The sequence below is a fragment of the Lutibacter sp. genome, from assembly GCF_021647475.1.
Classification (GTDB): Bacteria; Bacteroidota; Bacteroidia; order Flavobacteriales; family Flavobacteriaceae; genus Lutibacter.
The window spans coordinates 1-57,671 of sequence record NZ_JAKIUR010000011.1 but is presented as its reverse complement, the minus strand read 5'-3'; the positions used below and the strand labels follow the sequence as shown (position 1 = coordinate 57,671).

At 29.3% G+C, this 57,671-nt stretch carries 53 protein-coding genes and 2 pseudogenes (1 of these 55 running past the window's edge); 37 read left to right on the top strand and 18 right to left on the bottom strand.

Annotated features, from left to right (window positions below; translation table 11 throughout):
* The 4 genes from L3J60_RS04385 to L3J60_RS04370 form a co-directional block, all read left to right on the top strand.
* Window positions 1-277, top strand: the 3' portion of a protein-coding gene (locus tag L3J60_RS04385) for a TonB-dependent receptor (RefSeq protein WP_291974272.1). Its footprint begins 2,513 nt before the window's first position; the window shows 277 of its 2,790 coding nt (coding positions 2,514-2,790); its start codon lies off the left edge, out of view; the stop codon is at window positions 275-277.
* Between the two features lie 31 nt (window positions 278-308).
* Window positions 309-1,835 carry a G-D-S-L family lipolytic protein gene (locus L3J60_RS04380; protein ID WP_291974271.1) on the top strand — a complete coding sequence of 509 codons (1,527 nt, stop codon included), beginning with the start codon at window positions 309-311 and terminating at the stop codon, window positions 1,833-1,835.
* A 174-nt stretch (window positions 1,836-2,009) separates the two neighbouring features.
* On the top strand, window positions 2,010-3,518 hold the full coding sequence (gene atpD / locus L3J60_RS04375; RefSeq protein ID WP_291974270.1) for a F0F1 ATP synthase subunit beta: 1,509 nt from the start codon (window positions 2,010-2,012) through the stop codon (window positions 3,516-3,518).
* A gap of 22 nt (window positions 3,519-3,540) precedes the next feature.
* The gene (locus tag L3J60_RS04370) at window positions 3,541-3,819 is read left to right on the top strand and encodes a F0F1 ATP synthase subunit epsilon (protein WP_291974269.1); all 279 of its coding nucleotides are present in this window, start codon (window positions 3,541-3,543) and stop codon (window positions 3,817-3,819) included.
* Window positions 3,820-4,053: 234 nt separating this feature from the next.
* Here the strand turns inward: L3J60_RS04370 and rseP are convergent, their stop codons facing one another.
* Window positions 4,054-5,367: an RIP metalloprotease RseP gene (gene rseP / locus L3J60_RS04365; RefSeq protein ID WP_291974268.1), complete on the bottom strand. Its 1,314-nt coding sequence runs from the start codon at window positions 5,365-5,367 to the stop codon at window positions 4,054-4,056.
* A 417-nt stretch (window positions 5,368-5,784) separates the two neighbouring features.
* Window positions 5,785-5,940, bottom strand: a complete 156-nt coding sequence (locus L3J60_RS04360; protein WP_291974267.1) for a hypothetical protein — start codon at window positions 5,938-5,940, stop codon at window positions 5,785-5,787.
* A gap of 275 nt (window positions 5,941-6,215) precedes the next feature.
* Here L3J60_RS04360 and L3J60_RS04355 point away from each other — a divergent pair, with 275 nt between their 5' ends.
* The 5 genes from L3J60_RS04355 (at window position 6,216) to L3J60_RS04335 (ending at window position 10,421) form a co-directional block, all read left to right on the top strand.
* Complete coding sequence (locus tag L3J60_RS04355) at window positions 6,216-6,887, top strand: SCO family protein (RefSeq protein WP_291974266.1); 672 nt, start codon at window positions 6,216-6,218, stop codon at window positions 6,885-6,887.
* A 75-nt stretch (window positions 6,888-6,962) separates the two neighbouring features.
* Window positions 6,963-7,190, top strand: coding sequence for a FeoA family protein (locus L3J60_RS04350; RefSeq protein ID WP_291974265.1), 228 nt, complete (start codon window positions 6,963-6,965; stop codon window positions 7,188-7,190).
* Window positions 7,191-9,302 carry a ferrous iron transport protein B gene (gene feoB / locus L3J60_RS04345; protein ID WP_291974264.1) on the top strand — a complete coding sequence of 704 codons (2,112 nt, stop codon included), beginning with the start codon at window positions 7,191-7,193 and terminating at the stop codon, window positions 9,300-9,302.
* The gene (locus L3J60_RS04340; RefSeq protein WP_291974263.1) at window positions 9,302-9,415 is read left to right on the top strand and encodes a FeoB-associated Cys-rich membrane protein; all 114 of its coding nucleotides are present in this window, start codon (window positions 9,302-9,304) and stop codon (window positions 9,413-9,415) included. Before feoB (L3J60_RS04345) ends, L3J60_RS04340 begins: the two co-directional genes overlap by 1 nt.
* A 76-nt stretch (window positions 9,416-9,491) precedes the next feature.
* The gene (locus L3J60_RS04335) at window positions 9,492-10,421 is read left to right on the top strand and encodes a 2-dehydropantoate 2-reductase (RefSeq protein ID WP_291974262.1); all 930 of its coding nucleotides are present in this window, start codon (window positions 9,492-9,494) and stop codon (window positions 10,419-10,421) included.
* On the opposite strand, the gene L3J60_RS04330 is transcribed toward L3J60_RS04335, so the two are convergent.
* Window positions 10,413-11,324, bottom strand: coding sequence for a DMT family transporter (locus tag L3J60_RS04330; RefSeq protein WP_291974261.1), 912 nt, complete (start codon window positions 11,322-11,324; stop codon window positions 10,413-10,415). The two genes, L3J60_RS04335 and L3J60_RS04330, sit on opposite strands and share 9 nt — an antisense overlap.
* 98 nt (window positions 11,325-11,422) lie before the next feature.
* Complete coding sequence (locus tag L3J60_RS04325) at window positions 11,423-12,193, bottom strand: patatin-like phospholipase family protein (RefSeq protein WP_291974260.1); 771 nt, start codon at window positions 12,191-12,193, stop codon at window positions 11,423-11,425.
* 126 nt (window positions 12,194-12,319) lie between these two features.
* Between L3J60_RS04325 and L3J60_RS04320 the strand changes: the two genes are divergently transcribed.
* The 4 genes from L3J60_RS04320 (at window position 12,320) to L3J60_RS04305 (ending at window position 18,483) form a co-directional block, all read left to right on the top strand.
* The gene (locus L3J60_RS04320) at window positions 12,320-15,799 is read left to right on the top strand and encodes a DUF559 domain-containing protein (RefSeq protein WP_291974259.1); all 3,480 of its coding nucleotides are present in this window, start codon (window positions 12,320-12,322) and stop codon (window positions 15,797-15,799) included.
* Between the two features lie 125 nt (window positions 15,800-15,924).
* Window positions 15,925-16,182 carry a SemiSWEET transporter gene (locus tag L3J60_RS04315; RefSeq protein WP_366836828.1) on the top strand — a complete coding sequence of 86 codons (258 nt, stop codon included), beginning with the start codon at window positions 15,925-15,927 and terminating at the stop codon, window positions 16,180-16,182.
* A gap of 66 nt (window positions 16,183-16,248) precedes the next feature.
* The gene (locus tag L3J60_RS04310) at window positions 16,249-17,703 is read left to right on the top strand and encodes an ATP-binding protein (protein ID WP_291974258.1); all 1,455 of its coding nucleotides are present in this window, start codon (window positions 16,249-16,251) and stop codon (window positions 17,701-17,703) included.
* A 3-nt stretch (window positions 17,704-17,706) separates the two neighbouring features.
* On the top strand, window positions 17,707-18,483 hold the full coding sequence (locus L3J60_RS04305; protein WP_291974257.1) for an enoyl-CoA hydratase-related protein: 777 nt from the start codon (window positions 17,707-17,709) through the stop codon (window positions 18,481-18,483).
* 331 nt (window positions 18,484-18,814) lie between these two features.
* On the opposite strand, the gene L3J60_RS04300 is transcribed toward L3J60_RS04305, so the two are convergent.
* The 3 genes from L3J60_RS04300 to L3J60_RS04290 all read right to left on the bottom strand — a co-directional run bounded on the left by L3J60_RS04300 (window position 18,815) and on the right by L3J60_RS04290 (window position 20,496).
* Complete coding sequence (locus L3J60_RS04300) at window positions 18,815-19,468, bottom strand: HD domain-containing protein (protein ID WP_291974256.1); 654 nt, start codon at window positions 19,466-19,468, stop codon at window positions 18,815-18,817.
* A 163-nt stretch (window positions 19,469-19,631) separates the two neighbouring features.
* Window positions 19,632-20,021, bottom strand: coding sequence for a hypothetical protein (locus L3J60_RS04295; protein WP_291974255.1), 390 nt, complete (start codon window positions 20,019-20,021; stop codon window positions 19,632-19,634).
* A 64-nt stretch (window positions 20,022-20,085) separates the two neighbouring features.
* A complete protein-coding gene (locus L3J60_RS04290) occupies window positions 20,086-20,496 on the bottom strand; it encodes a BrxA/BrxB family bacilliredoxin (protein ID WP_291974254.1) in 411 nt (136 codons plus the stop codon).
* A 143-nt stretch (window positions 20,497-20,639) separates the two neighbouring features.
* Between L3J60_RS04290 and L3J60_RS04285 the strand changes: the two genes are divergently transcribed.
* The 16 genes from L3J60_RS04285 (at window position 20,640) to eno (ending at window position 38,495) form a co-directional block, all read left to right on the top strand.
* Window positions 20,640-21,380 (top strand): TerB family tellurite resistance protein, encoded by a 741-nt coding sequence (locus tag L3J60_RS04285; RefSeq protein WP_291974253.1) that lies wholly within the window; start codon window positions 20,640-20,642, stop codon window positions 21,378-21,380.
* 95 nt (window positions 21,381-21,475) lie between these two features.
* Window positions 21,476-24,883 carry an isoleucine--tRNA ligase gene (gene ileS, locus L3J60_RS04280; RefSeq protein ID WP_291974252.1) on the top strand — a complete coding sequence of 1,136 codons (3,408 nt, stop codon included), beginning with the start codon at window positions 21,476-21,478 and terminating at the stop codon, window positions 24,881-24,883.
* Window positions 24,884-24,886: 3 nt separating this feature from the next.
* A complete protein-coding gene (locus L3J60_RS04275; RefSeq protein ID WP_291974251.1) occupies window positions 24,887-25,264 on the top strand; it encodes a TraR/DksA C4-type zinc finger protein in 378 nt (125 codons plus the stop codon).
* Window positions 25,265-25,307: 43 nt separating this feature from the next.
* Window positions 25,308-25,895, top strand: a complete 588-nt coding sequence (locus tag L3J60_RS04270) for a lipoprotein signal peptidase (RefSeq protein ID WP_291974250.1) — start codon at window positions 25,308-25,310, stop codon at window positions 25,893-25,895.
* Window positions 25,896-25,987: 92 nt separating this feature from the next.
* Window positions 25,988-26,341, top strand: coding sequence for a thioredoxin family protein (locus tag L3J60_RS04265; RefSeq protein ID WP_291974249.1), 354 nt, complete (start codon window positions 25,988-25,990; stop codon window positions 26,339-26,341).
* 21 nt (window positions 26,342-26,362) lie between these two features.
* The gene (gene arsB / locus L3J60_RS04260; RefSeq protein ID WP_291974248.1) at window positions 26,363-27,391 is read left to right on the top strand and encodes an ACR3 family arsenite efflux transporter; all 1,029 of its coding nucleotides are present in this window, start codon (window positions 26,363-26,365) and stop codon (window positions 27,389-27,391) included.
* A gap of 205 nt (window positions 27,392-27,596) precedes the next feature.
* Window positions 27,597-28,031, top strand: a complete 435-nt coding sequence (locus tag L3J60_RS04255) for an arsenate reductase ArsC (protein WP_291974247.1) — start codon at window positions 27,597-27,599, stop codon at window positions 28,029-28,031.
* An 11-nt stretch (window positions 28,032-28,042) separates the two neighbouring features.
* Complete coding sequence (locus L3J60_RS04250; RefSeq protein WP_291974246.1) at window positions 28,043-28,378, top strand: metalloregulator ArsR/SmtB family transcription factor; 336 nt, start codon at window positions 28,043-28,045, stop codon at window positions 28,376-28,378.
* A gap of 32 nt (window positions 28,379-28,410) precedes the next feature.
* Window positions 28,411-29,388 carry a permease gene (locus L3J60_RS04245; protein WP_291974245.1) on the top strand — a complete coding sequence of 326 codons (978 nt, stop codon included), beginning with the start codon at window positions 28,411-28,413 and terminating at the stop codon, window positions 29,386-29,388.
* 127 nt (window positions 29,389-29,515) lie between these two features.
* Entirely contained in the window at window positions 29,516-30,373 is an 858-nt protein-coding gene (locus L3J60_RS04240; protein WP_291974244.1) for a VIT1/CCC1 transporter family protein, read from the top strand.
* Between the two features lie 217 nt (window positions 30,374-30,590).
* Window positions 30,591-31,178: a TetR/AcrR family transcriptional regulator gene (locus L3J60_RS04235; RefSeq protein WP_291974243.1), complete on the top strand. Its 588-nt coding sequence runs from the start codon at window positions 30,591-30,593 to the stop codon at window positions 31,176-31,178.
* A gap of 13 nt (window positions 31,179-31,191) precedes the next feature.
* On the top strand, window positions 31,192-32,490 hold the full coding sequence (locus L3J60_RS04230) for a TolC family protein (protein ID WP_291974242.1): 1,299 nt from the start codon (window positions 31,192-31,194) through the stop codon (window positions 32,488-32,490).
* On the top strand, window positions 32,487-33,545 hold the full coding sequence (locus tag L3J60_RS04225) for an efflux RND transporter periplasmic adaptor subunit (RefSeq protein WP_291974241.1): 1,059 nt from the start codon (window positions 32,487-32,489) through the stop codon (window positions 33,543-33,545). The genes L3J60_RS04230 and L3J60_RS04225 overlap by 4 nt, the downstream gene beginning before the upstream one ends.
* 3 nt (window positions 33,546-33,548) lie before the next feature.
* A complete protein-coding gene (locus tag L3J60_RS04220; protein ID WP_291974240.1) occupies window positions 33,549-36,632 on the top strand; it encodes an efflux RND transporter permease subunit in 3,084 nt (1,027 codons plus the stop codon).
* A 1-nt stretch (window position 36,633) separates the two neighbouring features.
* On the top strand, window positions 36,634-36,996 hold the full coding sequence (locus L3J60_RS04215) for a carboxymuconolactone decarboxylase family protein (protein WP_291974239.1): 363 nt from the start codon (window positions 36,634-36,636) through the stop codon (window positions 36,994-36,996).
* Window positions 36,997-37,211: 215 nt separating this feature from the next.
* On the top strand, window positions 37,212-38,495 hold the full coding sequence (eno, locus tag L3J60_RS04210; RefSeq protein WP_291974238.1) for a phosphopyruvate hydratase: 1,284 nt from the start codon (window positions 37,212-37,214) through the stop codon (window positions 38,493-38,495).
* Window positions 38,496-38,611: 116 nt separating this feature from the next.
* Here eno and L3J60_RS04205 read toward each other — a convergent pair whose 3' ends face one another.
* From L3J60_RS04205 to L3J60_RS04180, 6 genes and pseudogenes are all read right to left on the bottom strand, one after another.
* On the bottom strand, window positions 38,612-38,698 hold the full coding sequence (locus tag L3J60_RS04205) for a hypothetical protein (RefSeq protein ID WP_291974282.1): 87 nt from the start codon (window positions 38,696-38,698) through the stop codon (window positions 38,612-38,614).
* 107 nt (window positions 38,699-38,805) lie between these two features.
* Window positions 38,806-39,771 (bottom strand): annotated as a pseudogene (dcm, locus tag L3J60_RS04200) (DNA (cytosine-5-)-methyltransferase); the annotation flags it as partial.
* Entirely contained in the window at window positions 39,768-40,241 is a 474-nt protein-coding gene (locus L3J60_RS04195; RefSeq protein ID WP_291974237.1) for a hypothetical protein, read from the bottom strand. The pseudogene dcm and the gene L3J60_RS04195, both read right to left, overlap by 4 nt.
* A 116-nt stretch (window positions 40,242-40,357) precedes the next feature.
* Window positions 40,358-42,547, bottom strand: a pseudogene (gene feoB / locus L3J60_RS04190) (ferrous iron transport protein B).
* A gap of 3 nt (window positions 42,548-42,550) precedes the next feature.
* Window positions 42,551-43,573, bottom strand: coding sequence for a metal-dependent transcriptional regulator (locus L3J60_RS04185; protein ID WP_291974236.1), 1,023 nt, complete (start codon window positions 43,571-43,573; stop codon window positions 42,551-42,553).
* Window positions 43,573-44,226 carry a metal-dependent transcriptional regulator gene (locus tag L3J60_RS04180; RefSeq protein ID WP_291974235.1) on the bottom strand — a complete coding sequence of 218 codons (654 nt, stop codon included), beginning with the start codon at window positions 44,224-44,226 and terminating at the stop codon, window positions 43,573-43,575. The genes L3J60_RS04185 and L3J60_RS04180 overlap by 1 nt, the downstream gene beginning before the upstream one ends.
* 141 nt (window positions 44,227-44,367) lie before the next feature.
* On the opposite strand from L3J60_RS04180, the gene uvrC reads away from it, so the two are divergent.
* Window positions 44,368-46,158 carry an excinuclease ABC subunit UvrC gene (gene uvrC, locus L3J60_RS04175; RefSeq protein WP_291974234.1) on the top strand — a complete coding sequence of 597 codons (1,791 nt, stop codon included), beginning with the start codon at window positions 44,368-44,370 and terminating at the stop codon, window positions 46,156-46,158.
* The gene (locus tag L3J60_RS04170) at window positions 46,155-48,365 is read left to right on the top strand and encodes a patatin-like phospholipase family protein (RefSeq protein ID WP_291974233.1); all 2,211 of its coding nucleotides are present in this window, start codon (window positions 46,155-46,157) and stop codon (window positions 48,363-48,365) included. The genes uvrC and L3J60_RS04170 overlap by 4 nt, the downstream gene beginning before the upstream one ends.
* 53 nt (window positions 48,366-48,418) lie before the next feature.
* Here the strand turns inward: L3J60_RS04170 and L3J60_RS04165 are convergent, their stop codons facing one another.
* Together L3J60_RS04165 and L3J60_RS04160 are read right to left on the bottom strand one after the other, a co-directional pair.
* The gene (locus L3J60_RS04165) at window positions 48,419-49,966 is read right to left on the bottom strand and encodes a ribonuclease E/G (RefSeq protein ID WP_291974232.1); all 1,548 of its coding nucleotides are present in this window, start codon (window positions 49,964-49,966) and stop codon (window positions 48,419-48,421) included.
* Between the two features lie 287 nt (window positions 49,967-50,253).
* A complete protein-coding gene (locus tag L3J60_RS04160) occupies window positions 50,254-50,544 on the bottom strand; it encodes an HU family DNA-binding protein (RefSeq protein ID WP_291974231.1) in 291 nt (96 codons plus the stop codon).
* Between the two features lie 133 nt (window positions 50,545-50,677).
* Between L3J60_RS04160 and mutY the strand changes: the two genes are divergently transcribed.
* Genes mutY through L3J60_RS04135 form a run of 5 tightly spaced genes read left to right on the top strand, consistent with a single transcriptional unit; the run spans window position 50,678 to window position 55,160 of the window.
* The gene (mutY, locus tag L3J60_RS04155; protein WP_291974281.1) at window positions 50,678-51,718 is read left to right on the top strand and encodes an A/G-specific adenine glycosylase; all 1,041 of its coding nucleotides are present in this window, start codon (window positions 50,678-50,680) and stop codon (window positions 51,716-51,718) included.
* A 40-nt stretch (window positions 51,719-51,758) separates the two neighbouring features.
* Entirely contained in the window at window positions 51,759-52,202 is a 444-nt protein-coding gene (ssb, locus tag L3J60_RS04150; protein ID WP_291974230.1) for a single-stranded DNA-binding protein, read from the top strand.
* A gap of 21 nt (window positions 52,203-52,223) precedes the next feature.
* Window positions 52,224-53,540 carry a gliding motility-associated protein GldE gene (gene gldE / locus L3J60_RS04145; RefSeq protein WP_291974229.1) on the top strand — a complete coding sequence of 439 codons (1,317 nt, stop codon included), beginning with the start codon at window positions 52,224-52,226 and terminating at the stop codon, window positions 53,538-53,540.
* A gap of 5 nt (window positions 53,541-53,545) precedes the next feature.
* Window positions 53,546-54,115, top strand: coding sequence for a gliding motility lipoprotein GldD (gene gldD / locus L3J60_RS04140; RefSeq protein ID WP_291974228.1), 570 nt, complete (start codon window positions 53,546-53,548; stop codon window positions 54,113-54,115).
* Window positions 54,105-55,160: a COX15/CtaA family protein gene (locus tag L3J60_RS04135; RefSeq protein ID WP_291974227.1), complete on the top strand. Its 1,056-nt coding sequence runs from the start codon at window positions 54,105-54,107 to the stop codon at window positions 55,158-55,160. Before gldD ends, L3J60_RS04135 begins: the two co-directional genes overlap by 11 nt.
* A gap of 50 nt (window positions 55,161-55,210) precedes the next feature.
* Here L3J60_RS04135 and L3J60_RS04130 read toward each other — a convergent pair whose 3' ends face one another.
* Together L3J60_RS04130 and L3J60_RS04125 are read right to left on the bottom strand one after the other, a co-directional pair.
* A complete protein-coding gene (locus tag L3J60_RS04130; RefSeq protein WP_291974226.1) occupies window positions 55,211-55,489 on the bottom strand; it encodes a hypothetical protein in 279 nt (92 codons plus the stop codon).
* Between the two features lie 57 nt (window positions 55,490-55,546).
* Complete coding sequence (locus L3J60_RS04125) at window positions 55,547-55,924, bottom strand: heavy metal-associated domain-containing protein (protein WP_291974225.1); 378 nt, start codon at window positions 55,922-55,924, stop codon at window positions 55,547-55,549.
* A gap of 83 nt (window positions 55,925-56,007) precedes the next feature.
* Between L3J60_RS04125 and L3J60_RS04120 the strand changes: the two genes are divergently transcribed.
* Window positions 56,008-56,886, top strand: coding sequence for a DMT family transporter (locus tag L3J60_RS04120; RefSeq protein ID WP_291974224.1), 879 nt, complete (start codon window positions 56,008-56,010; stop codon window positions 56,884-56,886).
* A 195-nt stretch (window positions 56,887-57,081) separates the two neighbouring features.
* On the opposite strand, the gene L3J60_RS04115 is transcribed toward L3J60_RS04120, so the two are convergent.
* The coding region (locus L3J60_RS04115) for a DDE-type integrase/transposase/recombinase (protein WP_291974223.1) at window positions 57,082-57,671 on the bottom strand (590 nt) is incomplete at its 5' end.

Here is a 57,671-nt window from a genome sequence, read left to right as displayed (position 1 = left end):
AGTAAAAGTATCTTTTGGTAGTAATAACTTATTTAAAAATTTAGGATTTAAAGTAAATTATAGATGGAGTGATAAATATTTATGGGAAGCTACTTTTGCTGATGGTACAGTTGCACCTCGAAGTGTAGTAGATGCACAAATTAATTATACGGTATCAAGTATTAAATCGATATTTAAAATTGGAGGAGCTAATATAGCAGGTAAAGAATATGTAAGTGCACCAGGTGTTGGGCAAGTTGGTTCTCTATATTATGTATCTTGGACTATTAATCCATAAAAATCAGAATTAAAAAATAACATTATAAATTATGAAAAAAATATTTATTATACTTACAATAATCTTATTTACAGTTTCTTGTCAAAATGAAGATTATTTAGTGAAGCCAAGATTGGTTGAAACACCACAAGTTTCTGAAACTCCAGTAACTTATACAAGTGGGTCTGCCGATTTTTCAAACTATGTTTCTGTTGGGAATTCTTTAACTGCAGGTTACTCAGATGGAGCTTTATTTATTGAAGGACAAGAAAATTCATATCCAAATATTTTAGCTAATCAATTTTCTTTAGCTGGAGGAGGTAGTTTTACACAACCATTAATGGATGATAACTTAGGAGGGTTACTTCTTGGAGGACAACAAATTACTTCTAATAGATTAATTTTGTCTTTTGCGTCAGGAAGCCCTTCACCAGTTCCAGTTTCAGGAACTCCTTCTACGGAAGTAAGTAATATAAAACCAGGCCCTTATAATAATATGGGAGTTCCTGGTGCTAAAATATTTCATTTGTTAGCCCCTGGATATGGTAATGTTGCGGGTGTTGCTTCAGGAGCAGCAAATCCATTTTTTGCAAGAATGGCTTCAAGTTCAAACGCTACTGTTATTGGCGATGCTGTTTCAGAAAACGGAAGTTTTTTCTCACTATGGATTGGAGCTAATGATATATTAGGATTTGCCGCATCAGGCGGAGATGGAGTAGATCAAATAGGTAATTTAGATGCTGCAACTTATGGCTCTAATGATATTACTGATCCACAAGTATTTATGGGAGCTTATAATGCATTATTACAAAATTTAACTTCAACAGGTGCAAAAGGAATTGTAGTAAATTTACCAAGTATCACTACAATCCCTTATTTTACAACGGTTCCATATAATGCTATTCCTTTAGATGCTGCTACTGCAGCAGCTGTAAATCAAGGTTATGCTCCATATAATGGAGGAATTCAACAAGCTTTAGCAGCTCTAAGTGGTTTAGGTTTATTTACTGCTGAAGAAGCGGCTAAAAGAACAATTAATTTTACTACTGGACAAAATGCAGTTGTTATTATTGATGAAGATTTAACTGATTTAGGAGCTATAAATCCAGCGTTTGCTGCTTTACCAAAGTACAGGCAAGCAACTGCTGAAGATTTATTAGTATTAACATCTAGAACTTTTTTGGGGACTATGGTAGGTGGAAATCCTCAATTAATTAATGGAGTTTCAGTTCCTTTAGCTGATAAATGGGTATTAACTCCTCAAGAGCAAACGGCTGTTTCAACAGCTAGAACAGCATATAACCAAACCATTGAAAATTTTGCTACCCAGTACGATTTGGCATTTTTTGATGCAAATGCTTTAATGCAACAAATGCTTACAACTGGAATTACAGAAAATGGCATAACCTCCACAGCTGTTTACGCAACTGGAGGTGGATTTTCTTTAGATGGCGTACATCCATCACCAAGAGGATATTCCATTATAGCCAATGGAATGATTGATGCTATTAATGCAAAATACGGTTCTAATTTACCAAAAGTTAATGTAGGTAATTACAAAGGACTTTATCTTAATTAACACAGATATAATTTAAATAGAAAAAACCCTCTTAGTTATTAGTTTAATCAAGAGGGTTTTTCTTATTTTTTTTTATAAAAGTTTTTCAATACAAAATCAAAAAACTATATTTGCACGATAAAAAAAACACGAACTCAATAAGATTAAATATCTAAATAATAAATAGTTAAAGTAATGGCAAAAGTTACAGGAAAAGTTGCACAAATTATCGGTCCAGTTATTGATGTTGAATTTAAATCAGAATCAGAACTACCAAGAATCTACGATTCTTTAGAAATTACACGAGAAGATGGCTCTGTTTTAGTATTAGAAGTTCAACAACACGTTGGTGAAGATACGGTAAGAACAATTGCAATGGATTCTACAGATGGGTTAAGTAGAGGCTATGAAGTTGTTGCCACAGGCAATGAAATTAAAATGCCAATTGGTAAAGATATCTATGGACGATTATTTAATGTAATTGGAGATGCTATTGATGGGTTAGGAAACCTACCTAAAACTGGGGATAATGGATTGCCAATCCACAGAGATCCACCAAAATTTGATGAATTATCAACTTCTACTGAAGTTTTATTCACAGGGATTAAAGTAGTAGATTTAATTGAACCTTATTTAAAAGGAGGTAAAATTGGTTTATTTGGAGGTGCTGGTGTAGGTAAAACAGTATTACTTATGGAGTTGATTAATAATATCGCTAAAGGTCACGGTGGTTTATCCGTTTTTGCAGGAGTAGGAGAAAGAACTCGTGAAGGGAATGACTTATTAAGAGAAATGTTAGAATCAGGTATTATTAAATATGGTGATGATTTTATGCATTCTATGGAAGAAGGTGGATGGGATTTATCAAAAGTAGATAAAGCAGGTATGAAAGAATCAAAAGCAACCTTTGTTTTTGGACAAATGAATGAACCTCCTGGAGCTCGTGCTCGTGTTGCTTTATCTGGATTAACTATAGCTGAATATTTCCGTGATGGAGCAGGTAAAGGTCAAGGAAAAGATGTACTTTTTTTTGTAGATAATATTTTCCGATTTACACAAGCAGGTTCAGAAGTATCAGCCTTATTAGGACGTATGCCTTCTGCAGTTGGTTACCAACCAACATTAGCAACAGAAATGGGTGAAATGCAGGAACGTATTACTTCAACTAAAAATGGTTCTATAACATCTGTACAAGCGGTTTACGTACCTGCAGATGATTTAACAGATCCAGCACCAGCAACTACATTTTCTCACTTGGATGCAACTACGGTATTATCTCGTAAAATTTCTGAGTTAGGTATTTATCCTGCGGTAGATCCTTTGGATTCTACTTCAAGAATTATGTCTCCTGAAATATTAGGAGAAGAACATTATAATTGTGCAACTAGAGTAAAAGAGTTGTTGCAACATTATAAAGAATTACAAGATATTATTGCTATTTTAGGAATGGATGAACTTTCTGAAGAAGATAAGTTAGCAGTTCATAGAGCACGTAGAGTGCAACGATTTTTATCGCAACCGTTTCATGTTGCAGAACAATTTACAGGAATTCCAGGGGTTTTAGTTGATATTAAAGACACTATTAAAGGATTTAATATGATTATGGATGGTGAATTAGATAAATATCCAGAAGCAGCATTTAACCTTAGAGGCTCTATACAAGATGCTATTGATGCAGGTGAAAAAATGTTAGCAGAAGCATAATTCAATTGACAATTTAAAAATTATGATTTTAGAAATAGTTTCACCAGAAGCAACTTTATTATCCTCAGAAGTAGATATTGTGTCTGTTCCAGGAATTAATGGTGAGTTTCAAATGTTAAATAATCATGCTCCAATAGTTTCTTTGTTGGTGAAAGGTAATGTTAAGTTTAAAGGTTCAAAGATTACTATTGACCAAGAATTTGAAAATCAGTTCACAATCTCAAAAGACGAATATACACTACCTATTAAAAGTGGTACTATTGAAATGAAAGAAAATAAAGTTATTATTTTAGCTGACTAATAAATAGGTTGTATATCCGTCATTCTGAACCTGCCAGCAGCAGGCGGGCTTGTTTCAGAATCTCATGATGATTATAAATCAACATAATAAAGTGAGACCCTGAAATAAATTCAGGATGATGTGTTAACCATATGATTGAAAACAGATATACATTAAATAAGTTACTTAATATTATATAAAAAAATCCTTAGAAATTATTCTAAGGATTTTTTTATGTTTTAAATTAAAGTTCTTTTAAGAAAATAACTTCACAATATCGTTTCCGTTAGCAAGTAATAGTAATGCAATCAATAGTATAAATCCTGTAATTTGAGCATATTCTAAAAATTTATCACTTGGTTTTCTTCCAGTAATTATTTCATATAAAGTAAACATTACATGACCACCATCTAAAGCAGGAATAGGAAGCAGGTTCATAAACCCAAGCATAATAGATAAAAAGGCAGTTATATTCCAAAAGGCTTGCCAACTCCAAGTAGATGGAAATATATTACCTATAGCAATAAAACCACCAATACTAGTTGCTCCTTTTTTGGTAAACACATATTTAAATTGTTTTACGTAGTCTTTCAATTTCCAAATTGCTAATGAATTTCCTTTAGGAATACTTTCTAAAAATGAATAGTTTTTATGTTGTATATTAATTGCATTTGAAGTATTCCAAGTAACTCCAATTTTACCTTTTTTATCTGGATTAAAAGTGACACTTTTTTCTTTGCCGTTTCTTTTGAACTTAAGTGTTATTTTATTTTTAGAATTAATATCAAAATTTTTAATTTGATACGTATAGGAAATAGGTATATTATTAAAAGCAAGAATTTTGTCTCCTTTTATAAGCCCCGCTTTTTCAGCAGGGTAATTTGGAATAACAGAATCTATAACCGCTGGAATTCTAGGTTCAAAAGGAGTCATAATCCCTTTTTGCCACATTATTTCACCTATATTTTCTGGAATTTTAATAGTTTCTTCTTCACCGTTTTCATGTAAAACATCTAAGGTTTTTAAATTTCTTAGAAATAAAAACATGTTAACATCAGTAACATCGGAAGGTGTTTTACCATTAAATTTTAAAATTTTGTCACCATCTTTAAATCCGTAATCTTTAAATACTTGGTTTACGGTAAATCCTTGTTTAACATCTAAAGGTTTTATAAAGTCTGCTCCCCAAACAAAGGTTATCATAATGTAAATTAGAATTCCTAAAATAAAATTCATAAGTACACCACCTAACATAATTATCAGTCTTTGCCAAGCAGGTTTTGATCTAAATTCCCAAGGTTGTGCAGGTTGTTTTAGTTGCTCGGTGTCCATGCTTTCATCAATCATACCCGCTATTTTAACATAACCACCTAACGGAATCCAACCAATACCATAAACAGTTTCTCCAATTTTCTTTTTAAAAATAGAAAATTTATAATCAAAAAATAAGTAGAATTTTTCTACTCTTGTTTTAAATATTTTTGCAGGTATAAAATGTCCTAATTCGTGTAAAACAATTAAAAATGATAAGCTTAATATAAATTGGGTTGCTTTTATTACAATATCCATAAATGTTATTCAAATTACTAAAATCGCACAAATGTACGTTTTTAAATACAGTTGTAAAAGCAGATAAATTAAGTAATTAGATTATTTAACAAAGTTTTAGAATAGATAGAGTTTTTCCAGTAAAAGCATTATAAAATTTTGGGGAGTTACTTTCTTTAAAAAATAAAATAGCTTACTATTAATATTAAAATAATTATAAATGAGATTGTAATTATTTTTTTTTGATGCGAAGGAAAAGTGTTTGTATAGTAAAGACCATAAAAAAATATTGGAGGGATAATAATCAATTGCGTTAATAGCATTTTATCATTATACCATTTATCATTTCTATTCATAGTTTATTTATTTTATTTTTAAAATAATCATTATAAAAAGTACTAATTTTAACAATGTTAAAATTAGTACTTTTTCAATAGTTTATGATTCATAGGTTATACCATCACCACCCAATTGCCCAGACATATTAACAAAATTAATACCTCCCCAAAGTTCTATCCAAATAAACCCCCCATTAGTTTCCTTAATTTCATTCGCATTCATTTCTAGAACACCATAATTTTCTAAATTTTTCATTTTTTAAAATTTAAAGTTAAACATTTTGTTTTTGTCCTTAAACTTTTATAGAGTAAAATTGTGTACACTTTAAAAAGATTACTTCACTAAAGTTTGTAATGACGGTTTAAAACAATATACTACGTCTAGTATTCTGTTTTAATTTTGCTAAATTAATTTCCTCCACTCTAATTGCATTGGAGTAAAGAGTTTATTTTTAATTTTATAGCTAATTCCAATATTTAATTCTAACATTTTAACTAATAATACTAAATTTGTGGTCTAATTAAAAAATCATGGATTTAAAATTTTTTAAAAAATCAATTCCAACATTGGCTTTAATGGCGTTATTATCTGTTGGAATGATTTATGCCATTTATGCTGTTTTAACACCTAAAAAAAAATTACCTATTTACAATCCTGCGGATGTTAACCCAAAATTAGTGGATGAAAGTTTATGGCACATTCATCGCAATCATAAAGTTGCAGATTTTAAACTTATTAATCAAAATGGAGATACCATAACTCAAAAAGATTATGAAAATAAAATTTATGTGGCTGATTTCTTTTTTACGCGTTGTAAAACCATTTGCCCTATAATGACTAGCAACATGGAAAAAATACAACAAGTATTTTTAAAAGATGATGATGTAAAATTTTTATCTTTATCGGTAACTCCTGTAATTGATAGCGTTTCGGTTTTAAAAGATTATGCCATTCAAAAAGGAGTAATAGATTCAAAATGGAATGTTACCACTGGTAATAAAAAAGAAATTTATAATTTGGCTCGAAAAAGTTATTTTGTGGTAACTGACCAAGGCGATGGCGGATTACAAGATTTTATTCATACCGAAAATTTTGTACTGGTCGATAAAAATAAACAAATTAGAGGATTCTATGATGGTACTGATTTAAACGACATGAATAGGTTGATTTCAGATATAAAATTATTAAAAACACAACAATAGTTTTAATGATATTTATCATTGTTTAGAATGATTCTAATTTATTATATTTGCCATTATTAAGAATTATTATAAATAATGGGAAGTACTATAGCAGATTTGAAGATTGGAGAATGTGGAATTATTGAAGATTTTTCTTTAAATGCTATACCATTAAAGTTACTTGAAATGGGTTGTTTGCCCGGACAAGAAGTTGAGTTATTACAAGTTGCTCCTTTTAAAGATCCTTTATATATAAAAGTTAACGGAAGTTATTTAGCTATTAGAATTGAAACTGCTGAAAAAATTAATATTATAAGGCTGTAAATGAAAAAAAATAAAGTTGTTAAACTAGCCTTAGTTGGAAATCCAAATACAGGAAAAACTTCTTTATTTAATCAGCTAACAGGATTAAATCAAAAAGTAGGAAATTACCCAGGAATAACCGTTGATAAAAAATTAGGTAAATGTAAAATTTCAGAAGAACTTACAGCTGAAGTTATTGATTTACCAGGAACTTACAGTATAAATCCTTCAACTTTAGATGAAACCATAGTTTTAGACACCTTATTAAATAAAAATAATTCTTCTTTCCCAGATGTAGTGGTTGTAGTTGCCGAGGTAGAAAATCTAAAACGAAATTTATTATTATTTTCTCAAATTAAGGATTTAAAAATTCCGACTCTTTTAGTCATTAATATGAAAGACCAAATGCAACGCAAAGGTATTTCAATTGATATTGATAAATTAAAAGATGAATTAAAATCAGAAATTATTTTAATAAGTGCTCGAAAAAAATTAGGAATTGATAATCTTAAAAAAGAAATTTTAAATTATAAAAACTGGGATACCACCCCAATTGCTAATATTTCTGATAAAATTGATGCTGATTTTTTTAAAGAAGTAGAAAACATTTTTTCAGATTTTTCTTTGTATAAATCTTGGCTACTTATAACACAGCAACAACATTGTAATTTTTTAAATAAAGCAGAGCAAACAAAAATTAAAAAATTTACTGAGAACAAAGAGCAAATAAAAAGATATCAGCATAAAGAAACGATTTATAGGTATCAAAAAATAAATGAAATTTTAAAAAAGACATATTTGGTAGATAAATCTAAAGCTACTGATTTACGTAGCAAATTAGATAAAATTTTAACCCATAAAGTATTTGGATATGTATTTTTCGCTTTAGTGTTATTTCTTATTTTTCAATCTATTTTTTCTTGGGCAACGTTACCAATGGATTTTATTGATAAAATGTTTGTGGACTTAAAAGTTTTAGTTAAAAATAACTTACCAGCAGGAACTTTAACTAGTTTAATAACAGAAGGTATTATACCAGGTGTTGGAGGTGTTTTAATTTTTATTCCACAAATTACTATTTTGTTTGCTTTTATTTCTATTCTAGAAGAAACTGGCTATATGAGCCGAGTAGTTTTTTTAATGGATAAAATTATGCGTCGTTTTGGAATGGGAGGTAAAAGCATTATTCCATTAATTTCAGGAACAGCATGTGCTATACCAGCTATTATGGCATCTAGAAATATTAGTAATTGGAGAGAACGTTTAATTACAATATTAGTAGTTCCATTTACAACTTGTTCGGCTCGTTTACCAGTTTATGCCATATTGATTTCAATAATAATTCCACAAAAACATGTGTTAGGTATTTTTAATTTACAAGGATTAACCTTAATGGGATTGTATTTATTAGGTTTTACCGCTGCAATTTTATCTGCAATTTTGTTAAATTATGTATTAAAAATCAAGCATAAATCTTTGTTTGCAATTGAAATGCCTAACTACAAATTGCCTTCTGTTAAAAATATATTTTACACCGTTGTTGAAAAAGTAAAAGCATTTATAACAGGTGCAGGAAGTATAATTTTAGCAATTTCAATTGTATTGTGGTTTTTAGCATCTAATGGATCAACTAATTTTAAAAATGCAAAAGAAATTGTTTCAAATCAGAATAAAAATATAAACATTTCAAAAAAAGAATTACATAAAAAAATAGCATCTTACAAATTAGAGAATTCATATATTGGAATGATGGGAAAAACCATTGAACCAGTTATTAAACCCATGGGATATGATTGGAAAATAGGAATTGCTTTAATCAGTTCTTTTGCAGCTAGAGAAGTTTTTGTTGGTGCACTTGCTACTATCTATAATGTTGAAAGTGATAATAACAATACAAGTACTATAAAACAAAGAATGGCTAGTGAAATTAATCAACAAACAGGTAAAAAACGCTTTAATTTTGCTACGGGGATGTCTTTATTAATATTTTATGCCTTGGCGATGCAATGTATGGCAACTTTAGCTATTGTTAAACGGGAAACTAAAAGTTGGAAATGGCCAATTTTACAATTAATAGGAATGAGTACTTTAGCATATATTATTTCAGTTTTAACCTTTTCATTTTTAAACTAATGCAAGAAATTATAACATATATAGTATTAGCATTTGCTGTTGGATTTCTAGTCAAAAAATACCTTTTTAAATCGAATAAAAAAGGAGATTGTGGTCCAGATTGTAAATGCTAAAACCTAATTTTATTTTTTAAGCTTTCTTTTTATTAGAACTTAAGGGATTTCTTTATTTTTGATAAAAATAGAGGATATGAATATTGTTGTTTTTGGAGCCGGAGGAGTTGGTGGTTATTTTGGAGCGAAATTGACCAAATCAGGTAATAAAGTAACCTTTATTGCTAGAGGTAAACACCTAGAGGCAATTAAAAAAAACGGACTTCAAATTAAAAGTATTAATGGCAATTTTACTGTTTTTCCAAAAGCTACTAATTCGTTAAAAGAAATTAAAACTAAACCCGATTTAATTATTTTAGGGATAAAATCTTGGCAAATTGAAGACGTTGCACGTCAAATAAAACCAATTATTTCAAAAAACACCTTAGTGCTTCCATTACAAAATGGAGCCGATAATGTGGATAAATTACTTGCTGTTTTAAATGCTGAAAATGTGTTGGCGGGTTTATGTAGAATAGTAAGTAAAATTAAATCTCCCGGAATTATAAATCATTTTGAATATGAGCCTGAAATTATTTTTGGAGAAATTTCAAATGAAAAAACAAATCGAGTTAAAAAAATTAAACAAACGTTTGATGAAGCTCAGTTTAAAAATGAAATTGCAACTGATATTCAATTAGCTATTTGGAAAAAATTCTTATTTATTGCCACTTTTAGTGGGTTAGCCGCTTTAACCAGAACACCTATTGGAGTATTAAGAACTTCAACGTATTTAAGAAATTTGATGTTAAAAACTGCAAAAGAAATTGTGAAAATTGCCAATGTAAAAAATATCAACTTATCTAAAATAGATATTGATAAAACATTTAAAATTTATGACAAATTAGATCCAAAAACTACGGCTTCTATGCAACGTGATGTTATGGGAAATAAGCCAAGTGAATTAGAAAATTTTAATGGGTACGTGGTCAATCAAGGAAAAAAGCTAAAGATAAAAACTCCAATAAATGAACTGATTTACCAAACACTATTGCCTCAAGAAAATTCAGCAAGAAACCTAAACTAGCTTGGTTTTAGGAGTTTTGCTAATCATATAAACACCAACTATTACTAACAAACAGCTTATTATTTTTAGTAAATTTATGTCGTTCGCATATTCTGTATGCCCAAAACCAAATGCATAAATACCCACAAAAATAAAACTTAAAACGGGTTGCAAATAAATATAGCTTCCGTTTACCGATGGTGAAACTTTAGATAATGCATAAATATTAAATAAATAAGTTAAAAATGTAGTACAAATTACCACAAAAGCAACAATTAAATAGGTGTTTAGTGTAAATGCAGCAAAATTGGTGGTTAAAACATCGTTTATTCCTATGGGGAACATAAAAATAAAACCGAATAAAAACACCCAGCTTATTACAGTAATTGGATTGTATTTTTTCATTAAAGGTTTTACATAAACTAAATAAAAAGCATAAGAACAAGCATTTATAAACACAAAAATATTTCCTAAAGTAGAACTTGTTCCACCTGATTTTTTACCATACCAGATTAATAAAAAAGCTCCAATACCACCAATTATTATTCCAATAATTTTATTATTTGTTATTTTTTCTTTTAGCATAAAAGCACTAAAAACTAATACTAAAACAGGTACTGCTGTAATAATTATAGAAGCATCAATAGGAGAGGTTAAATTAAGTCCGTGAAAAAACAATAACTGATTTGTGGCAACTCCAAATAAGCCACCAACAGCAAATTTTATGTAATCTTTTTTATCAATTTTCTCTTTAATATAAATTCTAATAACCCAAAATAATATACCAGCACCAAAAATTCTTAGAAAAACAAAAGCTGAAGGTCCAATTTTGGCAGGCATTATTCCTTTGGCAATCAAATGATTTGCACCATAAATAATATTTGCTCCTAATAAGGCTAAATGAGCTTTGTAAGTATTTTTCAATTTAAAATTGTTTAAATTATTTGAAGGCGGAAAAGTACAAAATATGAAGTTACAAATAGTAAGTTTTGACTAAATAGAATACTAAAAAAAAGGATAGTTTAATTTAAAGATGCTAAAATTTTATCCTTTTCACTTTTAGCATATTCATATCCTATTTCATACGCTTTATCAATATGTTTTGCATCTAAAACTCCAATTTTATTAATTTCAGGAGGAGAAAAAACATAGTTGCAAAGTTCAAATTTTTGAATATTATTAGCATCTAAGCCAATATGATAAATTCTATACAATAATTTTAAAGAAGTGTTAATCTCTGTTTTATCAATAACTTCAACAGGGTTTACAAAGCTGCCTAATATAATATCACAATCTTTTTTTAAAGGTTCAATAGGAAAATTATTTAATATACCACCATCAGAATACATGCTTCCGTTAATTTCCATAGGTGAAAAAACTGGAGGTAAAGCTGAAGATGCAATTAAAGGTTTTACAAGTTCTCCTTTATCAAAATAATCTAACCTTCCTGTTAGCAAGTTGGTTGCAGTAACTGTTAAAGGATATTTTAAACTTTCAAAAGAATCATTTATAAAATATTTCCTAAAAAATAAAATATATTTATCACTATCCATAATACCAGGTTTATTTTTGGCGTATAAGGAAAATTTCAGCAATGGAGTTTTATGAAAAAAAGCCAACATCTCTTTTGGGGAATAACCATAAGCATACAATGCAGCAACCAATGCACCTGCACTTGTTCCGGATACTCTAGTTGGTATAATATTATTTTCTAATAAAAATTGAATAAACCCGATATGCGAAATACCTCTAACACCACCACCTGAAAGTACTAATCCAATTTTTTTCGCCATTTTTTTTGTTCAAAATTTAAGAATTACTCAAATTTACAAATTAAATCGAATTTTATCTTAAAAAAGATACTTTATAATTTTATAGAATAAGTGTAACTTTGCACTTTTAAAAATGGAGCGTAACTAATGGAATACAACTTTAGAAAAATAGAAGCAGATTGGCAAAAGTATTGGGCAAAAAATCAAACTTTTAAAGCAGAAAATAAATCAGATAAACCAAAGTTTTATGTGTTAGATATGTTTCCATATCCTTCTGGAGCAGGATTACATGTGGGGCATCCGTTAGGTTATATAGCTTCCGATATTTATGCTAGATATAAAAGGCATAAAGGATTTAATGTAATGCATCCTCAGGGTTATGATTCTTTTGGATTGCCTGCTGAGCAATACGCAATTCAAACAGGGCAACATCCTGCAATTACTACCGAAGCAAATATAAAAACATACAGAAGGCAGTTAGATAAAATTGGATTTTCATTCGATTGGTCTAGAGAAATACGTACTTCGGATCCAAATTATTATAAATGGACACAGTGGATTTTTATCCAATTATTTGAATCATACTATTGTAAAGATGCAGATAAAGCAAGACCAATTTCTGAGTTAAAAGAAGTATTTTCTTTAGAAGGAAATAAAAATATTAATGCAGCTTGTGATGATGATGTAACTATTTTTTCTGCTGAAGATTGGAACAATTATTCAGAAGAAGAAAAACAAAAAATACTATTAAAATACCGTTTAACATTTTTATCTGAAACACAAGTAAATTGGTGTCCGCAATTAGGAACCGTTTTAGCAAATGACGAAATTGTAAATGGCGTTTCTGAACGAGGAGGTTATCCTGTAATTCGTAAAAAAATGATGCAATGGAGTATGCGTATTACTGCTTATGCACAACGATTATTAGATGGTTTAGATAAAATTGATTGGCCTCAACCATTAAAAGATTCACAAACCTATTGGATTGGTCGTTCAGAAGGAGCCATGGTTTCTTTCCCCATCCTACCCTTCCCCAAAGGGGAAGAAAATTCTTCTCAGGAATTTGGCTATATGACTGGTAGAAATAATTCTCATTTGTTATTGGAAAAAGCAAAAGAAATGAGGGCTAATCCAACAGAAGCGGAAGCTGTTTTATGGGCTAGTTTAAAAAGTAAAAAATTAGATTGTAAATTTAGACAACAACATTTAATAGATGATTTTATAGTTGATTTTGTTTGTTTATCTAAAAAGATAATTATTGAAGTTGACGGAAAAATTCATGATACTCAAGTTGAAAAAGATGCAGAAAGAACAAAAATTTTAGAAAATTTAGGATATAAAGTTCTTCGTTTTAAAAATGAAGAAGCACTAGGAGACTTAAATAAAGTTCTACTAGAAATAAAAGAGGAACTTGAAAAAGCTCCCCTTTCCATAGGAGAGGGGCCTGGGGAGAGGATAGATGTTTTTACCACACGTCCTGATACTATTTTCGGAGTAAGTTTTATGACCTTAGCTCCAGAGCATGAATTGGTAACTAAAATTACAACTTCGGCACAAAAAGATAAAGTGGAAGCATACGTAAAAGCTACTTCAAAACGAAGTGAATTAGAACGAATGGCTGATGTAAAAACCATTTCTGGTGTTTTTACAGGAGCTTATGCATTGCATCCTTTTACAGGTAAAAAAATTCCAATTTGGATTGGAGATTATGTATTAGCCGGTTATGGTACGGGTGCGGTAATGGCAGTACCTTGCGGTGATGAACGCGATTATGCTTTTGCTAAACATTTTGGTTTAGATATTCCAAATATTTTTGAAAACGTTGATATTTCAACGGAAGCATTTATAGATAAAGGAACAACAGTAATTGCAAATTCAGATTTTTTAAATGGATTGTCCTATAAAAAAGCGATGAAACGAGTTATTTTTGAAATTGAACAAAAAGGATTTGGTTACGGAAAAATTAATTATCGTTTGCGTGATGCGGTTTTTAGTCGCCAACGTTATTGGGGAGAACCTTTTCCTGTGTATTATAAAAACGGATTGCCACAAATGATTGACAGCAAATATTTGCCAATTGTTTTACCAAAAGTAGAAAAGTATTTACCAACGGAAGATGGAAAACCACCTTTAGGAAATGCAACCGTTTGGGCTTGGGATGTTAATAAAAATGAAGTTGTAAGTAATGAACTTGTCACCCTGAGCGAAGTTGAAGGGTCTCATCAGGATAATGGAATTTATCCACTTGAACTAAATACTATGCCAGGTTGGGCAGGAAGTTCATCTTACTTTAATCGTTATATGGATGCTAATAATCCAGATGAATTTGTGAGTAAAGAAGCGGTAAATTATTGGCGTGATGTTGATTTATACATTGGAGGTAGCGAACATGCAACCGGACATTTATTGTATTCTCGTTTTTGGCAAAAATTCTTATTTGATAAAGGTATTTTACCTGTTGATGAGTATGCAAAAAAACTGATTAATCAAGGAATGATTACAGGTACAAGCGCATTTGCATATCGTTGGGAATACAACAATCATGAAGATGATAAAACAAAAAAAATAATTTTTGTTAGTAAACCTACAATGGATAAAATTATTGCAGAAAGAAGCACTATTGAAAAAGCAGGAAAAGAGGTTAAAATAGATCCAACAGAATTATTGAGACAAACTGAAATTTCTAAATCAAAAGAAACGAATATTTGGTCGAATTTTACTCCGATTCATGTGGATGTTTCTTTAGTGAATAGTTCTGATGAATTAGATATTGAAGGATTTAAAAAATGGCGACCTGAATTTAAAAATGCTGAATTTATTGGAGAAAATGGAAAAATCCTATCTCCAACCCTTTCCAAAGGAAAGGGAGTTAATAGCGAAAATAAAGTCCTTCCCTTTGGGGAGGATTTAGGAGGGGATAAATATATTGTTGGACGTGAAGTTGAAAAAATGTCTAAATCTAAATACAATGTTGTAAATCCTGATGCTATTTGTGAAGAATATGGAGCTGATAGTTTACGATTATTTGAAATGTTTTTAGGACCGTTAGAACAATCAAAACCATGGAAAACATCTGGTATTTCAGGAGTTTTTAGTTTCTTGAAAAAATTATGGAAGTTATATATTGTAAATAATGAATTTTCTGTTTCTGATGAAGAGCCAACTAAAGAAGAATTAAAAACACTTCACAAAACCATAAAAAAAGTAGAAGAAGATATTGAAAATTTTTCATTCAATACTTCAGTTTCTACCTTTATGATTGCTGTTAATGAACTTACGGCGTTAAAATGTAATAAACGAGTAATTTTAGAACCTTTAGCAATAATTATTGAACCTTACGCACCTCATATTTCGGAAGAATTATGGAGAAAATTAGGTCATACTGAATCTATTTCAAAAGTTGATTTTCCAATTTTTAATGCGACTTATTTAGTAGAAAGCAGCAAAGAATATCCAATTTCATTTAATGGTAAAATGCGATTTAAAATGGAATTGCCTTTGGATATGAGTAAAGAACAAATTGAAAAAGCGGTGATGGCTCATAAAAAAACACAAGCTCAATTACAAGGAAGAACTCCTAAAAAAGTAATTGTTGTACCAGGTAAAATTGTGAATATTGTTGGGTAACCATTGATAACTAATGTTTAAAATGACATTCCTGCAAAAGCAGAAATTGTTTTAGAATAATCAAAATAAATTTCAGTCAAGGTTAAACTACAGGCTTGCTCAATTATTATTGAAAAAGTAAGAAAATGATAGATAAAAACGAAATAATAGGACTTATAGCAGCGGTTTTAACAACATCGGCATATGTACCTCAAGTGTATAAAACTTGGAAAACAAAATCAGTTGAAAATATTTCGTTAACTATGTACATTGTTATGGCTATTGGAATTAGTTTGTGGTTGTTATATGGCATTTATTTAAATAGTCTTTCTTTGATTCTTGCAAATAGTATAACCGTGATTTTAACTTTAATTATTATTATTTTTAAAGTTCGTTATAAATAAAATGTTTGGTATATTTATTGTTGAATAGGCTGTTAAATAATCAGTATATTTACTTCAAATATAACCATGAAAATTAAACAACTTTCATTACGGATTCGCATATTTTTATCAATGATTTTTTTAGTATTGTTGGCGTCAGTATTAATTGCTGCGGTTACCATATATCAATATAAAGAACAAACTAACGAATATAATAAAGGACGATTAGCACGAAAGGAAACCTCTGTAAAATCGGCTATAAATTATTGGTTAAATAGCGGGAATACATTTCCTTTAGAAACAAAATATTTACAATATATTTTTAAAGATAAAATTTATGAAATAGCAAATATTGAAAACCTCGAAATCAATATTTATGCTTTAGATGGTAAACTTGCTAAAAGCTCACATGCTGGTTTTGTAAAAAGCGATGCACCTTCCGTATTATCAGATACCGTTTTGAACTTCATTGAATCAGCTTATAATCATCATCTGGTAAACACCAAAATAGTTAAAAACTCTAGCTTACAATCGTCATATACCTATTTAACAGATACTAAATTTAAACCGATAGGCATTTTAAATCTACAATATGTTCAAGATAATTCTGTTCAAAACAAAGATTTAGAGGAGTTTTTAATGCGTTTAGCTTTGGTTTACGTGCTAATGTTTGGTTTAGCCATATTGTTAGCTTATTTTATATCCAGTTATATTACTAGAAATCTTAAAGCTATTACACTTAAAATTAAACACACTAGGTTGAATAAACAGAATGAGAAAATTATACTAAAAAATTCGAGTTCAGAAATTTTTACTTTAGTAAATGCGTATAATGCTATGGTTGATGAATTGGAAGAAAGTGCGGTAAAATTAGCACAAGGAGAACGAGAACAAGCTTGGAGAGAAATGGCAAAACAAGTAGCACATGAAATTAAAAATCCGCTAACTCCTATGCGACTTACCATACAAAGTTTTCAACGAAAATTTAATCCTGAAGATCCTGAAATTCATAATAAAATAAATGAATTTAGTAAAACCTTAATTCAACAAATAGATACCATGAGTTCTATTGCTTCAGCCTTTTCAGATTTTGCAAAAATGCCAACACAAAATAGAGAAGAATTAAATGTGGTGGAAGTTGTTAAACATGTTTTAGATATTTTTATTGAAGATTATATTGCTTATTTTCCTAAGAAAAAAATTATTCAAGCGGAGTTAGATAAAACACAATTAATAAGGATTGTAACTAACTTGGTAAAAAATGCAACACAAGCTTTAGCAGAAGTAGAAATTAAAAAAATTGAAATTACTGTAGATGAAACTGAAAAAGAAGTAATTATAAAAGTTGCCGATAACGGACAAGGAATTTCTGAAGAGGATAAAGCAAAAGTATTTGAGCCTAAATTTACTACTAAGTCAAGTGGTATGGGTTTAGGATTGCCTATGGTTAAAAATATTGTAGAAACTTACGGAGGATCTATAAGTTTTTCATCACAGCTTAATAAAGGAACTGTTTTTAAAATTATATTACCTAAAAAATAACATATGAATTATAATAATTTACTAATTGACAGGAAAGAAAATTATGCTATTGTAACGGTGAATAGACCGTCAAAATTAAACGCGTTAAACAAAGAAACTATTAGTGAATTGCACGATGCTTTTTTTAGTTTAGAAAAAGACAAACAAATAAAAGCAATTATTATAACAGGAAGCGGTGAAAAAGCTTTTGTTGCTGGTGCAGATATTTCAGAATTTGCAGATTTTAATGAGTCTGAGGGAGCTGAATTAGCTAGAAGTGGTCAAGAATTACTATTTGATTTTATTCAAAACTTATCCACACCAGTTATTGCTGCAGTTAATGGTTTTGCTTTAGGAGGAGGATTGGAATTAGCCATGGCTTCGCATTTTAGAGTGGCAAGTTTAAATGCTAAAATGGGTTTACCCGAAGTTAGTTTAGGCGTTATTCCAGGTTATGGAGGCACACAACGTTTGCCTCAGTTGGTAGGAAAAGGAAAAGCTATGGAAATGATAATGACTGCAGGAATGATTTCTGCGGTAGAAGCTAAAGAATGGGGATTGGTAAATTATGTAGTTGAATTAGATGAACTACTTTCATTATGTGAAAAATTAGCCTCAAAAATTGTTTGGAATTCTTCAACATCAATTGCAGCAGTAATTAAATCAGTAAATGCAAATTTTGAAACTGGCGTAAACGGATTTAATGTTGAAATTGAACAATTTGGAAAAGCTTTTGGAACGCATGATTTTAAGGAAGGAACAACTGCTTTTTTAGAAAAACGCAAACCTAATTTTGAGTAAAATTTAGAAGCTGTTATTGCTGATGATGTCATAACTATGACAATCTTTAAATTAAACAAATTATAAAAGATGATGATTAAATAGGTAATACCATTTTAACTGTATACTGTTAACCTGAGTTCGACCTAAGGATTTACTTTAAACAACTGAAAATCAAAATGTCATTGCGAAAATTATAAATGTAGTGCTATAATTTAAAGCAATCTTTTTCATAAAAATGAGATTGCTTCCTCATTTCGCTTTGCTTCATCCATCGCAATGACGTAGCTTGTTGATTTTCAATCCAGTATTTATTTTCTTATATAGAACTTAGGTTGTTACTAAGTACTGTTTACTTTTTACCATTCCATTCATCATAAAACTGCTGAAGAAAAACCTCCATATAAACATGTCTTTCTTCTGCAATTTTTTTACCGGTTTTTGTGTTCATTCTTTCTTTTAAAAGCAATAATTTTTCGTAAAAATGATTAATAGTTGGAGCCTTAGAATGTTTATATTCCTCTTTAGTCTGATTTAATTTCGGTGGAATTTCAGGATTGTACAAGGTTCTGTTTTTAAAACCTCCATAATTAAAACATCTTGCAATTCCTATCGCACCAATAGCATCCAACCTATCAGCATCTTGTATCACTTTAAGTTCAGGAGAATTAAATTGTTGTTTAAAATTTCCACCTTTAAAAGAAATATTAGTTATAATATTTTCCACATGTTCAATTATAGCATTTTCCACATGTTGATTTTCTAAAAATTCTTGAGCCATTTTAGGACCAACAGTTTCATCGCCATTATTAAATTTAGAATCGGCAATATCATGTAATAAAGCACCTAATTCCACAATAAAATTATCAACATTTTCATCTTTTGCTATTAATTTAGCATTATTCCAAACCCGTAAAATATGAAACCAATCATGACCTCCTTCAGCATTTTTTAAGGTTTGCTGTACAAATGTTTTAGTGTTGTTAATAATTTGTTCTTTATTCATGGTTTAAAAGTAGAAAAATTTAAGAAAATAATAAGGGTGTCATTCTGAATTTATTTCAGAATCTCACTATTTTGAATGTGAGTTGTTATGAAAACCTAAATTAAGTTTACCTGTGGCTGGCAGGTTCAGGTTGATGTAACTTTGTCAATAAATAGTTGAAATATTAGTAAATAGCGGTGCACTTTCCATTAATACATTCAACGCTGGTAGGAGGTGAAACTACAGTACAGTCAGAAAAAATGCCCCACTTTTTATTATATAAATCTTCTTTTAAGTTGTATTCAGCTACTTTTTCTTTTAATAATTCAACATTTATGGAAGTGCTGTAAATCAAATAACTTTTTGGACCTCCACAAGCTTTGCTTCCAAAGGCTATAAAATCACAATTCGTATTTTCTGAACAAGTTCCTGCGGAAATTAATTGCTCAATATTATTATTTAAAAGTGTTAACGCTGCTAAATCTTCTTCCTGAGAAGTATCAGAATTATTGGAGCAACCAAAAACGATTGTTAAAATAACAATCGTTTTAAATAAAAGTTTAAATTTTTTCATGCTATTAATTTTTATAATCTCAATTTATTCAAAAGATTTGAACTATAAAAATTAATTAAGTAATTTAACAAAACTCATCGTAAGCAGCAGCCAAATTAGCCGCAATAACTTCCGCAGGTCTTCCTTCAATATGATGACGTTCTAACATATGAACCAATTCGCCATCTTTAAACAAAGCAATTGCTGGTGATGATGGTGGAAACGGAATCATATTTTCACGAGCTGTTGCTGTTGCTTCAGCATCTACGCCAGCAAAAACGGTTACCAATTGATTTGGTATTTTATCAAATTGTAAAGATGAAATTACTCCTGGGCGTGCAGAACCTGCAGCACAACCACAAACTGAATTTACCATAATTAAAGTGGTTCCTTCTTTTTTTAAAGCATTAGTTACTTCTTTAGAAGTATGTAATGAGGTAAAACCTGCATTTTCTAATTCTTCTTGCATTGGTTTTACTAATTCTGGTGGATACATATTTTTATTTTTTAGTTAGATATTTTAAAACGCAAATATACTAGTTTTAGTTCTTAAAATTTATAAATTTTTTAACGATAAAAAGCTTACGCTATTTTATAAAGAAAGGTAATACTTGTATCTTTGCAACTTTAAAAACAAATATGGGAAATTTTTTAAAATGGTTAGGTGCTGGACTTGGATTTTCATTAGGTGGTCCAATTGGTAGTGTTTTAGGTTATGCAGTTGGAAGCTTTATTAGTGGTTTTTCAAAAGAAGATGTTGAACGAGCTAAACAATTTAAAACCAGTAGTGTAAATACACAAGCAGGCGATTTTGAAATTAGTTTACTTATTTTATCTTCTTTAGTAATTAAGGCTGATGGGAAAGTTAATGAAACAGAATTGGTGTTTGTTAGAAATCATTTTAAACGAATGTATGGAGAAGAACGTGCTGCTAATGCTTTTAAATTATTTAAAGGATTTATAAAAAGCAATAAAATTTCTACTCGTCAAGTATGTTTGCAAATTCGACAAAATATAACGCATGCATCTCGTTTGCAATTAGTCCATTTTTTATTTGGAATTGCTAAAGCAGATGGTTTTGTTTCAGAAGTAGAAGTTGATGTAATTAAAAATATATCAGGCTATTTAGGGGTAAGTTCTTATGATTTTGAATCTATTAAAGCTATGTTTTATGATAGTTCAGATAGTTCGTATAGAATATTGGGAATAGAAAAATCAGCAACGGATATTGAAGTTAAAAAAGCGTATAGAAAAATGGCTAAAAAATATCACCCAGATAAACTGCAACATTTAGGAGAACAACTTAAAAAAGGAGCTGAAGAAAAATTTAAGGAAGTGCAAAAAGCATATGATCTTATCCAAAAAGAAAGAGGTTTATAATTTAAAGATTTTAGAGCAGTATTTCGTGATTTTATGTACGGTTATTTTCAATAAAATATGTAATTTCGCAAACTAATTGATTTATAGTAGCAAAAATGAGTAAAAAGTTTAGAGAATATAAAGGATTGAGCCTCACTAAAGTAGCAGAAGAAACTTTAGCATTTTGGGAAGCAGAGCATATTTTCGAAAAAAGTATAACTACCCGTGATGAAAATAAACCTTTTGTGTTTTTTGAAGGCCCACCTTCTGCAAACGGTTTGCCAGGTATTCATCATGTAATGGCTAGAGCCATAAAAGATATATTTTGCCGCTATAAAACCTTAAAAGGTTTTCAAGTTAAACGAAAAGCTGGTTGGGATACACATGGTTTACCTGTGGAATTAGGTGTTGAAAAAGAATTAGGAATTACCAAAGAAGATATCGGTAAAAAAATTAGCGTTGAAGCATACAATGAAGCTTGTAAAAAAGCGGTTATGCGTTATACCGATATTTGGGAAGAATTAACGCGCCGAATGGGGCATTGGGTAGATATGCACGATCCTTATGTAACCTACAAACCAAAATATATGGAAACGGTTTGGTGGTTGTTGTCTCAGTTATATAAAAAAGATTTAATTTATAAAGGATATACCATTCAGCCATATTCACCAAAAGCGGGTACAGGATTAAGTTCTCATGAATTAAATCAACCAGGAACTTATCAAGATGTTACAGATACAACAGTTGTTGCCCAATTTAAAGCAATAAAAAATACCTTGCCAGAAGTTTTAAAAGATGTGACAGGTGATATTTTCTTTTTAGCTTGGACAACTACACCTTGGACGTTGCCTTCAAACACAGCATTAACCGTTGGTAAAAAGATGGATTATGTGTTGGTTAAATCGTTTAATGAATATACTTTTAAACCGATTAATGTAATTTTAGCAAAAGCATTGGTAGCCAAACAATTCACAAAAAAATATTTTGCTGTTGAAAATGAAGATGAATTGGCTGCGTACAAAAATAATGATAAAAAAATTCCATTTATCATCGTAAAAGAATTTAAAGGAGTAGATATTCTAGAATCAAGGTACGAGCAATTAATGCCTTATGCATTGCCATATCAAAACCCTGAAAATGCTTTTAGAGTTATTGCTGGGGATTTTGTAACTACGGATGATGGTACAGGAATTGTACATACTGCACCAACTTTTGGAGCAGATGATGCAATGGTTGCTAAAAAAGCGAAACCTGAAGTGCCACCAATGTTGGTGTTAGATAATCATGGAAATCCGGTTCCGCTAGTAAATTTACAAGGAAAATTCATCAAACAGATGAAAGAATATGCCGGTAAATATGTGAAAAATGAATATTATGTGGATGAACCAGCACCTGAACGTTCTTTAGATGTTGAAATTGCGATTCAATTAAAAGAGGAGAATAAGGCATTCCACGTAGAAAAATATCGCCACAGCTATCCACATTGTTGGAGAACTGATAAACCTATATTATATTATCCATTAGATTCTTGGTTTATTAAAGTTACCGATAAACGAGATAGAATGTTTGAGCTAAATAAAACCATTAATTGGAAACCAAAATCAACAGGAGAAGGAAGATTTGGAAACTGGTTAAAAAATGCCAATGACTGGAATTTGTCTCGATCTCGTTATTGGGGAATTCCACTACCAATTTGGAGAACGGAAGATGGCACAGAAGAAATTTTAATAGGTTCCGTTGAAGAATTAAAAGCGGAAATGCAAAAAGCTGTGAAAGCTGGATTTATGAAGTCAGATATTTTTGACGATTTTGAAGTTGGAAATATGACTGAAGAAAACTATGATAAAATCGATTTACATAAAAATGTGGTAGATGGAATTACATTAGTTTCTGCCTCTGGAAAACCTATGAAAAGAGAACCTGATTTAATTGATGTTTGGTTCGATTCAGGTTCTATGCCTTATGCACAATGGCATTATCCGTTTGAAAACAAAGAATTGATTGATGATAAAAAATTCTATCCTGCCGATTTTATTGCGGAAGGTGTTGACCAAACACGTGGATGGTTTTATACGTTACATGCTATTGGAACCATGGTTTTTGACTCGGTTGCTTATAAAAACGTGGTTTCTAACGGATTGGTGTTAGATAAATTAGGTAAAAAAATGTCCAAACGCTTAGGAAATGCTGTTGATCCATTTGAAACTATGGATAAATTTGGTCCAGATGCTACTCGTTGGTATATGATTTCTAACGCAAATCCGTGGGATAATTTAAAATTTGATATTGAAGGAATTGATGAAGTTCGCCGTAAATTCTTTGGAACATTGTATAATACGTATTCTTTCTTTTCGTTATATGCTAATTTAGATAATTTTACCTACGCAGAAGATGAGATAGCAATAGAAAAAAGACCAGAAATTGATCGTTGGGTTTTATCAGAATTAAATACCTTAGTTAAAAATGTTGAAAATTTTTATGAAGATTATGAACCAACAAAAGCAACACGAGCCATTCAAAATTTTGTAACAGAAAATTTGAGTAACTGGTTTGTTCGTTTAAGTAGAAGACGTTTTTGGAAAGGAGAATATGAAACTGATAAAATATCGGCTTATCAAACTTTATACACTTGTTTAGTAACAGTTGCTAAGTTAGGCTCACCTGTTGCTCCATTTTTTATGGATAATTTGTATAAAGATTTAATTGGTGTAACTGGAAAAGAAAAATTTGAGTCTGTACATTTAACAAATTTCCCAACATATAATAAAGAGTTGGTTGATAGTGATTTAGAGCATAAAATGCAACAAGCACAAAAAATATCATCTATGGTTTTATCACTTCGAAAAAAAGAAATGATAAAAGTACGTCAGCCGTTACAACGTATTATGATTCCGATATTGGATGAAAATGACAGAAAAGAAATTTTAGCTGTTGAAAACTTGATAAAATCAGAAGTTAATATTAAAGAAATTGAACTAATTGATGATGCTTCAGGAATACTGGTTAAAACCATAAAGCCTAATTTTAAGGTGTTAGGACCAAAGTTTGGAAAAGATATGCGATTGGTAGCACAAGCTATTCAAAATTTAACACAAGAAGACATTTCAATTGTTGAAAAACAAGGAAATATTTCTTTAAATATAAATGAAAAAGTTGTAAATTTAACCCTCAGTGAAGTTGAAATTACCTCTCAAGATATAGAAGGATGGTTAGTGGCAAATCAAGGAGGTTTAACTGTTGCTTTAGATGTAACTATTACTGATGAATTACGCAATGAAGGAAATGCGAGAGAATTAGTGAATAGAGTTCAGAATTTAAGAAAAGAAACTGGTTTGGATGTAACTGATAAAATAAAGTTAGTTATTCAAAAAAATGACATATTAGAGCAATCTATTAAAGCAAATGAACAATATATTAAAACAGAAACGTTAACTAATGAATTGGTGTTTATAAAAAATCTAGAAAAAGGTATAGAAATTGCTTTTGATGATGTAAACACCAGAATATTAATTGAAAAAGTATAAATTATGAGTAAAAAAACAAGATATTCCGGCAAAGATTTGGCTGAATTCAAAGAGCTAATTTTGAAAAAAATAGCACATGCAGAAGAAGATTTGGCACTTTTAAATAGTTCATTTAAAAACGATAGTAATAACGGTACAGATGATACATCTCCAACATTTAAAGCTTTTGAAGAAGGTTCAGAAACCATGTCAAAAGAAGCAAATGTACAATTGGCAATTCGTCAAGAAAAGTTTATTAGAGATTTGAAAAACGCATTACTTCGTATTGAAAATAAAACTTATGGAATTTGCCGTGTAACAGGTAAATTAATTCAAAAAGAACGTTTAAAATTAGTGCCTCATGCTACTTTAAGTATAGAAGCAAAAAAAATGCAAAATTAATAACTAAGCTTTCGTAAGGAAGCTTTATTTTTAGGAATACCAATTGAAAAAAGCAGTAAGTATTATTCTATTAGTTTTATTAATTGATCAAATTAGTAAAATTTATATCAAAACAAATTTTTTATATGGTGAAGAAGTAGTTGTTTTTAACTGGTTCAGAATTCATTTTATTGAAAATAATGGCATGGCTTGGGGAGCTGAGTTTGGCGGGAAAGCAGGAAAGCTATTTTTAACAATTTTCAGGTTATTTGCAATTACCGGAATAGGTTATTGGCTTTTTAAATCTATTAAAAATAATGCCCCAAACCTATTAATTGTTGCTGTATCTTTAATATTTGCAGGTGCTTTAGGTAATATTATCGATTCTGTTTTTTATGGAATTATTTTTAATACGCCACACAATGCAACCGCAACTTTATTTGCTAGCCAACCTTATGGGAAATTGTTTTTTGGTAAAGTGGTAGATATGTTATATTTCCCAATATGGAGTGGAAATTTACCCTCTTGGATTCCTTTTTACGGAGGAAAACCTTTTACTTTCTTTAACGCTATTTTTAATGTTGCTGATACCGCTATTTCTACAGGTGTTGGAATTTTAATTGTGTTTAACAAAAAAGTTTTTAAAAAGTAAATTAAAATTTAATAATTAGATAACATTAGTTTATCTATTAATCGTATATTTGCGATTAACATTTAATCAATCAAAAATTAATTTTATAAAAAATGAAAATAGTAAAAGTATTAGGAACGGGTTGTTCAAGTTGTAAACGTACTGAGGAAATTTTAAACGCAGTAATTGAACAGTTAAATTTAGATTTGAAAGTTGAAAAAGTAGAAGATATTCAAGAAATAATGAAATACAATGTTATGAGTACTCCAGCTATTGTAGTTGATGATATTGTAGTTTTAAAAGGAGGTGTTCCAAGTTTGTCAGATGCAAAAGAAATATTGGAAAATGCCAGTGTTGCTAGTTCTTGTTCTGGTGATGGTTCTTGTTGTGGTGGAGGAAACCATGAACATGGTGAAAGTTGTAATTCTGAATCACATACAAAAGAAGGTTCTTGTTGTAGTCATTAATTTTAGAAAAACAACCAACAAATGAAAACAAGATTAAAACTACTTGATCGTTTTTTAACACTTTGGATATTTCTTGCTATGGCAATTGGTATTGGCTTAGGAGTTCTTTTTCCAAACATGGAAAATTTTACAGATGCTTTATCTGTTGGAACCACAAATATTCCACTGGCAATCGGATTAATATTAATGATGTATCCGCCACTAGCAAAAGTAGATTATAAATTATTACCCAAAGCTTTTAAAGATGTTAAACTGATGCGTTTATCTCTTTTTTTAAATTGGATTATCGGTCCTTTTTTAATGTTTTTTTTAGCAATCATATTTTTGCATGATTATCCTGGTTATATGACAGGTTTAATTTTAATTGGTTTGGCTAGGTGTATTGCTATGGTTATTGTTTGGAACGATTTGGCCGGTGGAAGTCGTGAATATGGAGCAACATTAATTGCCTTAAATAGTATTTTTCAGGTATTAACGTATAGTTTTTATGCTTGGCTATTTATAAGTGTTTTACCAAAATATTTTGGTTTAAAAGGTTATGATGTTGACATTTCTGTTTTTGAAGTCGCTAAAAGTGTGTTAATTTATTTGGGAATTCCGTTTTTAGCAGGCTATTTATCTCGTAGATACTTGACTAAATTTAAAGGAGAAAATTGGTATAAAAGAAAATTTATTCCATTTATTTCTCCTATTACTTTAATTGCATTATTAGCAACTATTGTATTAATGTTTAGTTTAAAAGGAGATATGATTTTACAATTACCTTTAGATGTAATTCGTGTAGCAGTACCATTAATTATCTATTTTATTGTGATGTTTTTAGTGAGTTTCTTTATAGCAAAATCTATGAAAGTTCCTTACGATAAAAATGCTTCAGTTGCATTTACAGCAACAGGTAATAATTTTGAATTAGCAATTGCAGTTTCCATTGCAGTTTTCGGATTAAATTCTGCCCAAGCTTTTACAGGGGTTATTGGCCCTTTAGTTGAAGTGCCTGTTTTAATTGGGTTAGTAAATGTATCACTTTGGCTTAAAAAGAAATATTATTAATCAATTTTATAAAAACAACTATCTGTTCGTCAATTTCTTTAGATTAGTAAACAGTTAAAAACATTTAAATTTGTGAACTTTCCTGAAATAGTTTCAGGATGTGTCGAGAACCTATAAAAGTTCTCTTTAATTTTTTCTAGATACTTTTTTGATTCATTTCATTGCTCAAAAAAACTCGAAATGACGCACTTAATAAATTAAATAAATGAAAATATTAATACTCTGTACCGGTAATTCTTGTCGCAGTCAAATGGCTGAAGGTTTTTTAAAATCTTTTGATAAAAAATTAGAAGTGTATTCAGCAGGAACAGAACCAACTTTAAAAGTACATCCAAAAGCAATACAAGTTATGGAAGAATTAGGCATTGATTTAAGTGCAAACAAGCCTAAATCGGTTAACCAATTTTTAAAAGATGAGTTTGATTATGTAATTACGGTTTGTGGCGGAGCAAAAGAAAGTTGTCCTATGTTTACAGGAAATGTAAAACATAGAATTCATATAGGTTTTGAAGATCCTGCCGATGCTGTTGGAACAGATGTGGAAATCACAACTGAATTTAGAAAAATTAGAGATGAAATTAAACAGAGATTTAATAGTTTCTATCTAAAAAATCTGATTAATGAAAATAAATCCTTTTAAATAATTATATTATGAAAAGAAGTTTGTCAGATATTCAATACAAAGAAGATACTGAAAAATTGGCTCGTTTTGCTAAAGCATTGGGGCATCCTACAAGAATAGCAATTTTAAAACATTTAGAAAATCAATCTTGTTGTTTTACAGGAGAATTGGTAGATGTTTTACCTTTAGCACAATCTACAATTTCACAACATTTAAAAGAATTAAAAAATGCAGGATTAATTCAAGGTGAATTAAAACCACCAAAAATAAAATACTGTATCAATCAAGAAAACTGGAGTAAAGCCAAACAATTATTTGATGATTTATTTAATGGTAGCAATAGTTTTGAAAAAGTTAAATGTTAAACAACTAGTAATAAAAAAGAAATGCAAGTAATATGTTTGATTGGATTCAAAAATTAGCAGATTGGTTTGTATTTGATACACTACAACTAGTAAAAGGTCAACGCTTAGCAGAAGCCTTAAACTTTTTTATATACGACAGTATAAAAATTTTACTTTTATTGTTTGTTATCATCTTTTTAATGGGAATAGTTAACAGCTATTTTCCAGTTGAAAAAGTTCGTAACTACCTGTCTAGAAATAAGTTATTTGGTTTTGAATATTTAATGGCAAGCTTGTTTGGGGTGGTAACACCTTTTTGCTCGTGTTCTTCTGTACCCTTATTTATTGGTTTTGTTCGCGGTGGTATTCCATTGGGTGTAACTTTTTCATTTTTGGTAACCTCACCATTAGTAAACGAAGTAGCTATTGGTCTTTTTGTAGGCCTTTTCGGAATAAAAATAACCGTAATTTATGTTGTAAGTGGAGTTTTTCTCGGTTTAATTAGCGGTCTTATTTTAAGTCGTTTCAAACTAGAACGATTTTTAACTCCTTGGGTGAAAGAGGTATTGGCGAGTGCGGAAAGAGATGAAATAGCCTTTGTAGCAGAAAAAACTCCTTTTAGTAAACGTTTGCCTATTATTTGGAATGAAGTAATGAAAATTATTAAAGGAGTTGTTGTTTATGTACTTATAGGTATCGCTATTGGTGGTTTAATGCACGGTTATATTCCTCATGGTTTTTTTGAACAATATATGAGTAAAAGTAACATTTTTGCTGTGCCTTTAGCAACTATTTTGGCAGTGCCAATGTATTCAAATGCATCAGGTATTTTACCCGTAATACAAGTATTGGTTTCAAAAGGAATTCCAATAGGAACAGCAATTGCTTTTATGATGGGAGTAGTGGCTTTATCATTACCAGAAGCTATGCTACTTAAAAAAGTAATGACTTATAAATTAATAGGAATATTTTTTGGAGTAGTAACACTATGTATTATTTTCTCAGGTTATTTATTTAATATAATATTATAAAATTTTAACGTGATAGAAATACAAAAACCAACGGCAATACAAATTCTTTTAAAAACAAAATAGTCAATGAATGGAGAACAACTAAATGTAGTTAAATTAGCTTTTAAAATCATAAACGAAATTTAAAATGGATAAAATATACCAACAGCAAATCAATGAAATAACAGAGCACAATATATATGCAGAATTAGCAAAGCTAAGTTTAGATGATGTAAACACCAAAACATTAAAAATAATTTCTAATCAAGAATTGGCTCATTACAATTTTTGGAAAGAAATTACCAAAAAGGAAGCAAAACCAAATAGGTGGAAAATAAAAAAACATATTTGGTTAGCTAAAGTATTTGGTTTGTCATTTTCATTACGCCTCATGGAAATGGGTGAAGTAGAAGCTAGTAAATTTTATAATGATGTAGCAAAAAAATATCCAAAAGTATTAGATATTAGAGAAGAAGAACTTCAACATGAACAAAAATTAATAGGTATTTTAAATGATACTCGATTAAATTATTCAGGCTCTATTGTGTTAGGGTTAAACGATGCATTGGTAGAATTTACAGGAACACTTGCAGGTATTACGTTTGCTTTTTCCAATAATTCTATTGTAGGAGCTACAGGCCTAATTATGGGTATTGCAGCATCATTATCTATGGCAGCATCAGGGTATCTATCATCAAAGGAAGAAGGCGTTAATGAAAAAATAAACCCAATAACGGCAGCTATTTATACAGGAATTTCATACATTATTACCGTTTTGTTTTTGGTAGTTCCTTATTTAATACAAGATAATCCGTACGTTGCACTGGGCTCTATGTTAGTGATTACCATTTTAATAATTGCAGGGTACAATTATTACATTTCAGTAGCCAAAGTAATTTCTTTTAAAAAAAGGTTTTGGGAAATGGCAGTTATATCTCTTGGCGTTGCCGCAATCTCATTTGGAATAGGAGTATTAATAAAACAAGTTTTTGGAATAGGAGTTTAATATTATAATAAAAGGAAAAGAATGTACTCTAATGTTGATGTAATCTTTATTTTCAAAGAAATAATTAAATAACCTATTTTAATTAGAATAACATTCTCCATATTTAAGCAACTTAAAAAATATAAATTAATTGTAGTAATTATTAACTGTAACTATTGCTACAATTAATGTTGTTCTTTATCATACCTTTGTAAGTGAATACTCACTTATATTAATTATGAAACGTTTAGATACTAAAACACGACAAATTTTAATTAAAGAAGCTGTGCTAGATATTATTTCAACTGAAGGAATATCAAAGTTATCAACCAAAAATATTGCTTTAAAAGTTGGCGTGACTGAAGGAGCAATTTACCGTCACTTCAAAAGTAAAAAAGCAATTTTATTATCCATTATAAATGATGTTTATAAAAATTTGGTAATCAAACAGCAAGACGTTGCAAGTTCAAATTTAGAACCTGAAAAAAAACTATTTACATTTTTCTGCAAACAAATCCAGTATTTAATAAAAAATAAGGGTATTACTATTTTGCTTTTTACCGAGGCGGCTCATGCTAATGATTCTGAACTAAAAAAGCAATTACTTAAAATATTAAAAGCACAGAAACAACTATTAATTCAAATAGTACAAGAGGGAATTGATAAAAATGTATGGGATAAAAACATAAACTTGGGCGATTTTGCAACACTTTATATGGGAATACCTGTAATATTAAATATTGAATTAGTTCTTCAAAAAGAAAAATTTAAAAGTGATAAATTTTGTACAAAAATGTTTATCCTATTAATAAAAACTTTAAAATAAAATAACTATAATAATGAAAACTAAAATTTTAATATTAGCATTAATCTTATTGTTTTTAGTTTCTGCTACATCAAATGCACAGGAAATAAAAAGTATTCAAGATTTATTTAATGCTTTAAAAACGCATCCTCAAACAAAAAGTGATGTGTTAGCGTTTGAAAAAGCAAAAACAGGTAAGCAATTAGCATATAGCAACTTATTTCCAACAATTACAGCGTATAGTAGTTTTGATAATTACTCTGATCCGGCAGCTTTGTTACCTGTTACACCAAATGGATCTTCATATATGGTGCAGCATCAAGAAATCCCTCAACCTTTTAGTGATCAAATTTTTAAAGTTGGTGTTAGTATTTCAATGCCGGTATTTATCAAATCTATTTATACGACGGCGAGCAAAGCAAAACACATGCAAAAATCAGCTAAAGCAAAAAAACATATTAATCTATTACAAAACGAAGCTATTATTGTTAGTTCTAATGCTAATTTAAACTATTTAGATGGGCTAACAAGAGCCTTAGAAAGTAAAAAACAGTCACTTTTAAAAACAAAAGAAATAATTGAATTAAAAGTTAAAAATGGTAGGGCTCCAGGATCAAGTTTGTTAATTATTAATAATGGTGTAAATCAGGTAGAAGCTTCCAAAAATGAAATTGCAATCAATAGAGAACAGGCTATTTCAGCTATTGAATCACTTACTGGAATTAGGGTCAGCAAACCTATTCAAATGCTTGAAACAAATACAATCGATAATAGTGTTATAAAATCACTGGAACCACTGCAACAAAAAATACTCGCTGATAAATTGGCGTATAGAGCTGAAAAAGAGAAATTACTCCCTTCAATTATGCTTAGAGGTAGTTATACTTATAGTTCAGGCGATGCTTACAATAATAACCTTTCAATTAACACTGATTTTTCAACCATTGGATTGGTCGTTAGTATGCCTATTTTTAATAAAAATCAGCTCACTCAAATTAAAAAAAGTAAAATAACCTACAATGCAACAAAAAACGAATTTGACAAATTAAAATTAACCTTAAAATCTCAAGCTAATCAATTAGAAAATAGTTTACAATTGTTGTATAAATCAGAAAAATTGTATCAACAAAATATAAAAGATAAAGAAGAAATTTTAAACATTGCAAAAGAGAGTTATAAGTCAGGAAGAATAGCTATTGAAGATTATTTGAAATATGAAGACGATTTAGTATTAGAAAAATCAAAATTGTATAAAGCAGCAGCCGAAAAATGGCAAACATTAGTAAAATTAGCAGTAATCTACGGTAATAACATTGAAAACTTAGTAAAATGAAAACGATAAAAAACAAAAAAACAATAGGAATAATTGCAATAGTTGTAATTGTGATTTTAGCAATTTTTGCAGTAGTAAATGCAAAAAGAAAAGAAGCAAATATGCCAATTGCCAAACAATATGGTATTGTAGTATCTACTATTAAACCTAAATTAGAAGAAGTAACCCTTACGCTTCCTTATTTGGCACAAACTGAAAATGATAAAGATGTAAAATTATCATCTAAAGTTACAGCACGTGTTAATTTTATTAAAGCAAGTGGCTCTAAAGTTAAAAAAGGAGAAGTAATTGCACGATTAGATAACACTTCTATTCAAACCAATGCTGTTAGCTTAAATTCTCAAATTAAAGCAACTGAAACAGCACTTAAAAATATAGAAGCAACTCATAAAAGAACAAAAGAATTATTAGCAATAAAAGGAGCTTCTATTGAACAATTTCAAGCAGAAGAAAGTAATCTTGAAGCTATGAAAGCTAAGTTAGAGTCTTTACATCAAAATAAAATTGATATAAATAACACCTTAACCTATGCAACCATTACTTCTCCTGTTGATGGTGTTATTTCTAAAACCTTAGTAAATAAAGGAGATATGTGTTTACCGGGTCATCCGGTAGCAAATATAAGTGCAAAAAACGGGTTCTATTTATTGTTAAGAATTCCAACGGATTTAAACATTTATGGTGTTAATTTCAATAACAAAAATTACCCAGCAGTAGATTTAAATAGTACGTTTAATAATTTAGAAGAATATAAAGTGTATGTAGATGCTGAAGGATTTATTACAGGAGATAGAATAGAGGTTAACGTAATTGTTTTCAAAGGAACTAGTATAAAATTACCTTTTGATGCAATACTTAATCGTAATGGTAAAAGCTTTGTATTGTTAAAAGAAAATAATAAAGCCAAGGCAGAACCTGTAGCTATTATTCAAACAGGAGAAAACGGCATTGTAATTAGCAATCAAAATATTGCAGGAAAAGAATTAATTATTGCCAAACAAGATATTTTATTAAAATTGTTAGGTGGTTCAAATTTAATAGTCAAAAACAACTAAGCCATGTTCGAATATTTTTATAAACGCCCATACACACTTTATGCTATTATAGCAGGTTTCTTTATTATGGGTATTATTGCTTTGGTAACTTTACCTAAGAACTTATTTCCAGATGCAAATCCGCCACAAGTAATTGTAATTACTGGCGTACCAGGCGCAACTGCACAAGTTGCAGCCAACACGGTATCAAAACCTATTGAACAAGAAATTTCTAGATTAGGATTGGTAACTAATGTTAGTTCTGTAAACGTAGCTAACTTTTCAATTGTAAAAGCGGAATTCGATTATAAAAAAGATCTAAATGCTGCTGCAGTTGATGTAGCCAATGCACTGTCAATAGCTAAAGGTAAATTACCTGCTAATGTAAATCCAGCTATTTATACGGTTGGTGATTTTACATTACCAGTAGATGTAATCTCTTTATCCCCAAAAAATGATAATATTAGCAATGCTGAAATTCGAAAAATTGCGGATAGTTTTATTAAACCTTATTTATTAAGTAACCAAAAAATTGGAAATGTTGAAGTTTTTGGAGGGTTTCAAAGTGCTATAAATATTGAGATAGATCCGTTTAAAGCAAAACGTTATAACGTAAATTTTGAAACAATATCAAAAGCAATTCAAGCTTTAGACAAAGACATTCCAATTGGTTTTGTAAAAGGAGATAATAGTTTTTATACCATCACTTTTTATGGTGAAAAAAATGAAGTAGAGAGAATAAAAAATATTAATATTCTACCAAATGTAAGTTTAAAAGATGTAGCCGATGTAAAATGGGGCTTTAAAAAACGAACTAGTGGTTATATAGGTAATGCCAAACAAGCAATTGCTTTAGCAGTACAACGTGCTCCAGGAGGAAGTGTGTTAGATGTTAGTAAAGCTGCACGAGCAGAAATGGTAAAACTAGCTGCTAAATACCCAAATATTAATTTTGAAATTGCAGATACACAACGTGATCTTATTGAATTAGCAAATTCTAATATGTTAGATGCGCTGCGTGATGCTATTATTTTTACATTAATTGTAGTAATGTTTTTCTTAGGAAATTTTAGAGCAATTATTGTTGCAGGTTTATCTATTCCAATGGTATTTTTTGCGACTATGGCCGTTATTTGGCTTACAGGTGGTGAATTAAATATTGTAATTTATACAGCTATTATTTTAGCTCTGGGAATGTTGACCGATGATGCTGTGGTAGTTTTAGAAAATGTGGAACGGCACCTTAACGAACTTCACGAAGATTTAGAAACTGCCATTATTAAAGGTACTAAAGAGGTTATTGCTCCAGTTTTTGCAGGAACAATTTCAACTATTGCCGTTATATTTCCTTTAATGTTTATAGGTGGTTTTCCTGAAAAAATATTTAAACCCTTAATATTCACCTTAATTATTGCACTTTTTATTTCCTTTTTTATATCGATTACTTTTATTCCTCAGTTACTAAAAGTATTGTATAAAAACGGTTTCAAAAAAAACAAAGTAGAATTATGGTTTGATCGTGTTTATAAAAATTCAGTTGGAAGATTGGTTGAACCTTATGTAAATGTTATAAAATTTTCTAATGGTAAACGAAAAGTTTTAAGAAGAATAGCATTAACGCTTGGCGTAGTTGTTTTACTTTTAATTAGTATGGGAAGCATTATGCCAACTATTGGTAAAGATGCCATGCCACCAATGGATACGGGTATTATAAAAGCACAAATTTCATTTAGTGCGAATGAAACAGTAGATAGTGCTGAAAAAAAATTAACTCCTTTCTTAACATGGGTAAACAAACAAGATTGGGCAGATAGGAGTTCTGTTGCTTTTGGTACCGAACCTGGTGTATTAAGTTTAGGATCAGGAAATTTACCTTCTGAAGCAACTATCACATTTAATTGCGTAGATCGTTTTCATAGAGATCTAACTATGTGGGAAATTGAAGATATTTTACGAGATAAATTGTCTGAATTAGAAGGCTTAAAACGTAATGATGTATTTGATTTTGGAGCAACGGCTTTATCTTCTGTAAAAGCTCCATTAGATGTTCGCTTAAAATCTCCTTATGTAGATGGTTTAACCGATAAAACACATCAAGTTAAAGAAGCTATTGCAACGGTTAAAGGTTTAACTTCTGTTTCTACCAGTTGGGATAAAGATGTAAGTGAAATAGTGCTAGATATTAATGAAAATAAAGCGTTAAGTTATGGTTTAACTCCTTATCAAATTGCCATGCAAATTCCGGTTAAAGGTCAGGTGGTTGGTTTAAATGCAAATTTACAATCTATGAATACCCAATATGTACGTTTGTATTTAAAAGGAAAATTCAGTCAAAACGAACAAACTTTACGCTTATTACCAATTCAATCAAAATTTGGTGAAATCCCATTAGAATCTTTAGCTAAAATTTCAAAAAAATTAACTTATGCTAAAATTGAGCGAGACAAAATGTTGTATAGTGTTGATATTAATGGATACAGAGACAAACGGCCAGTTACACATTTAACAGATGATGCAGATGCTGCTTTAAGTAAAGTTAAAAACTTAGATGGTGTTGTAGTAACTCAAGAAGGAGATATACAAACTATAAATGACAGTTTTGATAGAATGATGAAAGCCATTGCATTAGGAATTATCATCTTATTAATGGTGTTAATTGCTATTTATAAATCGGTAAGAATGGCATTTATTATGATTTTGGTTTTACCATTATCATTAATTGGAGCTGCTTGGGGAATGTTATTATTCCACAAACCAAGTTGTATGCCAAGTTTGTTAGGAATTCTACTCCTATTTGGTATTATTATTAAAAATGCCGTATTGCTGATAGATTTTTACCAACATCACCGTGCAAGTGGAGAAAGTCCATTTGATAGTGCCATAGAAAGTGTACGTGTACGTTTCCGTCCTGTAATGATGACTGCTTTTGGGACCATTGCCGGTATGATTCCTATCGCTTTAGAACAAGCTGTGGGGTTAGAACGTTTAAGTCCGTTAGCGGATGTTGCTATTGGTGGTTTATTAATTGGTACTTTATTAACTTTAATATATGTTCCGATATATGCTTATTCCGTTGATAAAGAAAAAGTTAAAAAAATAAAAGAATAAAATGAAAACACAAAAGCCAACTATAGAACAAATCCTTACAAAAATGAAAGGATCTATGAATGGAGAATTACCAAATGTGGTAAAATTGGCAAGTAAAAAAATGCCAGAAATGGTTTATGAACAAATTAGAAGTAATATGTTCGCAATGCCAGAAAACGGTGCTTTAGAAAATGAAACTAGAACACTAATTTATTTAGGAGTTGCCTTAGCAACAGGAAGCAAAACTTGTATAAAAGCAATGCTTAATAAAGCTAAAAAGCAAAATATTACCAAAGAAAAATTAATTGAAACCTATAAAATTGTACGTTATGCAGAATCCTCTAGAATTTTGGGTAATGCAGAACAGTTATTTGAAGATATATAATTAGCTATAGCTCAGTAATAGATTTACAGGTTTTGGTTTGCTCTAATTTTGATGCAACTTTGCGTAAATGAAGTGTAAAAACGGTTGCTATTTTTATAGTAGCCGTTTTCTGTAATTGAGCATGTGTTACCAAATAAATTAGCTTATTTTTAACATAAATAATTAAATATAAAAACTTAACTTTAATAAAATAATAATTTCAAAAAATATACATTATGAAAATACAAAAAGTTGAAGCAATTGAAATCCTAGATTCAAGAGGAAACCCAACTGTTGAAGTTAATTTAACGTTAGAAGACGGAACAAAATCACGTGCTATGGTGCCAAGCGGAGCCTCTACAGGTGAGCGTGAAGCCACCGAATTAAGAGATGGAGATATGAAACGTTATGGAGGAAAAGGAGTTTTAAAAGCAGTGGCAAATGTAAATAATGTTATAGCTAATGAAATTCAGGGAAAATATTTTTCCAACCAACGAGATCTTGATTATTTTTTGATAGAAATGGATGGAACCAGTAATAAATCAAAACTTGGTGCCAATGCGATTTTAGGAGTTTCTATGGCATATGCTCGTGCTCAAGCAATAAGTGCAAACATACCATTATATCATTATTTGGGAGGAAGCGATGCTCATATTTTACCTGTTCCTTGTATGAATGTTATAAATGGAGGCATGCATGCAGATAATACGGTTGATTTTCAAGAGTTTATGATTGCACCGCACAATGCTCCATCATTTAAAGAATCTATTCGTATGGGTGAGGAAGTTTTTCACTCATTAAAGGCTGTTTTAAAATCAAAAGGATTTAGTACAGGTGTTGGTGATGAAGGTGGTTTTGCCCCCAATTTAAAATCTAACGAACAGGCAGTTGAAATGATTTTAGAAGGAATACATAAAGCAGGATACGCTCCAGGAAAAGATGTTAGTATTTGTATTGATCCAGCTTCAAGTGAAATGTGGGAGAATGGCAAATATAAGTTTTTCAAAAGCTCACAAAAATTAGTTTCTAGTGATGATATGGTAAAACTTTGGGAAAGTTGGATAAAACAATATCCTATTGTATTGTTAGAAGACGGTTTAGCTGAAAATGATTGGGAAGGTTGGAAAAATTTAACAGAAGTACTTGGAAAAAAAACTGAGATTGTTGGTGATGATTTGTTCTGTACAAATAAATCTATTTTAGAAAAAGGCATTGATAATGGTGTTGCAAATTCTATTCTTATTAAACTGAATCAAATAGGTACGGTAACGGAAACATTAGAAACCATAGAACTTGCATATAAAAATTCATATAATTGTTTTGTTTCTCATAGAAGTGGAGAAACCATAGATAGCTTTATTTCAGATTTAACGGTAGGTATTAACGCAGGACATTTAAAAACAGGTAGTGGTTGCCGAGGAGAACGCATAGAAAAATTTAATCAACTTATGAGAATTGAAAATGAACTTGGCAAAACATCAGTTTTTGCGGGAATAAATGCATTTAAGAATGCTAAATAACGATAATTACTTTGAAAATAGTAGTTTAAAGCATCGGAAAAGTACGATTTACCAATCGTACTTTTCCGATGCTTATTTTACTTAATTTCTTTTTAGTTATTGTTGAGTGTAGTATTTTATTCATTAAATAATTCAGCTGGATTAATTTTAAATTGAAGCATTTGTGCAGTTTTTCTACCTCCATCACCACCTTTTCTTTGCATAGGAATTTCGGACTATATCTTTCTCGTTTTTGAATCCATTCTTCGCTGTTTGTGAGCCTAGTTTTTGTTTGTTTGTCATTTTTTAATATTGTTTCAGATATTTCCTTTAGTATAAATTGCAGAGTGTTAATTGATACACTATTCCCAAACTGTTTTTGGGCTTCAGTAATGCTTTTAGGAAAGATAAATTTTTCAGGGAATCCTTGAATTCTAGCACATTCCCTTGGTGATAATTTTCTTATTATATTACCGATTTTATAAAGTCCAGTTTTAGAGCCAACACCGCCACCATAAGCAGATAAAGTAATTGCGTGTCCTTTTGGATGATAAATTCTCTCTCCTTGTCCACCTTTATTAACTTTACCTATTTGTATGGGTTTATTAGGAAGTTCTATTTCGCTAAATATATTTCTCAATAACTTTATTTCCTTATAAAATGAAATGTCTTCTCTGTTTATTATTTTACCATCTATAGGTTCTTTTTCTAATACTTCTTCTAAACAAGATATTATATTAGGATTTGGGAATTTAAAGTCAATGTTTTGAAAGTTATTATTATTAAAACCAACAATATAAACTCTTTCCCTATTTTGTGGCAAACCAAATTTACTTGTATTTAAAACCTTATAAAAAATGGTGTAATTTAATTCTTCTAGGGTTTTGACTACTATATCTAATGTTTTTCCACTATCATGTTTTACAAAATTTTTTACATTTTCTAAAAAAATAATTTTAGGCTTATGGAAATTTATAATTCTAGCAATATCAAAAAATAATGTACCTCTTGTGTCTTCAAAACCTTTTTGTTTACCAGATATAGAAAATGCTTGACAAGGAAAACCACCACACAAAATATCATGTTTTGGAATATCTGTCTCATCAATTTTTGTAATATCGCCTTTGGGAAATAACTTATGATTTAAATAATACGTTTCAGATGCTTTTTTATCAATTTCGGAAGCAAAAATACAATTAGCTCCAAAAGAATTTAATGCATAATGAAATCCTCCAATACCAGCAAATAAGTCTATAAAAGAATAGTTTTTTAAGGTATTATTATTAAAATCTATCATATTTCTAAAATTTCAAAATTTATAAATTCACTAATATTTTCTTCATTAGTAACTTTATCTAAATACAATTTACCACAATAAAAAATTTTATTAAAATCTGGTTGATACATAAAAATTATAAGATTTCTATTTTTAAATTTGATTTTTGGGATTTCTCCACTACTAAAAGTAACTAATTGATATTCCGCATTGTCAATTTCTATAATGTCAGTATTTTTTATTTCTATAGGTTTTTCTTTTTCAACTAGTTTTAATTTTTTTACGGCTAACTTAATTATTTCAGGCAATAATTTTGAATTTTTTACATATCTAAAATCGGGTATATCCAAAACCTCATACATGTTTTTTTTATTTAGAGACTCTGCTAATTTTTGTTCTATTTTTTTAATTTCATACTTGTATATTTCACAAGTTTTGAAATTTTTTAAATGAGGTAAAACTTTACTTATATATAGTTTTTGTGAAGCCATTTATTTAATAATGTTTTAACAAATATAAGTTAATTAATACGGAAAATAATAAAATCAATATCAAACAATGCTAAACAAAAATATTTGATTGTACTAAATGGAATGATAACGTAAATTTAAAATATACGCCATATTTGAGCTACTAAAAAAGTTACTATAAATCCTAAAATAATAGGAAAAACAGTAGCAACTGTAGTCCATTTTAGACTTTTTGTTTCCTTGTAAATAGTGTAAATTGTAGTACTACAAGGATTGTGTAACAAGCTGAATAACATTAAATTAACTGCGGTTAATAAAGTCCAACCTCCTGCTTTTAATATAACACCTGTAGCATTAGCAGAATTTAGTTCAAACATAACGCCAGCTCCATGTCCTCCTGAAATTCCAGTAACTAAAACCGTTAACATTAATATGGTTGGTATTACAATTTCATTGGCTGGAATTGCAACGATATAAGCCAACAAAATAACGCCATTTAACCCTAATAAAAATCCAAATCCATCTAATGAATTTATAATCCAAGCGGCAACACTTTCATTACCAATATAAATATTTGAAACTAACCAAATTACAGCTCCTGCTGGAGCGGCAAAAACAACAGCTCTCCATAAAACAATTAAAGTTCTATCAATTATTGAAGTATATATGGTTTGCCAAAATCTTGGTGGGCGATATGGAGGTAATTCTAAATTAAAAGTAGAAACCTCACCTTTTAAAACTGTTTTTGATAATGCCCAAGATGAAAAAAACATAAAAAATATTCCTAATATGGCAATGCCAATTACAGCAGTTAAAGAAGCCAATCCTGAAAATGAGCTAGGAACAGCTGCTCCAATAAAAATAGTTGCAATTACTATTTGAGTTGGCCACCGACCATTACACAATGAAAAGTTGTTAGTAATTATTGCAATTAAACGTTCTCTTGGACTATCAATAATTCGTGTAGCAATAACTCCGGCAGCGTTGCAACCAAATCCCATACTCATAGTTAAAGCTTGTTTACCGTGAGCACCAGCTTTTTTAAATAACGAGTCTAAATTAAAAGCAACTCTTGGCAAATACCCAAAATCTTCTAATAGTGTAAACAGCGGGAAAAAGATGGCCATTGGTGGTAACATTACAGCAATAACCCAGGCAACAGCTAAATAAATACCATCAATTAAAAAGCCACTTAACCACCAAGGCATTCCAATATTAGAGGCAAAAGTTTTTAATAATGGATGAAAATCATTCAATAATACTTGTGCTAAAAGTGATGATGGATAATTAGAGCCTATAATGGTTAACCAAAGAACAACAGCTAAAATAAGGAACATAATAGGAAATCCCCAAGTTTTACTAGTTACTATTTTGTCAATTTTAGTATCGAGTCTAAGTTTAGATTTTGAATTATCTTTGGTTACGGAATTACTAACCAAATCGGCAGCATCGGCATAAATTCCTTCGGCTAAACTATCGTGAAAATCATCGCCAATTTCCCAGCGAAGCTCTTTAGAAAGTTTTAAAATATGTTCTATATTATTATTTCTCATAGTTTTATCCTAAACAAATTCACCTGTTTTAAGTGCGTTTATTATTTGAGTGTCTCCTTCTAATAATCTAAAAGCTATCCATCTACTATTTGGAATATTTGGATATTCTTTTTCAATTTCTAAGCTCAATTTTGTAACAGCTTTTTCAATGTTTTTTGGAATATTTTTAATTCGGTGTGGTTTACATTTAATTTTATTATTTGCAATTTCGCTAATAGTTTGAATTAATTCAGGAATTCCTTTTTTAAAACGAGCACTAGTTGGAACTACTGGAATTCCTAGGTCGCGAGCCAAAGCTCTTGTATTTATTTCGATATGATTTCGTTTTGCTTCATCCATTAAATTTAAACACAAAACAGCGTTTTCTGTTATTTCTAATATTTGTAAAACTAAATTTAGATTTCGTTCTAACCTACTTGCGTCAACTACAATAATTGTAACTGTTGGTTTTCCAAAAAGAATAAAATTACGGGCAACTTCTTCATCTTCAGAAGTAGATAATAAAGAATAGGTTCCTGGTAAATCTACTAATTTAAATTTTTGATGGTCATATTCAAAACCACCTTCAGCTCTGGTTACCGTTTTTCCAGGCCAATTTCCAGTATGTTGTTTTAAACCCGTTAAAGCATTAAAAACGGTGCTTTTTCCTGTATTTGGATTTCCGGCTAACGCCACAACAAAATCAAAATTATTGGTATTTACTCCTAACTTTTTTAATCCGCTAGCATTAAATTGGGGGCAAGTTTCACATACGCTTTTAACTTTAGTATCCATTTTTTAGTCTTTTTTAATTAAAATGTTAGATGCTTGGTTGTTACGCAGTGCAATAGAAGTTTCTTTTATTAAATAGGCGGTAGGTTCTTTTAATGGGTTTATCAAATCAATACTTATTTTTGCTCCTTTTACAAAACCTAAATCCAATAATCTTCTTCTGCTTTCACCTCTACTTTCTTTTGAAAGCCCAATTATAGTTGCTGTTTCCTGTTCTTTTAAATTGGTAAGTCTAACTAATTTGTTTTCATCTAAATGGTGTTTTTCAATTACGTCAATAGTTAAATTTTCGGCTACTTTTGGCGATAATTTAAACTCTTCACCTTCTGCATAAAAAGTAACACGAGTAGCATTATTTTCCAATACTTTAATATGAGATCCAATATGAATATTTTCAGCTAAAATTTGTTTGTAAGCTACTTCAGGTTCATCTTCAATATGAACAATTTTACCTATAGTGTAAATGGGTAAACTTGATAAAGGAACGCCATTAAGTATTGCCATTTTCCCTGATTGTGAAGGAATTGGATCTCCGTGTGGATCAAATTTAGGTTCACCTAATTGAGCCGCTAATAAATTAGCTTCCTCTGTATTTAACTGGTGTTCTTTTTGTTCTGCTCTTTCGTGCCATTCTAATTTATCATAACCAGTTTTTTCCGCTAAAAATTTTTCCCATAACCGATGTACTCTAATAATTCGTAAAGCATATGCTCTTCCATTATTAGTTAATTTTATTTTTTCATTTTCAACCTCAATGAAGTGGTTAGAAATCATTTTTTCAATACTATTTTGAATAAGGTTTGTTTTAAAATTTAATTTAGAGGTAAGCTCACTTTTTGTAACTATTTCCCCATCATTTTCAGAATGATAAAGTAATTTTAAAATATCTTCAACAACTGTTTTTTCATTAGTATTATAATTGTTTTTAACAATCCAAAACCAACCTTTTTTTGGTCTAAATAACAAGTATACCAATACTATAATTATCAGAAAAATTAATAATGCGTTAAGTGGATTATAAGTAACCATTAGTTTTTTATATATAAGTTTTTAGCTACATTTTCTGAAATAATTAACTGTTGATTATTGTAAGCTATTTTAAATGAATTATCAAAAGATTCCATTTCAATAACCTTAATTTTTACACCTATTTCTAAATTATTTTTACTTAAATACTTTAGAAATTTATCAGATGAATCTTTAACATGAATAAAAACACCTTCTTGGTTAATTTTAAATTGAGATAAATCAATCATTTTTATATTTTTTATTTTTCCGTTTTTAGTAGGAATAGGATCTCCGTGTGGGTCTAGTGTTGGAAAATTTAAAAAAGCATCTAAATTGGTAATTAGTTTTTCAGATTTAATATGTTCTAACTCTTCCGCTAACTCATGCACTTCATCCCAATTAAAATTTAATTTATCTACTAGAAATACTTCCCATAACCTATGATTTCTAATAATTGAAAGTGCAATTTGTTTTCCTTTAGAAGTTAAAGTAACACCGTAATATTTTTTATAATTTATAAGATTTTTAAGTGCTAATTTTTTAAGCATATCCGTTACAGAAGAAGCTTTTGTATTTAACGCTTTAGCAATTGAATTGGTAGAAGCACCTTTTTTATGAGTTAAGCTAAATTTATAAATTGCTTTTAAATAATTTTCTTCTGTAAATGAATTCATCAAACTAAATATTTAGGCAAATCTAATTAATATTTTTAGATTAATCTAAAAATATAGCATTTAAGATTAAAATTGTAATTATTATTTCGCTTGTTCATAATAAAATAAACAGTACTTTTAATTTTTAAATAAAACCGTTAATTGGAACTAAAACTTCAAATACAAACACTTCCAAATCAACCAGGTGTTTATCAATATTTTGATAAAGATGAGGTAATTTTATATGTAGGAAAAGCAAAAAACTTAAAAAAAAGAGTGTCTTCTTATTTTACTAAAACTCATGAAAACGGTAAAACAAGAGTGCTTGTAAAAAAAATAGTTTCTATAAAACACATTGTTGTTAACTCTGAAACTGATGCACTTTTATTAGAAAATAATTTAATTAAAAAGTACAAACCACGTTATAATGTTTTACTTAAAGATGATAAAACTTATCCTTGGATTTGTATTAAAAAAGAACGATTTCCACGTATATTTTTAACCAGAAATGTTATTAAAGACGGCTCAGAATATTTTGGACCATATACTTCAGTTAGAACTGCCAGAGCTTTGTTGGACCTAATTAAAGAGTTATTTCAATTACGAACTTGCAATTACGATTTAAGCGTAAAAAACATTGAATCAGGTAAATATAAAGTCTGTTTAGATTATCATATTGGAAACTGTAAAGGTGGTTGCGAAGGACTCCAAAAAGAAGAAGATTATAAAAAAGATATTGATGCTATTCGCAATATTATTAAAGGAAATATTAAACAATCTTTATTATTATTTAAAAATTTGATGCATCAATTTGCTGATAATATGGAGTTTGAGGAAGCTCAAAAAATTAAAGAAAAAATTGATTTATTAGCCAATTACCAAGCAAAATCTACCGTTGTAAATCCAACCATTACTAATGTTGATGTTTTTTCGCTTATTTCGGATGAAACTTTTGCCTATGCCAATTTTTTTAAAATTGTAAATGGTTCAATTATACAATCGCATACCACTGAAATTAAAAAGAAATTAAACGAAACAGATAAAAAATTATTAGAGCTTTTTATTGTTGAAATTAGAACACGATTTAATTCACAATCTAAAGAAATTTATGTTCCGTTTAAAGTAGATTTAGGAGAAAATTTGAAAGTAACCATTCCAAAATTAGGCGATAAAAAACGGATTGTAGAATTAAGTATTAGAAACGCAAAATATTACCGCCAAGAACGATTTAAACAAATAAATATTGTGGATCCAGACAGGCATGTAAATCGGATTATGGCTCAAATGAAAAAAGATTTACGACTGTCAAGTGAGCCACGCCATATTGAATGTTTTGACAACTCAAATATTCAAGGAACCAATCCGGTTGCCGCTTGTGTAGTTTTCAAAAATGGAAAACCTAGTAAAAAGGATTATCGTCATTTTAATATAAAAACGGTAGTTGGACCAGACGATTTTGCTTCTATGGAAGAAGTCGTTTTTAGACGCTATAAACGATTAAAAGAAGAAGATGAACCTTTGCCACAACTTATAGTTATTGATGGTGGAAAAGGGCAATTGTCTTCCGCAGTAAAAAGTTTAGACGTTTTAGGATTGCGGCATAAAATTGCCATTATAGGGATTGCAAAACGATTGGAAGAAATCTATTATCCGAATGATTCCATTCCTTTGTATTTGGATAAAACTTCTGAAAGTTTAAAAATAATTCAGCGACTGAGAGATGAAGCACATCGGTTTGGAATTACGCATCATAGAAATAAACGCAGTAAAGCAGCACTAACCAATGAATTAGATCAAATTTCTGGGATTGGTAAGCAAACAATTGTATCTTTAATGAAGCATTTTAAATCAGTAAAAAGAATTAAATTAGCATCGTTTGATGAAATTGAAAAAGTGGTAGGTAAAAATCGTGCTAAAAAAATAAAAGAACATTATCAAAAAAAAGATACATGAAAAAACTGTTAATTTTACTTTTAATTATTTCAAGTTTATCTATTTTTTCTCAAAATGAACCAAAGGGAAAAGATATAAAAGTGGGTTTAGTTTTAAGTGGAGGCGGAGCTAAAGGATTTGCCCATGTTGCAGCCATTAAAGTATTAGAAGAAGCAGGTGTTAGGATTGATTATGTGGGAGGTACCAGTATGGGAGCAATAGTTGCAGGTTTATATGCTGCAGGTTATAACGGCAAACAATTAGATTCTATATTACACGCTATAAATTATCAGAAAATTCTTTCTAGAGAATTGCCTCGTAAATCTAAACCGTTTTATGAAAAAGAAAACGGAGAGAAATATGTTTTAGTATTGCCAATAAGAAAGGGAAAAGTTGGAATACCCGTGGCGTTATCCGGAGGGCAAAATTTACTTAATTTATTAACTAGATTAACCCAACAAGTCAATAATATTAATGACTTTAATAAATTACCCATCCCTTTTTTATGTGTTGCAACTAATTTAGTAACAGGAAAACAAGAAGTTTTAAGAAAAGGATTTTTACCATTAGCTATGAAAGCAAGTGGTTCTTTTCCAACATTATTAGCTCCAGTAGATATTAACGGAAAACTTTTAACAGATGGCGGAATTGTAAATAATTTTCCAGCAAAAGAAGTTAAAGAAATGGGAGCAGATATACTAATTGGTGTAGATACACAAAGTGGTTTAGACAAAAAAAATAATTTAGATTCAGCAATAAAAATTTTAAATCAAATTGTTGGATTTCAAATTAGTGAAAATGGAAAAGGAAAAGATAAATTTGTAGATGTACTCATAAAACCTAATGTAAAAAAATACAGCGTAGTTTCCTTTGATAAAATTGATGAAATTATGAAAGAAGGAGATAGTGCTACTCGTACTAAAATGATTGTTTTAAAAGCAATAGCAAAGCTGCAAATAAAGAAAAAAAGACCTTTTATTAAAAATAATTTCAAACAAAAATTTGTAATTAAAAAAATTGAAATAATAGGTAATAAAAACTATACTAGAGCTTATATGCTTGGTAAGTTGAATATTAAAAGACAAGATTCTACAAACTATGATAAGCTAGAAAGTTGTATAAATAATATTGCTGCAACGGGTAATTTTGAATCGGTACAATATAATATATTAGTAGGTGATGATGGAGAAACGATACAGTTTAAAGTGAAGGAAAATGAAATTTCCAGCTATTTAAAATTGGGTATTCATTATGATGATTTGTATAAAACAGGAGTTTTGGTAAATTATACAGCAAAGCATTTACTAAATAAAAATGATGTACTATCTACAGATATTATTTTAGGAGATAATTTAAGGTATAACTTAAATTATTTTATTGATAATGGTTTTCATTGGAGTATTGGTGCTCGATCTCGATTTAATGAATTTAGTGCCAATGTTAATTTTGACGATGTCAACGTAAATAAAATTAATATAAATTATAGTGACTTTACCAACCAATTATATATTCAAATCGTTTTTAACCGCAAATTTGCTCTTGAAATTGGTGCAGAGCAGAAAAATATTAAAGTTTATACAGAAACTATTAGCACGTTAGATTCTATTCCTTCAAACTCTAGTAGATTATATTTTGATAAATCTAATTATTTTAATTTTATTGCGTCTATTAAAATAGACACCTACGATAAAAAATATTTTCAAAAAAAAGGTTTTTATTTAAATACAGATTTTAAGTGGTTTTTAAAATCTTCAGACTACAATAAAGACTTTGTTTCATTTTCCCAATTAAAAGGAAAAATAGGAGTTGCCTATACTTTTTTTAATAAACTTACCACTCATTTTATTTCGGAAGCAGGTTTAACAATTGGTGAAAACAGAAATAGAGTGTTAAATTTTAATATAGGAGGTTATGGCGAAAACTTTATTAATAAATTTGCACCTTTTTATGGTTATGATTTCGCAGAATTAAGTGCTAATTCCTATTTGCGATCTGCACTAACATTAAGATATGAGTTTTTACCAAAAAATTATTTAATGGCTACAGCAAACTATGCACGTGTTGAAAAAGATATATTTAACAAAGGAAGAATATTTGAAAACACAAAATCTGGGTATATGGTTGGGTATGGCTTAGATACTTTTTTTGGACCTGTAGAAATAAACTATGCTTGGTCGCCAGAAAATAACTCAAATTTCTGGTATTTTAACGTTGGATATTGGTTTTAAAAAAAGCCCTGCAAATATATATTTGCAGGGCTTTTTACTTGATATTGTATGCCTTATTTTATTTTACCATTATTATCGGTAAAATCAAATTTTAAATATTGGTAAGCATCTCTTGGTAAAATTTTAATCCACTTTTTATATTTGGTAAACCATTTTTGTTGTATAGATGGCAACCCTTTTTTTAGATAAGCCGCAATAAAAGGATGTGTATTTAATATTATCTTTTTATGCTCGTTTGAATGAACTAGCTTATCAAGCTCTGCAGTAATATTATTAATTAATATAATAGGAGCTTCAACTTCACCATTTCCACTAGGGTTTGGTTCCGTTGTTTTAATTACCATTTCAGGTCTAACTCGTTGTCTGGTAATTTGTATTAAGCCAAATTTACTTGGCGGTAATATTTTATGTTTGGTTTTATCGAATGCCATTTCTGCTCTTAAATAATCAAACAATTTTTGTCTGTGTTCCGCAGTTTGCATATCAATAAAATCTACTACAATAATTCCTCCCATATCTCTAAGTTGTAATTGGCGAGCAATTTCTGAAGCAGCAATTAAATTAACTTCTAAAGCAGTGTCTTCTTGTGATGAAGATTTATTGGAACGATTTCCACTATTTACATCTATTACATGAAGTGCTTCAGTATGTTCTATAACTAAATAAGCACCTTTGCTCATAGAAACTGTTTTACCAAAAGAAGTTTTGATTTGACGTTCAATGCCGAATTTTTCAAAAATTGGAACTTGTGCTTTATATAAACTAACAATTCCTTCTTTTTTTGGTGCAATTTCTTGTAAATATTCCTTTATTTCTAAAAATAAAGTTTCATCGTTTGCCACTATATTGGTAAATGAATCATTAAAAACATCTCTTAAAATTGAGGAAGCTCTATTTAATTCACTTAAAACCTTTACAGGAGTTTGATCTGCTTTAGTAGATCTAATTTTTTTACACATTACAATCCAACGATCTAATGAGTTTTGTATATCTCTATCTAATTCTGCTACTTTTTTGTTAACTGCAACAGTTCTAATAATAACTCCAAAACCTTTGGGTTTAATACTTGTAACTAATCTTTTTAGACGTTCTTTTTCTTCTATGTTTATAATTTTCTGTGATACAGAAACTCTGTTTGAAAAAGGAACTAACACCATAAATCTACCCGCTATTGATATTTCTGAACTTAAACGCGGTCCTTTGGTAGAAATAGGTTCTTTAACAATTTGTACTAATGTTTTTTGACCTGATTTTAGTACATCAACAATACTTCCATTTTTGTCAATATCGTTTTCTAATTTAAAATTTTTTAAAGTGTAATCTTTTATTTTACCTGTGCTAATACCTTTTATAAATTTATTAAGCGAAAGTAATTTTGCACCTAAATCATGATAATGTAAAAAACCATCTTTTGTATAACCTACGTTAACAAATGATGCATTTAAACCTGAAAGTGTTTTTCCTATTTTAGCAATAAAAATATCGCCTACTGAAAATTTATTTCCGTTAGATTCTGTGTTAAGTGCTGTTAATTTACCGTCTTTTAATAAGGCGAAATCAATATCAGAGGAATTCGATCTAATTATTAATTCTGTTTTCACTCTGTATTGTTTTTATGTTCAAATTATTATTTTGAACTATTTATAAATAATTTATTTTTAACAGGATTTTTTTTAATACCCAACAATAATTACAAATTTTAGTTTGTAACTATCTATTTCAATGAACTTTTAAAATGAAAGAAAAAGTAAGCATTGCTTACTTTTTCTTTTTGTGCCTATTAGCTCTAGCTCTTTTTTTACGTTTATGAGTAGAGATTTTAGTTCTCTTTCTTTTTTTACCACTTGGCATAATAAAATGTTATTTTTTGTTAATAATATTGTTATGTTTATTTTACTTTAACATTGCTTTTTACACCTTCAACAAAAACTTTTGCAGGTTTAAATGCAGGTATGTTATGAGCAGGTATTTTAATAGTAGTATTTTTTGAAATATTTCTACCTGTTTTTTCAGCTCTTGTTTTAATAATAAAACTACCAAAACCTCTTAAATAAACATTAGTTCCTTTTTCTAATGAGTTTTTTACCTCTTCCATAAATGCTTCAACTGTGGCTAAAACATCAGCTTTTTCAATTCCAGATTTATCTGAAATACTAGATACGATTTCTGCTTTCGTCATTTTCTTATATAATTATATTGTTATACTAAAATTAAGACGGCAAATATAGGACTTATTAATCAAATTTAAAAAGTTAATTCACTAAATTTTAATTGATTAAAACATGTAATTTTGCAAAATACTAATAGTAATGATGAATTTTTCTAATCGTTTAATATCGTGGTATTTAGCTAATAAAAGGGATTTGCCTTGGCGGAACTCCAACAATCCGTATTTTATTTGGCTCTCTGAAATTATTTTACAACAGACCAGAGTAAGTCAAGGAATACCATATTATTATAGGTTTATAGAAAAATTTCCTACTATTTTTGATTTAGCAAAAGCACCTGAACAAAAGGTTTTAAAGTTATGGCAAGGTTTAGGATATTATTCACGAGCTCGAAATTTACACTTTTCCGCCCAATTTATAGTTAATGAATTAAATGGTGAATTTCCTATTACCTATAAAGAATTATTAAAACTAAAAGGAGTTGGTGATTATACGGCATCAGCAATTGCTTCTATTTGCAATAATGAAAAAACTGCGGTTGTAGATGGAAATGTGTATCGTTTATTAGCTCGTTATTTTGGTGTTTATACCGCAATTAATACTTCCAAAGGAATTAAAGAATTTAAATTAGTTGCTCAAGAACTAATAGATGCTAAAAACCCAGGAACTTTTAATCAGGCAATTATGGAGTTTGGAGCAACTGTTTGCTTACCTAAAAATCCGAAATGTGATAGCTGTATATTTAATGATAGTTGTGTGGCTTTATCAAAAAATGAAATTAAAAAATTACCTGTTAAAGAAAAAAAAGTAAAAATTAAAAAACGATATTTTAATTATTTAGTTTTTAAAACAACATCAAATAATACATTATTAGAACAACGTACCAGTGGAATATGGAAAAATTTATATCAATTTCCTCTTATAGAAACTAAACAAGAAGTTGATGAAAGTGAACTTATAGCTCATAATGAATTTTTTAAAAATTATAATTATAAATCTATCACAATAAAACTGTTTAATAGTAAAACAAAACCACACAAATTATCTCATCAACACATTTATGCAAAATTTTGGATTTTAGAAACTAACGATACTAATAAAATTTCTTACAAGTGGGAAACTATTAAAAAATATCCTGTACCTTTATTAATTGATAATTTTATAAACGAATTTATTAACTTTTAAAAAAATTAGTACTTTTGAGGACTATTTAAAAACTAAAAAAATGGCTGGTACAGTAAACAAAGTAATTTTAATAGGACATTTAGGTGATGAAGTAAAAATGCACTATTTTGAAGGTGGAAATGCTATAGGAAGGTTTCCAATAGCCACTAATGAAACTTACACTAATAAACAAACTGGTGAAAAGGTTAGCACTACAGAATGGCATAATATTGTAGTTAGAAACAAGCTTGCTGAAATTTGTGAAAAATATCTTAAAAAAGGAGATAAAGTATATTGTGAAGGACGTATAAAAACGCGTCAGTGGCAAGGAGAAGATGGTTCTAAAAGATATACTACTGAAATTCATGTGGTAGATATGACGTTTTTAACTACTAAAAATGATTTGAATGCTCCAGATTCAGATACAGCTCCAAAAAAAAATGAAGCCGTAAAGCCAGAACCTCCAACAAATAATGTTGATAATGATGATGATTTACCATTTTAAATTTAATTAAAGTCACATAAATTGGATCCAGAACCCGCGTTTTTAGATTTATTTTCTACGTTAACTATTAATTATTGGTTTATAGCAAGTATTATAATTTTGCTGTTACTTCTATTGTTTTCGGCTTTAATTTCAGGTGCTGAAGTTGCTTTCTTTTCACTATCGAAAACAGATTTAAATAAGGCTTCAGAATCAAAATCATCTACCCAAAATATTGTAGCAAGGTTGTTGCTTAAACCCAAAAAATTATTAGCAACTATCTTAATATTAAATAATTTTATAAACATTTTAATTGTTTTAATTTTTGTTTATGTTGGTAATACCATATTTGTAGGGATTAACTCTGAGGTTATTAAATTTTTGGTTGAAGTAGTATTAGTTACTTTTTTAATTTTGTTATTTGGTGAAGTTTTACCTAAAATTTATGCCACAAGAAATTCGCTTAAGTTTGCTGTGTTTATGGCAATTCCTCTAAAATTTTTAAACTCTTTATTAAGTATTGTCAGTTTACCTTTAATGGGTTTAACCAACATTGTAGAAAACAGATTAGGTAATAAAAAATCTAATTTATCAGTTGAAAACTTATCAAAAGCATTAGAAATCACATCAACAGAAAATACCACTAAAGATGAACAAAAAATTTTAGAAGGCATTGTAAGTTTTGGAAATACTGAAACCAATCAAATTATGACTCCTCGTATTGATATATTTGCCTTAAAAAATGATGAAAAATACGAAGATGTTTTAGATAAAATTATTAAAAACGGATTTTCCAGAAATCCCGTTTATAAGGAAAACATTGATGAAATTATCGGAGTTTTATATGCTAAAGATTTGCTACCACATTTAAATGAGAAAAATTTTAACTGGCAAAGTTTGCTTAGAGCACCTTATTTTGTTCCTGAAAACAAAAAATTAGATGATTTGTTAAAAGAATTTCAAGAAAAGAAAAATCATTTAGCCATTGTAGTTGATGAATATGGAGGCACAAGTGGAATTGTTACTTTAGAAGATGTAATTGAAGAAATTGTAGGCGATATTAGTGATGAATTTGATGATGATGATTTATCGTATTCTAAATTAGACGCCAATAATTATTTGTTTGAAGGTAAAACCAATTTGAAAGATTTTTATAAAATTTTAGAATTGGAAGATACAAGTAATATTGAAGAAAATAAAGGAGAATCTGAAACCATTGCTGGTTTTATTTTAGAAATTCATGGAAAATTCCCTAAAAAAAATGAAATTATAAAATTTCATCAATTTAAATTTAAAATAGAATCCAAGGATAATAAACGAATTAAGCAGGTGAAAGTAACTATTAACACTCCAAATTAATACCCATGAAGAATTTATTTTATGGATTAATTTTAGTAGCTATAATTAGTCTTTTTAGTACTTGTAACACAAATGTTTTACCAAAGCCAAAAGCGTTTTTAAGCCTAAAATATCCTGCAGCATCTTACCATAAAATAAGTGATAATTGCCCTTATCAATTTGAAATATCTAATCAGGCTAAACTTATAGAAAAAAATAAATGTTGGGCAATTATTGAATATCCAAAATTAAAAGCTACTATGTATATTACTTATAGAAAAGCAAATAATAATTTGGATGACATATTAAATGAAGCTGAAAAATTCACCTTTAAACATGCCAAAAAAGCAAATGGGATTACTGATATTGCCTATATTAATTATGAAAAAAAAGTATTTGCAAAATTATATAATGTTGAAGGAAATGTAGCTTCTAACATTCAGTTTAGGGCAACAGATAGCATTAAAAATGTGTTAGCAGGAGCATTATATTTTTATGTTGAACCCAATTATGATTCTATTTTGCCAGCCATAAAATATATTGAAAAAGATGTTACTCATTTAATAGAAACATTGAGTTGGAAAAATGAAAAATAATAATTTTAAATATACAAAAACCATAAGAATTTGGTTGATAATAGGTTTAATAATGCTTGTTGGTCAAGTTATTTTAGGTGGTATTACAAGGTTAACAGGTTCGGGTTTATCTATAACTAAATGGGATGTTATTACAGGAGTAATTCCTCCGTTAAATCATAGTAGTTGGATTCACGAATTTGAGCTTTACAAACAAACGCCTCAGTTTCATAAATTAAATGCTTCATTTACATTACACAATTTTAAATTTATTTATTTCTGGGAATATTTTCATCGTTTATGGGTACGTGCTTTAGGTTTTATATTTTTAATTCCGTTTATCATTTTTGTTATAAAAAAGCAAATTAACTCATATTTAATAAAACGATTAGCAGTTGTTATTTTACTAACAATTTTAACAGCTTCAGCAGGTTGGATTATGGTTTTAAGTGGTTTTGTAAATAGGCCGTGGGTTAACGCTTATAAATTAACCTTACACTTTATATTAGCGGTACTTGTTATAACGGCTATGATTAAAACAATAGCGGATGTTTATAATTTTGGAATGAAAGTAAAACTAAAACCGCATAAGTTTGTTGCCATTGTTGTTGGAATTGCTTTTGTACAAATGATTTTTGCCGGATTAATGTCTGGTATGAAAGCGGGATTGTATTATCCTTCTTGGCCAGATATGAATGGGGAATTTATTCCATCGGTATTAAAAAATGCAGGTAACTGGAATTTTTCAAATCTTAGTAATTATGATCGATTTTTATTTGCACCAGCACTTATACAATTTATGCATCGATTTTTAGCATATTTATTAGTTATTCTAACAGTTGTAATGTTTTATAAATTAAGAAATAAAGTAAGTAATAATTTAAAAAAATGGATTCAATTTCCATTAGTTTTAGTATTTGTTCAAGTAGTTTTAGGAGTGTTAATGGTGTTAAATGTACAAGGTAAAATACCTTTAATATTAGGAGTTACCCACCAACTTATAGGATTATTGTTTTTTATGAGTTTACTTTTCTTATTTTTCAAAACAAGAGAATTTAAAGTATAAAAAAACCCCAACAAACGTTGAGGTTTTTATTTAATTTTTTAAAAAGGGAGTTAATTTTTAACAGCTTTTTTAACAGCATCAACACCTTTTTTAACATCAGTTTTAACACCTTCTACAGTTTCTTTAGCCGCATCAACAGCATCATTTACTTTTGTTGCAAGGCTATCAACAGTTGTTTTAACAGTTTCTTTTACTGAGTCAGTTTTCGCTTGTACTGCTTCAACATTGGCTTTAACGGCATCTTTCATGTCGCCTTTTTTTACATCTTTACAAGAAATAGCAATTATGCTCACTAAAGCAATTGCTACTAAAAATTTAATTTGTTTCATTTGATTGATTTTATTGTAATAACAAATAAACAATAAATTTATTGTTTACAAACTAATTTAGTTAACTTTTTTTATAATTGAGTCAATTTCAGTAGTTTTAGTAGCCTTATAAATATCTCCACCTGCAATTCCATTTATTTTTTTTACAATATCATTTTTACTTAATTTATTAGCATCATAAGTAAAAATTCCTTTTTTGGTGTCAAAATTTACTTTGGAATACGTTACACCATCCACTTTTGATAATTTAGATTGAATGGTACGAGCACAGCCAATTTCACAAGTCATACCTTTAATATCAACTTCAACACTTTTTAAGTTAGTAGCAATCTGTTCTTTTGCAGGTTTAGTTTTCTCTGGCTTTATTGAAGATTTTTTATCTCCACAGGAAATAAAAATTAAAGTTAGAATTAGTAAAGTGATTATTTTCCTCATAATGTTTTTGATTGATTTTTTTACGAATGTATAAACTTATACCTTCTATTCCGAATTTTTATTCGAATTTTGCATTTTTTAAGATGAAAACAGAACAAAATAATTTAAAGTGGACTTATTTAATTGTGCTCTCCTTAATTTGGGGAAGTTCTTTTATTTTAATGAAAAAGGCATTATTAGGATTAACACCAATTCAAGTTGGAGCTTTTAGAATAATAATAACAGCTATTTTTTTATTAATAATTGGATTTAAAAAATTACTTAAAATAAAAAAAAAGGATTGGTACTATTTAACATTAAATGCATTATTAGGAACATTTTTTCCGGTTTTTTTGTTTGCTTATGGAATAGACAAAATTGACAGTTCTATTGCATCTATTTTAAATTCGTTTACTCCGTTGAATACATTAATTTTTGGAGCTTTGTTTTTTGGTTTTAGCTTTAGTAAAAGACAGGCATTAGGGGTCTTTATTGGTTTGGTTGGTACTGTGATGTTAATTTTTAAAGGAGCAGAATTACACCCTAATCAAGATTATTTTTATGCAGTTTTTATATTGATTGCCTCTGTAGGATATGCATTAAACGTAAATATTTTAAAAAAATATTTACAAGATGTTGATGCCGTTGGTATTGCCGTTGCTAATTTTGTATTGCTGATTATTCCTGCAGTGATTATTTTATGGAATACTCATTATTTTGAAACCTTTAAAGCAACTAATACTAACATAATGGCATTGGTGTATATGATTGTTTTATCAGTTTTTGGAACGGCTATAGCGAAAATAATGTTTAATAGATTGGTGCAAATATCTACGCCAATATTCTCATCTTCAGTAACCTATATAATTCCTATTGTAGCTGTAACTTGGGGAGTTTTAGATGGAGAAAAAATATTGTTTACTCAATTTATTTCTGGGTTTGTAATTTTATTTGGAGTTTATTTAGTAAATAAATCGGAATAAAAAATGCCTCTAAAAAAAGAGGCATTTAATAGTATATTTAACTCGTTGTGCATTTTGACTCTTTAAACATCCTGTTACGTCAATTCCTTTAGATTAGCAAACTGATAAAAACATTTAAATTTGTTAAAAGAAAAAGAATGGGGTGTGTTTTAGCCCCTATAAAACAAGAGTAATCTTTTAAATTTCGATTATTAATTATGCTGCTATATTTTTCATTAAAATTAAGTGTTTATCTTCCATCCATTTTTCCATAGGAGTAATTCTCCCTAATAAGCCATGAAGCCTTTCGTTGTTATAGAAAATCACATATCTTTTTAGTATTTGTTCAATTTGCCCAAAATTCATGTACTCAAATCGTTGAAATATTTCCTTTTTTAGTATTCCATGATATGCTTCTATGTGTGCATTTTCTTCAGGTGTAGCTACGTGAGTAAATTCTTGACTTACACCTATCAAACCTAAATATTCACGTACACTTTTAGCTATAAATTGACTTCCGTTATCACTTCTAATAACTACACTTTCCGGATATTGATATTCTTCAAATAAACGGGAAAGGAATGATATTAGATGCGTTTGTTTAATGGTAAAAGAAAAATAGTCTTTTAAAATTCTACGGGTATGTACATCAATAATAGACAGTAAATAAGCATTCTTCCCAACATTTGGAATCCACACCATTTTTATATCCATCTCTAAGCATTCCATAGGTCTAGAGGTAATTACTTTTCTGAATTTTACAAATTTACGACCAGAACCACTCCTGTTTATTCTGTGTTCTAGTT

What these genes read in the sequence shown, in the direction of transcription:
- L3J60_RS04380 (WP_291974271.1), top strand. Translation starts at nt 309, where the DNA reads ATGAAAAAAATATTTATTATACTTACAATAATCTTATTTACAGTTTCT.
- atpD (WP_291974270.1), top strand. Translation starts at nt 2,010, where the DNA reads ATGGCAAAAGTTACAGGAAAAGTTGCACAAATTATCGGTCCAGTTATT.
- L3J60_RS04370 (WP_291974269.1), top strand. Translation starts at nt 3,541, where the DNA reads ATGATTTTAGAAATAGTTTCACCAGAAGCAACTTTATTATCCTCAGAA.
- rseP (WP_291974268.1), bottom strand. Translation starts at nt 5,367, where the DNA reads ATGGATATTGTAATAAAAGCAACCCAATTTATATTAAGCTTATCATTT.
- L3J60_RS04360 (WP_291974267.1), bottom strand. Translation starts at nt 5,940, where the DNA reads ATGAAAAATTTAGAAAATTATGGTGTTCTAGAAATGAATGCGAATGAA.
- L3J60_RS04355 (WP_291974266.1), top strand. Translation starts at nt 6,216, where the DNA reads ATGGATTTAAAATTTTTTAAAAAATCAATTCCAACATTGGCTTTAATG.
- L3J60_RS04350 (WP_291974265.1), top strand. Translation starts at nt 6,963, where the DNA reads ATGGGAAGTACTATAGCAGATTTGAAGATTGGAGAATGTGGAATTATT.
- feoB (WP_291974264.1), top strand. Translation starts at nt 7,191, where the DNA reads ATGAAAAAAAATAAAGTTGTTAAACTAGCCTTAGTTGGAAATCCAAAT.
- L3J60_RS04340 (WP_291974263.1), top strand. Translation starts at nt 9,302, where the DNA reads ATGCAAGAAATTATAACATATATAGTATTAGCATTTGCTGTTGGATTT.
- L3J60_RS04335 (WP_291974262.1), top strand. Translation starts at nt 9,492, where the DNA reads ATGAATATTGTTGTTTTTGGAGCCGGAGGAGTTGGTGGTTATTTTGGA.
- L3J60_RS04325 (WP_291974260.1), bottom strand. Translation starts at nt 12,193, where the DNA reads ATGGCGAAAAAAATTGGATTAGTACTTTCAGGTGGTGGTGTTAGAGGT.
- L3J60_RS04320 (WP_291974259.1), top strand. Translation starts at nt 12,320, where the DNA reads ATGGAATACAACTTTAGAAAAATAGAAGCAGATTGGCAAAAGTATTGG.
- L3J60_RS04315 (WP_366836828.1), top strand. Translation starts at nt 15,925, where the DNA reads ATGATAGATAAAAACGAAATAATAGGACTTATAGCAGCGGTTTTAACA.
- L3J60_RS04310 (WP_291974258.1), top strand. Translation starts at nt 16,249, where the DNA reads ATGAAAATTAAACAACTTTCATTACGGATTCGCATATTTTTATCAATG.
- L3J60_RS04305 (WP_291974257.1), top strand. Translation starts at nt 17,707, where the DNA reads ATGAATTATAATAATTTACTAATTGACAGGAAAGAAAATTATGCTATT.
- L3J60_RS04300 (WP_291974256.1), bottom strand. Translation starts at nt 19,468, where the DNA reads ATGAATAAAGAACAAATTATTAACAACACTAAAACATTTGTACAGCAA.
- L3J60_RS04295 (WP_291974255.1), bottom strand. Translation starts at nt 20,021, where the DNA reads ATGAAAAAATTTAAACTTTTATTTAAAACGATTGTTATTTTAACAATC.
- L3J60_RS04290 (WP_291974254.1), bottom strand. Translation starts at nt 20,496, where the DNA reads ATGTATCCACCAGAATTAGTAAAACCAATGCAAGAAGAATTAGAAAAT.
- L3J60_RS04285 (WP_291974253.1), top strand. Translation starts at nt 20,640, where the DNA reads ATGGGAAATTTTTTAAAATGGTTAGGTGCTGGACTTGGATTTTCATTA.
- ileS (WP_291974252.1), top strand. Translation starts at nt 21,476, where the DNA reads ATGAGTAAAAAGTTTAGAGAATATAAAGGATTGAGCCTCACTAAAGTA.
- L3J60_RS04275 (WP_291974251.1), top strand. Translation starts at nt 24,887, where the DNA reads ATGAGTAAAAAAACAAGATATTCCGGCAAAGATTTGGCTGAATTCAAA.
- L3J60_RS04265 (WP_291974249.1), top strand. Translation starts at nt 25,988, where the DNA reads ATGAAAATAGTAAAAGTATTAGGAACGGGTTGTTCAAGTTGTAAACGT.
- arsB (WP_291974248.1), top strand. Translation starts at nt 26,363, where the DNA reads ATGAAAACAAGATTAAAACTACTTGATCGTTTTTTAACACTTTGGATA.
- L3J60_RS04255 (WP_291974247.1), top strand. Translation starts at nt 27,597, where the DNA reads ATGAAAATATTAATACTCTGTACCGGTAATTCTTGTCGCAGTCAAATG.
- L3J60_RS04250 (WP_291974246.1), top strand. Translation starts at nt 28,043, where the DNA reads ATGAAAAGAAGTTTGTCAGATATTCAATACAAAGAAGATACTGAAAAA.
- L3J60_RS04245 (WP_291974245.1), top strand. Translation starts at nt 28,411, where the DNA reads ATGTTTGATTGGATTCAAAAATTAGCAGATTGGTTTGTATTTGATACA.
- L3J60_RS04240 (WP_291974244.1), top strand. Translation starts at nt 29,516, where the DNA reads ATGGATAAAATATACCAACAGCAAATCAATGAAATAACAGAGCACAAT.
- L3J60_RS04235 (WP_291974243.1), top strand. Translation starts at nt 30,591, where the DNA reads ATGAAACGTTTAGATACTAAAACACGACAAATTTTAATTAAAGAAGCT.
- L3J60_RS04230 (WP_291974242.1), top strand. Translation starts at nt 31,192, where the DNA reads ATGAAAACTAAAATTTTAATATTAGCATTAATCTTATTGTTTTTAGTT.
- L3J60_RS04225 (WP_291974241.1), top strand. Translation starts at nt 32,487, where the DNA reads ATGAAAACGATAAAAAACAAAAAAACAATAGGAATAATTGCAATAGTT.
- L3J60_RS04220 (WP_291974240.1), top strand. Translation starts at nt 33,549, where the DNA reads ATGTTCGAATATTTTTATAAACGCCCATACACACTTTATGCTATTATA.
- L3J60_RS04215 (WP_291974239.1), top strand. Translation starts at nt 36,634, where the DNA reads ATGAAAACACAAAAGCCAACTATAGAACAAATCCTTACAAAAATGAAA.
- eno (WP_291974238.1), top strand. Translation starts at nt 37,212, where the DNA reads ATGAAAATACAAAAAGTTGAAGCAATTGAAATCCTAGATTCAAGAGGA.
- L3J60_RS04205 (WP_291974282.1), bottom strand. Translation starts at nt 38,698, where the DNA reads ATGCAAAGAAAAGGTGGTGATGGAGGTAGAAAAACTGCACAAATGCTT.
- L3J60_RS04195 (WP_291974237.1), bottom strand. Translation starts at nt 40,241, where the DNA reads ATGGCTTCACAAAAACTATATATAAGTAAAGTTTTACCTCATTTAAAA.
- L3J60_RS04185 (WP_291974236.1), bottom strand. Translation starts at nt 43,573, where the DNA reads ATGGTTACTTATAATCCACTTAACGCATTATTAATTTTTCTGATAATT.
- L3J60_RS04180 (WP_291974235.1), bottom strand. Translation starts at nt 44,226, where the DNA reads ATGAATTCATTTACAGAAGAAAATTATTTAAAAGCAATTTATAAATTT.
- L3J60_RS04170 (WP_291974233.1), top strand. Translation starts at nt 46,155, where the DNA reads ATGAAAAAACTGTTAATTTTACTTTTAATTATTTCAAGTTTATCTATT.
- L3J60_RS04160 (WP_291974231.1), bottom strand. Translation starts at nt 50,544, where the DNA reads ATGACGAAAGCAGAAATCGTATCTAGTATTTCAGATAAATCTGGAATT.
- mutY (WP_291974281.1), top strand. Translation starts at nt 50,678, where the DNA reads ATGAATTTTTCTAATCGTTTAATATCGTGGTATTTAGCTAATAAAAGG.
- ssb (WP_291974230.1), top strand. Translation starts at nt 51,759, where the DNA reads ATGGCTGGTACAGTAAACAAAGTAATTTTAATAGGACATTTAGGTGAT.
- gldD (WP_291974228.1), top strand. Translation starts at nt 53,546, where the DNA reads ATGAAGAATTTATTTTATGGATTAATTTTAGTAGCTATAATTAGTCTT.
- L3J60_RS04135 (WP_291974227.1), top strand. Translation starts at nt 54,105, where the DNA reads ATGAAAAATAATAATTTTAAATATACAAAAACCATAAGAATTTGGTTG.
- L3J60_RS04130 (WP_291974226.1), bottom strand. Translation starts at nt 55,489, where the DNA reads ATGAAACAAATTAAATTTTTAGTAGCAATTGCTTTAGTGAGCATAATT.
- L3J60_RS04125 (WP_291974225.1), bottom strand. Translation starts at nt 55,924, where the DNA reads ATGAGGAAAATAATCACTTTACTAATTCTAACTTTAATTTTTATTTCC.
- L3J60_RS04120 (WP_291974224.1), top strand. Translation starts at nt 56,008, where the DNA reads ATGAAAACAGAACAAAATAATTTAAAGTGGACTTATTTAATTGTGCTC.